The sequence below is a fragment of the Rhodoblastus sp. genome, from assembly GCF_052145335.1.
GTDB lineage: Bacteria > Pseudomonadota > Alphaproteobacteria > Rhizobiales > Beijerinckiaceae > Rhodoblastus.
Window position 1 is genome coordinate 1 of record NZ_JBKQOU010000012.1, and the last position, 48,474, is coordinate 48,474.

Here is a 48,474-nt window from a genome sequence, read left to right on the forward strand (position 1 = left end):
GAAAGACCAGCCTATAACAAGTGACAAACCTATCGTCATCTCAGCTTGACCAGCTTCAACTGCGCTCGCCTACCGAAGCAATTCCAGTTTTGCCTAATTGGTGAAGAGCGGATAACCAATCATCGCGCCAGTATATCACACATGTCTTCATGAAAAATCAAGGGATAAGACTTTGGGTATTCTATTCCTGCTTGCGGTTCTTTTAGCTTGGCCAACGGCCGGCCTTTCCGTTGTCGCCTACATCGCCTTTTTTATATTCCAAAGTTTATTGAAGGCAAAAACTCGCATGCATCATTCGGATAAGCTCGCAGCGCAACGTGCGGTGAGGGCGGGCTCTGAGCGCGTTCCAACCTGGGCTGGAACACGAGACAAAAGTGAGACCTTCGTGTACACGATCCAAAATTTTGCGATGGAGCATGGCGTGCCCCAAGCCTTTTTGCAGGCAGTATTAGGTGATAGCAACACATTCAAAACCCTCGTCCATTATGCCGGAGCAATGGAGGAAGAAGGTGCATCATTCATCGAACAGCAAATGGCTGTTTCAGAAAAACTCATTGAACTCTGGAGCGTTGCGCCAAAAGAGGTTCAGGAAGCCGCTTTGAGCGAATGAACGGCGCAGCGATGACGGCTGACGCCGCCCGCCTCTTGGGCCTGTACCAAGGGGTGGTCGGTTCCGAGGTCGAAAATGGCCTGAAACCGACCCAGGCGTCAGCTCGATTTTACGTCCGATATAAGCCAAAGGTCAGACTTCAACCAAATTCACAATTGAGCTCATGATGAGACGGTTGCCAACCCAATCGGGAAGGTCTCCTTCGAGCCGATTTCGGTCATCGCCTTGTAGGGGCCAGGCATGTGATTTCGACCATTAGGCTGGATCGCGGGGCGGGTCTTGCGGGCGATATCGGAACATCCAGATCGCCGAGGCCAGGCAGATCGGCGCCAGCAGCGCGCTCGCGCCGGCAAGGCTCAGGCCCGCTGCCTGCAGCATGGAAAAAACCACAGTCCCCGCGACCATGAAGGCCGAGTTGAGCACGTTGATCGCGGCGATGACCCGCGCCCGGCTTGAAGCCGGCGCCCAGGCCTGCGCCGCCGAAAAGCTCGGTACGGCCAGCACCCCGCCCGCCGCAGCTATCAGCGCCAGATCGAAGGCGATGCGCCAGGCGGCGGAGGCGTCAAAAAACTCGCCGAGGCTCTTTGTCGCAACTGCCGGGGTCATGCCGTGCAAAGTGAAGGCGAGATCGGCGCCGCCGAGGCCGATCGCCAAAGTCGCGAAAGGCGCCGACGCGAGCTTGATGCCGTCGCGGCAGAAAAAGGCGCCAAGCGCCGAGCCGAAACCGACCGAGACCGCGAACAGCGCCAGCATCAGGCTGACCGCCATCTCGTCGCCGCCCATCTGCATCTTGACCATCGGCGGCAGCAGCGACAAGGCGATGATGCCGAACATCCAGAACAGGCTGACCATTACCCCGGCGCGCCAGAGATTGGAGTCGGCCCAGAGATCGCCGAGCAACCGCCCCGTCGAGCGGAAGATATTGGCCTCGATGACGAGATCGGGCGCGGCTTCGCCGGTCGGCGGAATGAGCAGGCTGGCGCCATAGCAGGCAAGCGAGATCGCGGTCATCCCCACCGCAAAAGGCGCGGGATCGCCGCTGTTGCGCGCTGCGAGGCCGCCGGCCAGAGTTCCAAAAAGTATGGCGATAAACGTCGCGCCTTCGATCAGCGCGTTGCCGGCGGGCAATTCAGCTTTGAGCAGATGGTCGGGCAGTATGCCGTATTTGATCGGGCCGAACAGCGACGACACGACGCCGAACAGCACCAGGGCCAGGAACAGCAGCGGTATCGACTGTTCGATGAAGCCGACGACGCTGAGCGCGCTCGCGGCCAGTTCCGAAAGTTTCAGCCTTTGCGCGACCTTCGCCTTGTCGTAGCGGTCGGCCATTTCGCCGCCCAGTCCCGACAGCAGGAAAAATGGCAGGATGAACAAGCCGCCCGCCAAGGTGATTCGCGTCTGCGCCTCGCCCGCCGACAATTTGGCCATGATCAGGAAGATCAGCGAGTTTTTCAAAAAATTGTCGTTGAAGGCGGCAAGGAACTGCGTCCAGAACAGCGGCGCGAAACGTCTCTGGGTCAAAAGGGCGAGCATGAACGTCTCCGGATCGACGCATGATAGACGGTGAAGCGCGTTAAGGAAGTGTTGCTGCATCGCAGCAGGCGGAAACGCATGAAAAATCCAGGGAAGGCCTATGAAAACTGTTGCGCGCCCGCGCCAGCAGGGTCCAATTTAAAACCATAAAATCGAATCCGGCGAACAAGCCAGATCGAGGGACCGAGGAGCGCTCGCATCATGGAAGCCAGTGGAACCGGCGCCTCGGCGGCGCCGAAAAGCCCCTTTTATCGTCAGCTCTATGTGCAGGTTCTCTTCGCCATCGCGCTCGGCGTCATCGTCGGCGTGGCTTTCCCTGATTTCGCGACGACTCCCGGCGTAAAAGCGCTGGGCGACGGCTTCATCAAGTTGATCAAGATGGTGATCGCGCCGATCATCTTCTGCACCGTGGTTTCGGGCATCAGCCATATCCAGGACGCCCGCAAGGTCGGGCGAGTCGGCGTCAAGGCGCTGGTCTATTTCGAGGTCGTCTCGACTTTCGCCTTGGCCATAGGCCTGGTGATCGGCAATGTAGTCAAGCCCGGCGCCGGGTTTGCGGGAAAACCCGACGCCGCCGCCGTCGCCCAATACGTCAATGCGCCGCATAAAAGCACGGTCGATTTATTCCACGACGTCATTCCCGATTCGGTGGTCGGCGCCTTCGCCCGGGGCGACATTCTGCAGGTGCTGTTTTTCTCCATCCTGATGGGCTTTTCACTGCTGTCGATGGGCGAGCGCGCCGCGCCGCTGCGCAAGCTGATCGACGAATTCGCCCATGCGGTGTTTGGCGTGCTCGGCTTCGTGATGAAGGCGGCTCCTTTCGGCGCGTTCGGCGCCATGGCCTATACGATCGGCAAATATGGCCCGACCGTGCTGAGCAATCTCGCCGGGTTGATCGCGACCTTCTATTTCGCCTCGGCGGTGTTCATCGTCGTCGTCCTGGGCCTGATCGCCCGTTTCGCCGGGTTCAATATTTTCAAATTCCTTTACTACATCAAGGATGAATTGCTGATCGTGCTCGGCACTTCCTCGTCGGAAAGCGCGCTGCCGAACCTCATGGCCAAGCTGGAGCATCTTGGCTGTTCGCGCTCGGTGGTCGGACTGGTGGTGCCGACCGGCTATTCCTTCAATCTCGACGGCACCAATATCTACATGACCCTGGCGACCCTGTTCATCGCCCAGGCTTTGGACATTCCGCTGACTTTGCAGCAGCAACTGGTCATTCTCGGCGTCGCCATGCTGACCTCGAAAGGCGCGTCGGGCGTGACCGGCGCCGGCTTCATCACCCTGGCCGCGACGCTCGCCGCCGTCGATCCGCGCATGGTGCCGGGCATGGCCATCGTTTTCAGCATCGACAAATTCATGAGCGAAAATCGCGCCCTGACCAATATCATCGGCAATGGCGTGGCGACCGTGGTCATTTCGGGTTGGGAAGGCGAGTTGGACCGCGAGAAAATGAACGCTGTTCTGAATGGCCCCACCGACGCCTTCGCCATTGTGCGGGAAGAGGCGGACGAACCGGCCGTGTGATCTTCCCCGCACTTTATTCTTCCCCGAAGCTGAACCTTTCGGTTGCGAGCCCGGCAAGGAAGTGGCGCGAATGTCCTGGGGCGTCAGCGAAGCTTCGGAGCCCTGAAGGCGGCGCTCTGACGCAATGATTTTCTCGCGGACCGTAACTTTCAAGGGTCGTCCTTCGTATAGACGACAAGATCTCGGCCGGGGAGGATTCCATGGATAGAAGGCGACTGTTTTTGACGGCGTTTGTCTTGGCGGGGCTTTCGGGCCTTCCGGCTCGGGCCTTTGACGTCCAGCCTTACAGCAAGGCCGCGGCGCATGACGCGATCTCTTCCGGCAAGCCGGTGATCGTCGAGGTTTACGCCTCATGGTGTCCGATTTGTCAGGCGCAGGCCACGGCCGTCGACGCCATGAAGAAAGAGGCGGCCTACAAGGACCTCTCGTTTTTCCGGGTCGACTATGACCAGCAGAAGGACGTCGTGAAAATGCTGAATAGTCCGCGCGCGACTTTCATCATCTATCGCGGCGGCAAGGAGATCGCCCGCGAGTCCTGGGGCGCCACGGACGAAGATGTGGCCAGGGTTTTCATGAAGGCGACCCGGTAATGTCGCTGTGGACGCTGCCGCTGTCGTTCTTGGCTGGGGCGTTGACCATTCTTAGCCCCTGCGTCCTGCCGCTCGTTCCGGTGGTGGTGGCTGGAGCGCGGGCGGAAAATCCGCGCGCGCCGCTGGCTCTGGCCGCAGGCATGGCGGTCACTTTCGGTCTCGTCGGCGGCTTTCTGGCGTCGCTCGGCGTGGATTTCGGCGGCTCGCCGCTATTGCGCAACCTGGCGGCGGCGCTGATCCTCGTGATCGGCCTGGTGTTGATTTTTCCCGCGCTGGCGCATCGGCTGGAAGCGGCTTTGGCGCCGCTACAGCGGCTGGGCGCTTTTCTGCAAACCAAACTTCCCAGTTCCGGGCTACTGGGACAGGCGGCGGCGGGCGCCTTGCTGGCCCTGGTCTGGGCGCCTTGCGCCGGGCCGACGCTGGCGGCGGCTTTCGTCCTCGCCGCCCGTGGCGGCAGCCTCCCCTTAGCCATTCTGTCGATGAGCGTTTACGCCCTCGGCGCCGCCGGCGCCTTGCTGGCCCTGGGTTATGGCTTCGGCCGCCTCGCGGGCTCCGGGCGCCGCGCCGCCTTGGCGACGGGCGCCGGCGCGCGGCTCTTGCTGGGCGGCGCCTTTGCTGTGGTCGGGCTGCTGATCCTGACCGGCGCGGATCATGTCTTGGAAACCGTGCTCACGGCGCATATGCCGGACGCGCTGATCCGGTTCGCCGCCAGTCTTTAATGAGGAGTTCCTTGTTCAGCCATTGAGCCGCCAGATGGCGAAATTGAGCGCGCCGGCATAGGAAACCCAGAGAAATAGCGGCAGCAGGCAGAGGCCGGCAAGCCGGTCGAGGCGCCAGAACAGCACCAGCGTGGCGGCGACGAGAATGATCTGCGGCACAATGTCGACCAAGCCGAGCAGCGGGCTATGGGCCGCAAAAAAAGCCCAGGACCACAAGACATTGAGCGCAAGCTGAGCAAGAAACACCATGATCGCAAGCTTGCGGCCCTGCTGTTCCGGCAGGATGAGGATTCTCCAGAACGCCAGAGCCATCAAGGCGTAAAGCAGGGTCCAGACGGGGCCAAAAACCGCGTTGGGCGGGTTGAAACCCGGCTTGACGAGGTTGGCGTACCAGGGGACGAGATTGGGCAGGGTCGCCACCTGCCCGAGGATAGAATCGAGAAAGACCAGGCCGGCGGCGATAAGGGCGGCGCGGCCCGGCGGCAGGCCCGGACGGATTTTGGCGATGTCGGTCATGGGTTTTTCGCGCGAGGTTCAGCTAAGGGTCGGATCGGATTTCGTGGCAGGCGGGTTGCGAAAAGTCCACAACCGATTGCCGGCGAAACTCCAGAACATGACCAGTCCGGTGGTCAGGATCTGGGCCGGCAGATAGGGCGCGTCCCAATTCTCGACAAACAGCCGCATGAAACCCCAGGTGAGGAAAAAACCGACGGTGGCCACCAGAGCGAAGCGCCAGCCGGCCTCCGCATGGGGGCGGTCGCTGTCGAAGACATGGCGGCGGTTCAGGCTGTAGGAGACAAGGCCGCCGCAGCAATAGCCTGAAAGCGTCGAGGGGATCACCGCCCAGTGCGCCAGCTCCTTCAGGCCGATCAGCGCCGCGTAGTGGACGGCTGTGGCGATGGCGCCGACCAGCGCGAAAGCGGAAAACTGTCGATGCAGCTTCATGCGGGGGGTCTCATTGTTTCATTCAGCAAGCTCGTCATTCGCTCCTGACCGATCCCATAGTTTATCAACTCTATGATCGGTTTTCAGCGCGGCGGCAGGGAGGAGAAATAGGCGGCGAGCGCCTGCATGTCCTCGTCGGTCATCTTGCGGCTCATGTAGAGCATTTCCTTGTGGATGCGGCGGCCCTGATGGAAGGCGCGCAATTGATTGAGCAGATAGGCTTCGTTCTGGCCGGCGAGATTGGGCACTTCGGCGTCGCGCGCGATGCCGTCGAGGCCATGGCAAGGAATGCAAGATTCCAGCATGCCGCCGCTATGGGTTGGCTCGGCGAGGCAAGGCGCGCCAGCGAGCGCAAAAACACCGATCAAGCTGTAAAGTTTCACGTTCAATCACAAATCCCCGAGGCGCATCCCTGGTTGGCGCAAGCCAAGTTTATCACATCGCAGCCTTCGCTGCATAAAGACGTCGGCCCGCTTTTTTGTGGCGAACCGCCGTGGCGGAGGATGCTTGCCCGGCAAGGGGGTTCACAGGGCGAAAAAACTCGTTTAACACGTGCGACACATTCGGGTCGGGCGTCTTCCGTCCGAACCCCAGAGGTTCTCTCCCTTCGAGGGATGATCGACGAAGGGCGTGCTCCGGCTATTCAGCCGAAAGTGCGGCCTTTTTTTGTGCGCGCGGCGCCTTGGCCACATCAGGTGCAGACGGTATCCCGCCTGCCCCCCAGGGGCTGGCCAGGAGCGAACGCGACCAATAGCCCGTCGAAGGACGGGCGTCTAAAGACGCCCTATGGGCTTGCGCGAGGGGCGCCTAAACCCCGACGAGTCGGGGTTTAGGCAAACAAAGAAGTAGATTTCAAATGCCGAAACGGACAGACATCCAGACGATCATGATCATCGGCGCCGGCCCGATCGTCATCGGCCAGGCGTGCGAATTCGATTATTCCGGCACCCAGGCTTGCAAGGCGCTGCGCGCCGAGGGCTATCGCATCGTCCTGGTCAATTCCAATCCGGCGACGATCATGACCGATCCCGATCTCGCCGACCGCACCTATGTCGAGCCGATCACCCCGGAAATCGTGGCGAAAATCATCGAGAAGGAGCGTTACGCCGTCCCCGGCGGCTTCGCCCTGCTGCCGACCATGGGCGGTCAGACGGCGTTGAACTGCGCGCTTTCGCTTAAGAAAATGGGCGTGCTCGACGATTTCGACATCGAAATGATCGGCGCCACCGCCCACGCCATCGACAAGGCGGAGGACCGCGAGCTGTTCCGCGAGGCGATGACCAAGATCGGCCTCGACACCCCGCGCTCCCATCACATCAAGACCTTGAGCCAGGCGCTGGAGGCGCTCGAAGACATCGGCCTGCCGGCGATCATCCGGCCTTCCTTCACCCTCGGCGGCACCGGCGGCGGCATCGCCTATAACAAGGCGGAATTCATCGACATTGTCGAGCGCGGCATCGACGCCTCGCCGACCTCCGAGGTCCTGATCGAGGAAAGCGTCCTCGGCTGGAAGGAATATGAAATGGAGGTCGTCCGCGACAAGGCGGACAATTGCATCATCGTCTGCTCGATCGAGAATATCGATCCGATGGGCGTGCATACCGGCGACTCCATCACCGTCGCCCCGGCTTTGACCCTCACCGACAAGGAATACCAGATCATGCGCGACGCCTCGCTGGCGGTTCTGCGCGAGATCGGGGTGGAGACCGGCGGCTCCAACGTGCAATTCGCCATCAACCCGGCCAATGGCCGGATGATCGTGATCGAGATGAATCCGCGCGTCTCGCGCTCCTCGGCGCTCGCCTCCAAGGCGACCGGCTTCCCCATCGCCAAGGTCGCGGCCAAGCTCGCGGTCGGCTATACGCTCGACGAAATCGCCAATGACATTACCGGCGGCGCGACGCCGGCCTCGTTCGAGCCGACCATCGACTATGTCGTGACGAAAATTCCGCGCTTCGCCTTCGAGAAATTCCCCGGCGCCGAGCCGATTCTGACCACGGCGATGAAATCGGTCGGCGAGGCCATGGCCATCGGCCGCACCTTCGCCGAATCGCTGCAAAAAGCCTTGCGCTCGCTGGAAACCGGCCTGTCGGGCCTCGACGAAATCGAGATCGAGGGCCTGGGCAAGGGCGACGACAAGAATGTTTTGCGCGGCGCCTTGGGAACTCCCACGCCCGACCGGCTGCTGATGGTCGGGCAGGCCATGCGCATGGGCATGAGCGACGAGGAGATTTTCGAAGCCTGCAAGATCGACCCGTGGTTCCTCGCGCGCATCCGCGAAATCGTCGAGCTGGAGCGCAAGATCAAGACCTTCGGCCTGCCAGAGGACGCGGAAAACCTGCGCATGCTCAAGGCGGCGGGCTTTTCCGACATTCAGCTGGCTTCGCTGACCGGAAAATCCGAGGCGGAGGTGGCCCGGTTGCGGCGAACCTTGAACGTGCGGCCGGTCTACAAGCGCATCGACACCTGCGCGGCCGAGTTTTTCGCCCCGACCGCCTACATGTATTCGACCTATGAGGCGCCTTTCGCCGGCGTTCCCGCCTGCGAGGCGCGCCCCTCATCGCGCGAAAAAATCGTCATTCTCGGCGGCGGCCCGAACCGCATCGGCCAAGGCATCGAATTCGATTATTGTTGCTGCCACGCCTGTTTCGCGCTCAGCGAGGCCGGTTATGAAACCATCATGATCAACTGCAATCCGGAGACGGTGTCGACCGATTACGACACTTCCGACCGGCTCTATTTCGAGCCGCTGACTCGTGAGGACGTACTGGAAATTCTCGCCAAGGAGCAGGAGGCGGGGACGCTGAAGGGCGTGATCGTGCAGTTCGGCGGCCAGACGCCGCTGAAACTGGCCAAGGCGCTGGAAGACGCGGGCATTCCCATTCTCGGCACTTCGGTCGATTCGATCGACCTCGCCGAGGACCGCGACCAGTTCAAGCGGCTGCTCGACAAGCTCGGCCTGAAACAGCCAAAGAACGGCATCGCCTATTCGGTCGAACAGGCGCGGATAGTCGCGCAGGAGCTGGGCCTGCCACTGGTAGTGCGGCCTTCCTATGTGCTTGGCGGGCGGGCGATGGCGATCATCCGCGACGGCTCGGACCTCGACGATTACCTGCTTGGAACCCTGCCGGGCCTGGTGCCGTCCGACGTCAAGGCGCGCTACCCCAATGACAAGACCGGCCAGATCAACATGGTGCTGGGCAAGAACCCGCTGCTGTTCGACCGCTATCTGATCGACGCGGTCGAGATGGACGTCGATTGCCTGTGCGATGGGAAGGACGTGTTCGTCGCCGGGGTGATGGAGCATATCGAGGAAGCCGGCATTCATTCGGGCGATTCGGCCTGTTCGCTGCCGCCGCGCTCGCTGGCGCCGGAAATGATCGCCCGACTGGAACAGCAGACCGGCAAAATGGCGCTGGCGTTGAACGTCGGCGGGTTGATGAACGTGCAATTCGCGCTCAAGGGCGACGAGATCTATGTGCTCGAAGTCAATCCGCGGGCGTCGCGCACGGTGCCCTTCGTGGCCAAGGTGATCGGCTTGCCGTTGGCGAAAATCGCTTCGCGCATCATGGCGGGCGAAAGTCTCGCCAGCTTTGGCCTTAAACCCTGGAAGGGCGGCCATGTCGGGGTGAAGGAGGCGGTATTCCCCTTCGCCCGCTTCCCCGGCGTCGATACGGTGCTGGGGCCGGAAATGCGCTCGACCGGCGAGGTGATCGGCCTCGACCGCTCGTTCGACGTCGCCTTCGCCAAGAGCCAGCTCGGAGCGGGAACGAAAGTGCCGACGTCGGGCGCCTTGTTCGTGTCGGTGCGCGAGGTCGACAAGCTGCGGGTGCTCGACGCGGTGAGGCTTTTGTCGAAGCTCGGCTTCAAGGTGCTCGCCACCGGCGGCACGGCGCGCTTTCTCAACGAACAGGGCATTCCGGCGCAGCGAATCAACAAGGTATCGGAAGGGCGGCCGCATGTCGTGGACGCCATCAAGAACGGCGGCGTGCAACTGGTGTTCAACACCACCGAAGGCGCGCAGGCTTTGGCCGATTCGCGCTCGCTGCGGCGCGCGGCCCTGCTGCACCGGGCGCCCTATTACACGACCCTCGCCGGGGCGCTGGCGGCGGCCGAAGGGGTCAAGGCTTTTCTCGCCGGCGAGCTGGAAGTTCGCGCCTTGCAAGACTATTTCGTCTGAGCCGCGCCCTCGCCGGCGCGACGAATTTCGATCGGGTAACCAGTCGAAATCACGGGAATTGACCTGAAGCCCGCGCTGTATCATCATGAACATCCGGCTTGCCAATAGCCGCCGACGCGCCCCAACGGGCGCGTTACGCTTTTGTCCCCGGCGGCGTCTTTCCATGGCGCCCCGGCCAGAAAAAATTGAAAGAGTCGCAGGATGGAAATGCTTCCCATGACCCTCGCCGGATTCGCGGCCCTCGAGGCGGAATTGAAGCGCCGCCAGCAGGAGGAGCGTCCCCGCATCATCCAGGCTATCGCCGAAGCGCGGTCGCATGGCGATCTGTCGGAAAACGCCGAGTATCATGCCGCGAAGGAATCGCAATCGCTCAACGAGGGACGAATCGCCGAACTGGAGGACAAGATTTCGCGCGCCGACATCATCGACGTCAGCAAATTGTCGGGCAATACGATCAAGTTCGGCGCCACCGTGACCTTGATCGACGAGGACACCGAGTCCGAAAAGCGTTACCAGATCGTTGGCGACAGCGAAGCCGACGTCAAGGCGGGCAAAGTGTCGATCTCCTCGCCGATCTCGCGCGCCCTGATCGGCAAGAAGGTCGGCGATGCGGTGGAAGTGAACACTCCCGGCGGCGGCAAGAGCTATGAAATCGTGAAGATCGATTTCATCTGAGCGCTCGGCCGCAGATCTCACGTCATCGCGAGGAGCGAAGCGACGCGGCCATCCAATGGCTGGCAAGCAAGGCTGCTTCTAGTTCCGGCGCCTGTCGCTTAGCTCGCGATGACGGTATTGGAAAACTCTAGCGCTGCCGGGCTTCTAGAGCCTTTGCCACGGGCGACGACGCGGCTCATGCTTTCACGCAAACCCGCTCTTCCATAATCGCTCCTCATGAGAGGTTGCCGGTAAGGGCCCGCGCGCCTAGCCTGCCAGCTCGCTTTTTCTCGTCCCGGAATCCCCGCCATGTTCAAAGTCAAAGCCTATGCCACGCCGGCGCCGGACGCGCCGCTTGCGCCCTTTTCCTTCGAACGCCGCGATCCCGGCCCGCATGACGTGCGGATCGACATTCTCTATTGCGGAGTCTGCCATTCCGACCTGCATCAGGCGCGCGACGACTGGGGCGGTTCGCTTTATCCCATGGTCCCCGGCCATGAAATCGTCGGCCGCGTGGTCGCGGTTGGAGAGCATGTGACCAAATTCAAAGCGGGCGATCTCGCCGGGATCGGCTGCATGGTCGATTCCTGCCGCCGCTGCGAGCCCTGCGAGGCCGGTGAAGAGCAATATTGCTGCGAGGGTTTCACCGGAACCTATAATTCGCGCGAGCGGGAAACGAAAAACCTTACCTTCGGCGGCTATTCGGAGCAGATCGTCGTGGAACAGCGATTTGTCGTCAAAGTTCCGGAAAATCTCGATCTGAAGGCGGTGGCGCCGCTGCTGTGCGCCGGCATCACCACCTATTCGCCGCTGCGCCACTGGAAGGTCGGCAAGGGGCAGAATGTCGGGATCGTCGGCCTTGGCGGTCTCGGCCACATGGGCGTGAAACTGGCCAAGGCGATGGGCGCGCGGGTGACCATGATCACCACCTCTCCAGAAAAGGGCAAGGACGCTTTGCGCCTCGGCGCCGACGAGGTGCTGGTCTCGCGCGACGACGAGGCGATGAAAAAAGCGCGTGGAAAATTCGATTTCCTGCTCAACACCATTCCGGTCGGTCACGATATCAATCCCTATCTGGCGCTGCTGAAGCTCGATGGGGCGATGGTGCTGGTCGGCGCGCTGACTGCGCTCGATCCCGTGCTGGGGGTCAATCTCATTTTCGGGAGGAAAACCGTCGCGGGTTCGCTGATCGGCGGCATGGCGGAAACGCAGGAAATGCTCGATTTCTGCGGCGAGCATAATATCGTCAGCGACATCGAGATGATCCGCATCGACGAGATCAACGCGGCCTATGAGCGGATGCTGAAGAACGACGTCCGCTATCGTTTCGTCATCGATATCGCGTCGCTGAAGGCGTAAGCCGCCGCGTCATGGTCCCGAACGATGCGGTGATAGGTAGAAGCCTGTTCATGCGGAACTATATCGCGCGCTGGTCGTTTGAAGCGCGCATCCGCTGAAACGGAGCAGATCATGCGCAATCGTGCTTTCCCCATTCTGGCTTTGCTGGCAAGCGCGAGCTTCGGCCTGCCTCCCGCCGAGGCATGGGCGCAGGAGGAGCCAAGCGCGGATGCGGTGATCGCCACGTTCGAAAAGCTTTCCGGCGTGCATGCGGGACTGCGTCGCAACCACGCCAAGGGCCTTTGCGCCTCGGGCTCGTTCCAGGCCGGCGCGGACGCCGGGGCGCTCAGCGCCTCGACCCTGTTTTCCGGACAATCCGTTCCGGTCACGGCGCGCTTTTCCGTTTCCGGCCCAGATCCGGCCGTTGCCGATACGCTCAAGAATCCGATTGGCATGGCTTTGCAATTCCAGCTTCCCGGCGGCGAATTGCAGAACATGACGATGATCCAGGTTCCGGTGTTCCTGGCGGCGAAGCCAGCGGACTTTCTTGAGCTGCTGCAAGCCCAGGTCCCCGATCCCGCCACCGGCAAGACGGATCCCGAAAAGCTGAAAACCTATGTCGCCAATCATCCCGAGTTCAAGAATTTTGCCGGCTGGATGGCGACGCACAATCCGCCGGCCTCTTACGCCGAGACGGCTTTTTACAGCGTGCACGCCTTCAAATTCGTCGATTCCGGCAAAAAGGCGCAATGGGTGAAATGGCGCTTCGAACCGCGCGACGGCGAGAAATTTATCAGCGACGAGGAAATGACCACTTTGCCGAAAGATTTCCTGGCGGCACGATTGTCCGAGCGTGCGCAAAAAGGGCCCATTCTTTGGGACATGGTTGTCGTGCTGGGCGAAAAAGACGATCCGATCGACAATCCCACCATCCCCTGGCCGGCGAACCGGCGCGAGATCAAGGCGGGGACCCTGACCTTGACCAAGGTGGGCGAGGACGCCGCGGGCCAATGCGAGGATATCAACTACGATCCCAATCTGGTCAGCGCCGGAATCGAGACTTCGCCCGATCCGATCCTCGCCTTCCGTTCGTCCGCCTATGCCGTGTCTTACGGCAAGAGGCTGGACGAAAAGGCGAAGTAAGGCGCTCCGCGAAAATCTGCGCCATTGAAACCAACCGGCCGCCTGAAGCGTCCAGCCAAATGGGGCGGCCCATGGCGACTAGGGCTCGTCGAGCTTGACCGCGAGGTCGGGTCTTTGCCCCATGTGGAGCAAAGAGCGATGGATCAAAAGACGACGGAAATCGGAAACGAAGGCGATGGCGCCCGCGCCGAGCGCAACAGCGGACAGGATGCGCGCAAGCGCCAGGCCGACGCTCGCGAGGTCGAAGACCGATCCAGCCCGCCCACGCCGGTGATTTATGCGGTCGTGCGGAAACTTGGCGAGGAGGAAATGGCGCGCCCGGCGATATCGCTGTGGTGGTCCGGCTTCGCCGCCGGCCTGTCGATCAGCCTTTCGCTGCTGGCCCAGGCGATATTGCAGTCGCGCCTGCCCGACGCGCCCTGGCGGCCGCTGATCGCTGATTTCGGTTACTGCGTCGGTTTCATCGTGGCGATCCTGTCCCGCCAGCAATTGTTCACCGAAAACACCATCACCGCGGTGCTGCCGGTGCTCGCCGAATTCGACTTCGGCAATGTCGTGAAACTGGTCCGATTGTGGTGCATCGTCTTCGTTGCAAATATGGCGGGAGCGCTGTGCGCCGCGCTGTTCTTCGATTTGACGCCGGTCTTCGAACCTGGGCTGAAGCAGGAAATGTTGAACATCAGCCTTCACATTCAAAATCACGGCTGGCCGGAAATGCTGTTCAAGGCGATCGCCGCGGGTTTTCTCATGGCCGCCTTGGTGTGGATGCTGCCGGGCGCGGAAGCGGCGCAATTCCAGGTTATCGCCATGATGACCTGGCTGATTGTCGCCGGCGGCCTGATGCATATCGTTGCTGGCGGCGTCGAAGCTTTCATGCTTGTGCTCGACGGCGCTGTTGGCTGGGGCGCGATGCTGGCGCAGTTCGGATTGCCCGTGCTGTTTGGCAATATCATCGGCGGAACGGCTTTGTTCGCCTTGCTTGCTTATGCCCAGGTGATGAGAGAGATCTGAGGGCAAACCTTTAGTGTCTAGCGCAAAACGGGCGTTCCACCACGTTGGGGAACTTCTTCACAGGGCGAGCGTTGATGCCTGGTTCGCGACTGCTTTGGCAATGCGACGTTCATCATCACCACTCAATGCAACGACGAATTCCGCCTCGCTCAGCGTCACGGCGTAGCGGCCTTGCACGCGAATGCGAAACGCGCCGTCGTCATCGAAAAAGGGAGCATGGAATCATGGGTAGGGGTATTCTGCTTTGGCTGCTTGGGGTTCCGATTCCGATCATCATCTTGATAGCCCTCCTGTACCATCACTGAGGCGATCATGCGCGCAGCCAATCAAACATCTGCGAAGAACCGCAAGCCCCCTGAAACCGGGCGTTATGTGCTGTTGGTCGATGCACAGGCCAAGCGCAGTTTCGACAGTTGGGACGCCGCCGCAGCGGAAGCCAAGCGCATACTCGACCGGTTTCCACATCTGCACGTCGGCGTCGAGGATCGGGAAAGAAGCAACGACGGCATTCGCACGCGTTCCTGAGCGCATGCGTCCCATTGGGGCATGATTTCGAACTTCGCTGGGATTCGGAACGATCGAAGCCAAGAGACGTTTGTTTTCAGTAAATTAGGCGCTGTCGCGGAAGGCCGGTTATCCTGAATTTGACAATCTTCCTGGCCGGAGACGCGCAGTTTACCTGAGCCCCGATTGCGACGCGCATTGGCGCTCACCACCGCTCCCGACTCGAAGCATGGGGTTTTGAGTCCCGAGGCGCCGAACCATGACGGAGAATGCAATCATGACCACCAGCAAGACGGACAAAATCAAGGGCGCCGCCAACGAAATGGCGGGCAAGGTGAAACAGGGCGTCGGCTCTGCGACGGGCGACGATAACCTGCGCGCCAAGGGCGCCGCTCAGGAGCTGAAAGGCTCCGCGCAGAAGGCCGGCGGCGCCGCCAAGGACACCGTCAAGAAGGCGGTTGACAAAGCCTAGACGTTTCGATGCGGCGGTCGCCGGCGAACAGGCGGCCGCCGGGTTCCCGGAGCATTTCGCGTGGCCCCCCGAGCAAACTGGAAGGGCTTTCTTCGCCTGGAAGCGGCGACCTGCGAGGTCGCCCTTTTCACCGCCGCTTCGACTTCCGAGCGGATTGCGTTGAACACGGTCAATCGGGCTTCCGGTCACCGCGTCCGCCGCGAATTTTTCGATAGCGTCACCGACGAACGCGTCGAAAAGGACGATCAGGTCAAGGGCTATGAGACGGAGAAGGATCAATACGTTTCGTTTGAAGCCGAGGAGATCGCCGAAGCCGGCCCCAAGAGCGACAAGATCCTTTCAGTCCACGCCTTTGTCGCGCTCGCCGACTTCGACGAAACCTGCTTTGACAAGCCCTATTACCTGACCCCGGCGAGCAATCGCGATGTCGAGTTTTTCAGCATCCTGCGCGAGGGCTTGCGCGACCGCCATGCTGGCGCCATCGCTGAGGCCGTGGTTTTCCGGAGGCTCCGCACCTTGCTGATCCGCCCCTATGAATCGGGGATGATCGCGACCACGCTGCACTTCGATTACGAGCTTCGTCGCGCGGCTGAAGTTTTCGGCGAAATTCCAGATCTGAGGATACCGGGCGAAATGCTCGATCTCGCCAAACACATCATCAAGACGAAGCAGGCTCCTTTCGATCCCGCGCAGTATGTCGATCGTTACGAGTCGGCGCTGGCCGATCTCGTCAAGGCCAAATTGGAGGGCCGCACGATCGCCGCGCCTCCCAAAGGGAAGCCCACCCCTTCGATGGATCTCATGCGGGCTCTGCGCGATAGCGCTGGCCTGTCCGTCAAAAGCGAGAGGCGGGGAAAGACCGCCAAGTCTGCTTCCAAGTCTTCTTCCAAGTCTTCTTCCAAGTCTGCTTCCAAGTCTTCCTCCAAGCCCTCTCCCAAGCCCCAGCAGGGAGGCCGACGGGCCGGCGCAAAACGCAGCAAGGCGGGTTGATCCATGGCGCTGGGGGCTTACCGCAGCAAACGCGATTTCAACAAGACTGGCGAGCCTCCAGGCGCGCCCGGCGCAAAAAAACAACGGTCTTCAATTGGCAAGTTCGTCGTACAGAAGCACGCCGCGCGGCGGCTGCACTATGATCTTCGCCTTGAGTTAAACGGCGTCCTGAAAAGCTGGGCCGTCACCAAAGGTCCGAGCCTTGTGCCCGGCGAAAAACGGCTGGCCGTCGAGGTCGAGGACCATCCACTCGAATATGGGGATTTCGAAGGAAATATACCGAAGGGGGAATACGGCGCGGGAACGGTGATCGTGTGGGACAAGGGCTCGTGGCGGCCCCTGCATGACCCCGTAAAAAGCCTCGCCAAGGGCCATCTCGATTTCGAACTCGAGGGCGAAAAGTTGAACGGCCGCTGGCATCTCGTGCGCATGGCGCCAAAGCCCCGCGAAAAACATGAAAACTGGCTTCTGATCAAGGGCGACGACGAAGCGGCGCGCGCAGAGCAGGACGCCGACATTCTCGACGAGCAACCGGCCTCCGCAAAAACCGGCCGCACTTTGGCGGAGGTCGCGGACACAGGCGCCGCTCCTCCCGCTCCGCCAGTTGCGCCTTCACAAATCAAGGGCGCGAAAAAGGCGCCGACGCCGAGGTTTATCGAGCCCGCGCTGGCCTCATTGGCGTCCAAGCCGCCGGTTGCGGCCGGATGGCTGCATGAGATCAAGTTCGACGGCTATCGTCTGCAGGCGCGGATTGAATCCGGCAAGGTGACGCTGCTGACGCGCAATGGGCTCGACTGGACGCAGAGATTCGGCGCCGACGTGAACGATGCGCTTCGCAAGCTTCCTGTGAATACCGCAGTGCTCGATGGCGAACTTGTCGTCGAAAATGGCAACGGCGCGTCGGATTTTTCCGCGCTGCAGAGCGATCTTGGCGAGGGACGCAGCGACCGATTCAGATTCTACCTTTTCGACATCCTCTATTGCGACGGCTACGATCTCCGCGCCGCCGCGCTGATCGAACGCAAGGGGCTGCTCGCAAAAATCCTGGCGGGACGAAAAGGAGCGCTGCGCTACAGCGAACATTTCGAGCAAAGCGGCGCGCTGGTTCTTCGCCATGTCTGTCGCTTGAGCCTCGAAGGCGTGGTGTCGAAAAAGAAGGACGCGCCCTACCGATCGGGGCGCGGCAAAGCCTGGATCAAGTCGAAGTGCACAGCCCGGCAGGAATTCGTGATCGGAGGCTTCACGCCATCGACGGTTTCCCGGCGAGCGATCGGCGCGCTGGCGTTGGGTTTTTATGAGGACGGCGTATTGAAGTACGCCGGGCGGGTGGGGACAGGTTTTTCCGCTGCGATGGCGCAAAGCTTGTTTCAGAAACTCGATCCTCTGCAAATTCAGAAAACGCCTTTCGCGGACAGGCTCACGACGGAGGAATCGCGCCAGCTGCGATATGTCAAACCGGAACTGATCGCGGAGATCGAATTTCGCGCATGGACCGCCGACGGTCATCTGCGACACGCTTCCTTTCGCGGGTTGCGGGAGGACAAAGCCGCGAGCGCGGTTTTACGCGAGACGGAGCCGTCAAGGCGGCAATCCCAGGAGCCACGACAATCCCAGGAGCTTCGGCAATCAATGGACTCTCGGCGGAATATCAAGCTCACCCACGCCGACCGGATCTACTGGCCGGACGCCGGCGTGACGAAGGAGGGGCTAGCGGATTATTACGCGGAAATCTGGCCCCATGCGGCGCCCTTCGTCGTCGGTCGTCCGTTGGCGCTGCTTCGCTGCCCGACAGGCATCACGGGGGAGCAGTTCTTCCAGAAACATCTCTGGAAAGGCGCGGGGTCGGCGCTGGTTGCGCTTCGCGATCCGCGCGAGCCCGGCGTCCTCATCGGGATCAATGACCTCGACGGATTCCTGACGCTCGCACAAGGCGCGGTGCTGGAAATTCACCCTTGGGGATCGATGGCGAACGATCTGGAAAGGCCGGACATGCTGATCATGGATCTCGATCCCGGCGAGGACGTTTCCTGGGAGCGAATTATCGCGGCGGCGCAGGAAACACGCGATCGACTGCAGAGCGAGGGACTGACGGCGTTCATCAAGACGTCTGGAGGCAAGGGACTGCATGTCGCGGCGCCGCTGCGGCCGCAGGCCGAGTGGCCGGAGGTCAAGGCGTTTTGCAAAGCCATGGCCGACGCCATGGCCGCGGATAGCCCCGACTTCTACGTATCGACCATCGCCAAGGCGTCGCGGCGCGGAAAAATCTTTGTCGATTATTTGCGCAACCAGCGCGGCGCGACGGCGATCGCGCCATACAGCCCGCGGGCGCGTCCGGGCGCGCCGGTATCGATGCCGATCGACTGGAGCGAACTGAACGACGCCATCGGTCCGGCCCATTTCACCATCGCCAATACGCCCGCGCGAATGTCGGCGATCGAGACGATTCCGTGGGCGCAATTTCGCGAGCAGGCCGCGCCATTACGCCAAAGCGCGTCGCGGCGGAAGAAGTCTGGCTAAAGCCGGACGCGCCCGTCTCCCTATCGTCATAATATAACGTGATTTCAATCGATTAGCCGAAAATTATTTTTGAACTTTTCGCGATTTCCTGGGTTTTTTGAAGCGGGCGCGGCCATGATCGTCCTATCTGACCAAGCCGTCATGCGCCGCCCGCAATTCTCGAATTGTACATCAGCGCGATTTCGGCGATCCGGTTTCCGCCTTCAGGCTTTTACGCAGCGCGTCCATGATATCGATGACCTTGCCCGTCGGGCGCGCAACATCGGCGGCCTTGCTCGCAACCTGTTGACCCTTGCGCTTCGCGGCGATCATGTCCTGAAGTTTTTGTTGGGTCGGATCGCGCACCAGGTTTGCGCTCCAGGGCGCGCTCATTTTGTCGATGAGTTTTTCGACTAGAACGAGCGCCGGCGGGTCGGCCTTCACATCGACTATGCCTTCAAAATAGTTTTTTGAATTTCGTATTTCGTCGGCATAGCGCAAGGTCCAGAGGATGATGCCGTTGCCGCTGTGTTTCAGCATGACCGGTCGCTCGCGGCGGTAGAGAACAAGGCGCGAAAGCGCGACCGTTTTCGTCGCCTTCATCGCTTCGCGGATAACCGCGAAGGCCTCCTCGCCCACTTTATCGTTGGGCGTCATGTAATGGGCCCGATCGAACCACATCCAGTCGATCGCGTCTTCGGGGGCGAAACGTTCAATGTCGATGGTTCGGGTGCTTTCGAGCGCCAAGCTTTCCAGTTCGTCGTCATCAAGGAGGACAAACTCGTTCTCCGATTTCGGATAACCCTTGACGAGGTCATCCTCCTCGACCGGATCGCCGTCATCCGCATCGACGTAGCGGCTGACGACGCGATTGCCGGTGCGCCGATTCAGGACATGAAAGCGGATCTTCGCATTTTCCGTTATCGCAGGAGTCAGGGCCACAGCGCATGTCACGAGCGACAGCTTCAGGTAGCCTTTCCAGAACGGACGCGACGCCATATGCGCTCCTGCCAACATGAAGTGCGCTCGCGCTGAACCTGGGGGCGGAATTAGTTCGCTGCCTGCCTGTACAGCTGCCGCGCCATTTCGAGATGATGCTCCAGCATCGACTGCGTCTGCTGCGCCCATTGCTTGAGCGCCGGGTTATCGCCGCCCTTCGCATAGCGCTGGAACAACGACACCGCGTCCTTGTGCGCGCTGTACTGATCGTCGCGATATTGCTTGTCGAAATCCGCGCCTTTCAGCTGTTCCAGCTTTTCCAGTTTCGACTGTTGCGCCTTCGTCAGGTCGCCGGGAATCGTCACGTCGATCTTCTTCGATTGCACCAGATCCTTCAGTTCGGCGTCGGCCTTCTTGTGGTCTGCGATCATCGTCTGGGCGAAGGACTTGCTCGACGCGTCACCGCGCGTCAGCGCCAGTTGACTTGTCTTGATTTCGAATAGGCCGCCGGTCGCGGCTTCGGAAACAAAATCCACAGTCGTCGGGCTGATGCCGAGCGCGGAATTGGAGCCGAGCTTTTCGCTCGCCGATTGAGCCAGCGCCGGGGCGCACATCAGAGCGCAGGCGGTTACGATCAATAATCTTTTCATCAGCTCTCCCGAAATGAGCGGCTTGAGGCCCCGCCATCCAGCGCTTGCAACGCGTGGCTGGTCAGATTGGTTGCGCGTCCGCGCCGGCTTTCGCCGAGTTGCGGGCGACCTTCGCCAAGTGTCGGCGCCTCCCGCCGGCGCCATGCCGGTGGTTCCTCCTCCCGGAAGCCCGGGCGGCGATCCCACGGTCCAGCCGAAATAGGCTCGGGCTTGACCTTGGAGATGTCGTCCTCGAACCGGTCTCAAGCCTTGCGGCGTTGGCGCGACTGCGGTTCGTCGATTCCCGCTAGAGCGCAATAATTCCGCTGCCATGAAACCAAAGAAAACTGCGTGGCGTTTGATCGCTGACGTTCGAGCAGCGCGGTTTCGCCGCGAAGCGGGCGATGTTTCGTGATTGATCAGACTGCAAGGGAAAGGATGGATCTCAATGCGTATCGCCCAAATCGCCCCGTTGACGGAAGCCGTTCCGCCCATGCTTTACGGAGGAACCGAAAGGGTCATTTCCTGGCTCACCGAAGACCTGGTTGCGCTTGGACACGACGTGACCCTGTTCGCCAGCGGCGATTCGGTGACCGACGCCAGGCTTGAGCCGATGTGGCCTCGCGCCTTGCGGCTCGACGGCGCCGTTCGCGACCCCAACGCCTTGCATATGATGATGCTCGAAAAGATTTTTCGACGCGCCGACGAATTCGACCTGATGCATTTCCATACCGATTATTACGCTTTTTCCTTGATGTCGCAGCAGAGGACTCCCTTCGTCACGACCATGCATGGACGGCTGGACCTGCCCGAACATCAGCCTGTTTTCGAGACTTTCTCCTCCGTGCCGGTCATCTCGATTTCCAAGTCGCAACTGCGTCCCTTGCCAGGCGCCAACTGGGTCGCGACGATCCCTCACGGATTGCCGGTAAACCTGTTGCGGCCAAGGCCCGCGAGACCGTCTTACCTCGCCTTTCTCGGCCGGGTCTCTCCGGAAAAGCGACTCGATAACGCCATCCGCATCGCCCGGCGCTGCGGGATCCCGATCAAAATCGCCGCGAAGATCGATCGCGCCGACTTTGATTATTTCAGTGAAGTGGTTCGTCCTCTGCTCGATGCGCCGGACGTGGAATTCATCGGCGAAATCGGCGATGATCGCAAAGCGGAATTTTTGAGCGGCGCGACCGCGCTGCTGGTTCCGATCGATTGGCCCGAACCCTTCGGCCTGGTGATGATCGAAGCCATGGCCTGCGGCGTGCCGGTGGTGGCTTTCAACCGCGGATCCGTCGCCGAAATCATCGAAGACGGCGTCACCGGTTTTGTCGTCGAGGACGAGACCGGCGCCGTCGAAGCGGTGCGCAAGGTCGAGCAGCTGTCGCGCAAAATAATTCGCATGAAATTCGAGGAAAGGTTCACGTCCCGCCGCATGGCGATGGATTATATTTCCGTCTATCGCAAATTGGTCGAAAGCGCGCGCGAGCGGCCTCGACTCGTCGTCGGTTAACCCCATAGGCGCGGCGTCACCCGCGCAGGGAACGCCGCTCCCGGCCACATCGTTATAAAAGCGGGGCGCTAAAAAGCCGCCAATCACGGCAAGGCTGAGCGCCTATGGGAGCAATCATGACAATGAATTCGAAACGGAATTCGAAATTGCTGGCCGCGGTCTTTCTTGTGCTTGCCGCTTCGCCCGCTCCGGTGATGGCGAAAGGATGCATCAAGGGCGCTATCGTGGGAGGCGTCGCCGGACATATGGTAGGGCACGGCAAGATGGGCGCGGCGGCCGGATGCGTGGTGGGCCACCATAACGCCAATAAAACTCAGCCCGGGGCCTCGGACCAACCGGACGCCCCGCAGAATCGATAACGGAGCCGACGAGCGAGTCGCTGCAATTCAATGCCGATCGGCGACGAGGCCAAGTTCCATTTTCGCGTTGCCGGAAATGTCGTCGTTATCGCTCACGGCAAGCATCATAATGGCGCCGGCAATAGCCGCGGTGGCGAATGTCGACGCCGAGCAAACGAATAGCATGACAATGGCGGTGAGCGCGGTGTCGCCCGACAGGGCGAGCGTGCGCAAGTCAGCCATGTCGAAGACCAGCAAAACCGTCGCCAATATCGCCCCCAGAACCGCTCCGCCGAACAGGTTCGCCGCAATGAGTTTGATCAGTGGATCAGACCTGTTGTTCAGTCGCTTCACGCGCACCACCCCTAATTCGACGCGGGCAACGGAAAACGGAAGACGCGCCTTCGGCGCGTCTTCCTCTCATCGCATTTCAGAAGACGTAGACGATATCGAATGTGGCGGGATCGATGATGACGATCTCGTCGTGGATACGAACGACGCGATAGGCGCCCCAGGCGGGAACGATTTCCAGGATCGAGGCCGGAACCGGCTCCCAATATTCGCTCACAGTCCTGGGAATGCTTGCGCCGACACGAACATTGGTGATGCCGACGCCCGATGCTTCGCGAACCTGGACGCCCTTGAAGCCGGTTCTCAGCTTGCTGCGCTGTTCGGATGAAATCTGCCCGCCGCCTCTTTCGCCGCCTTCGGTCGAAGTGGCTCGCTGTCCACGCTGCTCACCCTGCACGCCACGTTCGTCGCGGCCTTGGCTCTGCTCGATTCCACGTTCGTCCCGGCCCTGACCTTGCTGCATTCCGCGCTCTTCCCTTCCCTGGCTCTCCCTGGCTCCGCGCTTCTGCTGCATGTTGGTGTTGTCGGATTCGGAACGGGACGCGGCGCCGGGCTGTTCCTTCATGCCGCTATCCTCGGCCTTTGCGCCTTTGCCCCTCGAATCCATTTTTTGTTCGTCGGCTCTCATTGCCGGCTTCGACGCTTTTTCGTTTTCTCCCGACATGGCTTTTTCATCGCGCGACGGAGATCCCGTTTTTTCACCCCGAGCTTTGATGGCGGGCGCTTCCTTGCTGTTCATGCCTGGTTCCCCGCCTGCGCCGCCAGGCGCGCGCTCCTGCTGCGCCCAGCTCGCGGGCGAAATCGCTAGCGCTGCGACGGCCGTCGTCACAAATAGAGTCTTCCGCATCGAGCCCTCCCAATAAACGTAATTGTTGGACTGTTGGTAAGCCGAACCGTGTCGGCGCCCCCTGAAAAGTGACCTATTGATGATTTTGTTCCAATGACACGCAAATATAAATGTCTATATGGTTTATTTTTAAACGTATTATAGCAATAAATGTTAAGTCTAAGTCGTAAAAATGACGCCGATCGCACGGCTGCTATGCTTCAGCCAAGGCGTCTGCGGTCTGTGCTGTAGCTTACCTGTTGTCAGCTGCTCCAATGAAACCTTTTTTCCAGCGAGGCGTTCCACAGGCGCTTTCCCTTTCCGGAAGGCGAGTTATTTCCCTCAATGTGAAGGATGATGCGCCATGGGTTGGTGGTCGAAAGATGTTCATTCCATGAACGACCTGTTCGTTCACGCGCTTCGCGACATTTATTACGCGGAGAACCAGATCCTCAAGGCGCTGCCGGATATGGTGGACAAAGCCACGGACCCGCTGCTGAAACAGGGATTTGAAAAGCATCTGCATGAAACGGAAGGGCAGGTGAAGCGACTGGAAGAGGTCTTCCGCCTGTATGACGCGGAGATCCAGGGCGTCGATTGTCCCGCGATCGACGGCATTCTCGAAGAGGCCGACACCACCGTCGGCGACGCCGACAACAAGGACGTCATGGACTCCGCCCTGATCTTTTCCGCGCAGGCGGTGGAGCATTATGAAATTACCCGCTATGGCAGTTTGATCGCCTGGGCGAAGCTTCTGGGGAAACCGGAATGCGCGCGCCTGCTGGAGCAAAATCTCGCGGAAGAAGTGGCGACGGACAAGGCGTTGAGTCAAATCGCCGAGAGCGGAGTCAATCAGCGCGCAGCGGCGTGACCGCGCTCCCGGCGACAGCGCGACTTGTCGATGCCGTGCACGAACGCTCGCGAGGAGTGCTGCAACGTCGTCATTTCTATGGCGTTGGCGCTGGTAAGACTGACCAGCGTCAATTGGCCTGTTCCTGTCGACGGAAGGCGCCCGCGTTGTCGCGCGGTCCCCACTCGATATCGCGTTGTCTCCACAAGCCGACAATGAGACCTGCGCCAAATCCCGCCGCGACAAAAATCATCGGTGCGGTGAACGGCGACGCTGATTGACGCTTGCGATCGCCGTCCGTGCATCGACGTCTTCGCGCAACGCATCGATGGTTTCCAGCGCTCATCTCATATGGATGAACACGAGTTTTCTTTGGCGGCTTCGCTGTTTAACCCGCTCCGGAGATCGGCGAACGCCGGAACTTTAAGAATAATCTGGCGTTGGGCGGGTTTCCGACACGATGCTGTCAGGCGCAACATAATGTTGGGCGGAGCGGCCGCCGCGGGCGTCGCTTTCCTCGGAAGCGCGCTGGCGCAATCGCGGAAGGAAACGAGGTCGCCGCCGGCGACAGCGCAAAGGATATCTGATGACCCCCGCGAACGATCCGACATCGCCCCCGGCTGAAGTTCCTGTTCCCAGGCCACAGCCGTCGGGTCCATCGCCAATTCACGATCCGCCATCGCAGCCGCCGGGGCCGTTTCCGATGCCCGATCCGCCGATGGCGCCGCCCCGCCCCGGTGAGCGGCCGCCGAGCGAGATTCCGAATGTTACGCCAGGCGAGGCGCCGGTCGTCGATCCGGGGCCGGAACCAACCGCTCCGGCCCCGCGCGCAGCTTTCGCGGCGCGCAGTCTATAGAATGTCGAGAGGAAACGGAAATGCCGGCGCGCAAAAAACAGGAAAGCAATCGGGAACGCAAATGGTCTGGAGAGGTCACGCAAAACAGCGATGCGATGGATCTCGAAAAGGATATTTTCAAAAGCGACGATCCGACCAAAATTGCACAATCGCTGAAACGTTCCGCTGAACGGAGCCAGCGCCGAAAAGCCGCGCCCTTCCGTTCGGCCATGTCGATGCTGACCTTCTACATCAACAGGGCCGGCGCCAATTTAAGCGCCGCGCGAAAAAAAAAGCTTCAGACAGCAAAGACTAGATTGCGCGAGATTTTCGGGCGCGAACCAAAGGGCCGCGCGTGAGCGGACGCGGACCCGGCTTGGCTAGGAAGACGCCTCCAGCCCGATTTCAGCGAAGCGCCCCTTCTCGTCGCGCCAGATCTTCGCCACGCGCCATCCGCCCAGCGCCGCCAGGCCGGCGAAAGCGGCGACGTCATATTTTCGCGAGCTTTCGGTGTGGATGGTCTCGCCGGCGGCAAAACGGAACCTGTGACCGGCAACCTCGACGATCCGCGAATCGAGGCTGACCAGATGCATTTCCACCGCGGATTCTTCCGCGTTCCAGCGCGCCTCATGGGCAAACCTGTCGATTGGAAACGCGCCATCAAGCTCGCGGTTGATCCGCTCCAGAAGATTAAGATTGAACGCGGCGGTTACGCCCTCGCGATCGTCGTAGGCATTGAGCAGCGTCATGAGGCGCTTTTTCAGGTCGACGCCGATCACGGCGTTTCCTCGTCCATCGACGTGCCGGCGAAGACGGCGCAAAAAGGCGACCGACTCGCGAAGGTTCAGATTGCCGATCGTCGACCCCGGAAAGAAAGCGGCCCTCGGACCGGGGGGCAAACCAGCGGGAAGCTCAAATTCCTGATTGAAATCGGCGATGATCGGTCGAATGTCCAATTTCGGAAAGCGCTCGCCAATTCGCATTGCGGTTTGTTCAAGCATGTCGCCGGCGATGTCGATCGGCAGATAAAGCCGGAGCGATGGATAAGCGCCGATCAAGATCTCGGACTTCAAGGCCGAGCCCGCGCCATATTCGAACAACAGGCCGCGCTCGCCGCAGAACCCGGCGATTTCGCCCGCATGGCGCGACAGGATCTCCGCTTCCGCGCGGGTCGGATAATATTCCTCGAGGCGCGTGATTTCCTCGAACAGCTGGGATCCCCGCGCGTCGTAGAGCCAGCAACATGGGATGCGCTTTTGGGGACTAGCCAGTCCAGCAAAAACTTCCTCACGGAACGCGGCGTCCGCATGGTTTGGCAGACGCGCGCGTTCAAGCCTCATTGGCGTCTCCCGCCAAACGGAGGCCGGAAAACTGCCAACGGGCGTCGGGGGGAAAAAAATTTCGGTAGCTTGCGCGGATATGGCTCACCGGCGTGACGCAGGAGCCGCCGCGCAGGACTTGTTGTCCGCACATGAATTTTCCATTGTATTCCGCCGCTGCGCCTTCGCTCGGACGGAAGCGCGGGTAGGGGGCGAAGGCGCTGCTTGTCCATTCCCAGACGTCGCCGAACATCTGCCGCATTCCGGATTTTGTTGCAGACGCGGCAGCGGGGCGCAGCAGATCGGACTCCAGGAAATTGCCTTCGACGGGATTGTTCAGTGCGACGCGCTCCCATTCCGCTTCGCTGGGCAGGCGACCTTTCGCCCATCGCGCAAAAGCGTCGGCCTCGAAATAGCTGACGTGGACGACCGGCTCGGCGGGGTTGACGGGCCGAAGGCCAGCAAGCGTCATCGTCCAGAATTCGCCGTCGCGCTCTTCCCAGTAAAGCGGCGCCGACCATTTCTCGGCGCAAAGCTTCGACCAGCCTTCCGAAAGCCAGAGCAGCGGATTGCGATAGCCGCCATCGGCGATGAAATCCGTCCATTCCGCATTGACCACCAGGCGATTGCTCAACCTGTAAGGCTCGATGAAAACGCGATGTCGCGGGCGCTCGCAGTCGAAGGCGAAATCAAGCCCGCCGGCGCCGATTTGAATGATGCCGCCCTCGAACTCCTCATAGGACGCCGCCGGGGGCGCCGCGGCGACGCTGTCGTCCCCGCCGAGCCGATAAACCGGCCGCAATGGATTTTGCGCGAAGAGATGCAAGATGTCCGTCAGCAAAAGCTCCTGGTGCTGTTGCTCGTGATGACAGCCAAGCTTGATCGTTTCGACGATTCCGGGCGACGGCGCCTCAAGCAGCAAATGTTCGATCGCCGCATCGACATGGGCGCGATAGGCGAGGATTTCTTCGAGCGTCGGTCTGGTCAGCATGCCGCGCCGGGGTCGCGCATGTCGCGGGCCGAAGGCCTCGTAATAGGAATTGAACAGGAAGTTGTAATGCGGGTCGAAGTGACGATAATGCGGCAGGTTCGCCGCGAGGACGAAGGTTTCGAAAAACCAGCTCGTATGCGCGAGATGCCATTTCGCCGGACTCGCGTCCGGCATGGACTGAACGGTTGCGTCGGCGTCCGAAAGCGGCGCGACGAGACTGGAGCTTGATTCTCGCACGGAGCGAAAAACGAGCGTGAGCTCATCAAGATCGGACGACGAACCGTGGCGCGATTGCAGGGGCATGGGCTTTCGCTTTTTTGAGCTGGCCGCAAGGGCGTCGAGGCAAGGGTTCTGCGAGCGTCCGGCATGCTCGTCGAGAGCCGTTCAACGCCGCCAGTCCGGTGAAGTTCCCATTTTCTGCGAGATTGCGCCCCGGCAATGTTTCATCATTTACGCCGTCGGCGCCGCCGTTCGCTGGAACCCACTGAGTTGCAACGCGTTTTTGCTCACTTGATGGAGGAAGTCATGAGTGCGGGCTCTGCGCTTGCGGCGTGTCTCGTGACGCTGGTTATTTCCTGCTGCGGAGCCCATGCCCAAGGCGCGGTTCCCGCGGACCCGGGCGCCACAGAGAGAAACCCGGTTCCAGGAGCGGAGCCCGACGCTACCGTGCAAAGCCCCGTTCATGGCGGCAGGGAATCGACGGCGCGAAAAATGGGCTTATCGATCTGAACAAGGGCGCGGGCTTTCGCGAATTCGTGCTCCGCAGCCATCCGAAACCGGCGCCCTATGACGAACCGGTCAGGGTTGGCGCGGTCCTGCCGGAGAGCGGCGTGGAATATCACGAAGCGCCACCGCAATATGGCGACACGCCCTATCGCTACACCGTGATCGGCGGCGATCCGGTCCTGGTTGACCCAAACACCCGCGTTATAAAGCAGGTGATCAAGTAGCAATCCAACGCTTTAATCGCGAGGCGGCGCCCAGGTGCGGCGGGGACCAGATCGCAATGCCGGCGGCTTCGCCTGTAGATTGCGGAGGCATCAATTTCTAATATTATTGAATAATGTATAATTATGGCTTTTTGTAGCTAATGAATGTATAGTTTGTGCTTTGAAATGAAAAGTAAAGCTTATGCAATTGACTATTTGTAATTTAATTGCGGAACATATTATTTTTTAACGGAGTTGTTTATGCGGCGGGATTGTTCCGTCGTAACAAGGAGTTCAATATGACTGGAAACCAAGGCGGCTCGCACGAGCAGCATGTCAAGGCGGGCGAACAGAGCCACAAAAGCAGCGATAGCCCCAAGAGCGGCGGCTCGGGATCTTCCTCGCAGGGCGGTTCCCATGAACAGCACGTGAAAGCGGGCGAGCAAAGCCGCAAGGGCTCAGGCTCGGGAAGCTCGACCCAGGGCGGCTCGCACGAGCAGCATGTCAAGGCGGGCGAGCAGAGCCACAAGAACAAGTGAGCCCAGGGCAAGAGGGAGCCGGTTCGCGGCTCCCTCTTTGCTACCCAGGCGCACGCCGTAGCGCCTTGCCGCTCGGCGGACGCTCCCGGCGAGGGATTTCAGCTCGGTTCCCCAATCTCGAGGTCTGCAGGGACAGCGGTTGCAACCTTCTTTTCCTTTCGGGGTTTTCTGCTTCGGATCGGGAAGGAAATATGAATAACGCCGCCGCAGATAAGCGCGAGCATTACGATGTTCCTGTAATTGGACCGCCGTTTCTCGCTGGCGGCGGGGAAATGGGCGCCCGCCTCAGGGCCTTCGACTGGGAGTCGACCTCGCTGGGGCCGCCGGAAACCTGGCCACAAAGCCTGAAGACGTCCGTTCGCATCATGCTGACATCGCGTCAGCCGATCTGGATCGGCTGGGGGCCGGATCTGCTGTTTTTCTATAACGATCCATATAAGGCCATCATCGGCGGCAAGCATCCGCACAGTCTTGGCCTTCCTACCCGGGTTGTGTGGCATGAAATCTGGAACGATATCGCGCCGATGCTGTCGCAGGCGACAACTGGCGGCGAGGGAACCTACATCGAGAGCCACCTCCTTGTCATGGAGCGCAACGGCTATCCCGAGGAGACCTACTACACTTTTTCCTACAGCCCCATCCCTGACGACAAGGACAATGCGGGCGGCATCATTTGCGCCAACACCGATGACACCCAGCGGGTGATCAGCGAACGCCAGCTGGCGCTGCTGCGTGACCTGTCCGCCGGAACGGCCGACGTCCGCACCACCGACGAGGCCTGCCGGCGGGCCGCCCTGGCCCTGGCGACAGATCCCCAGGACATCCCCTTCGCCATGATATATCTGGCTGAAGGCGGCGAAACGGCCGCGGCCCTCAAGGAGGTTTGCGGGATCGAGCGTGGCCATCCGGCGACGCCGGATTTCCTTGTCGGCGGCCCGTCGGCATGGCCCTCTCCCGAATGCCTGGGCGACGGGGATCAGGTGGTTGAACTGGCGGCGCACTTTGACGCCCGGTTCCCGGCCGGTCCCTGGGATAAGGCGCCGGTCAGGGCCGCCGCGCTGGCGCTGTCGGCAACCGGCGACTCCGGCTGCAACGGCGTCCTTGTCGTCGGCTTGAATCCCTTCCGGCTTTACGACGACAAGTATCGGAGCTTTCTCAGGCTGGTCGCGGGCCAGATCACGGCTGCGATCGCCAATGCCGAGGCCTATCAAAACGAACGGCGCAAAGTGGAGGCGCTGGCTGAGATCGATCGCGCCAAAACCGCGTTCTTTTCCAACATCAGTCACGAATTCCGAACCCCGCTGACACTGATGCTGGGGCCGCTGGAGGACAGGCTGGGCAAGGCGGCCAAGCAGCCTGGCGAGGACTCGGAGTGGATGCGGATCGTCCATCGCAACGGCCTGCGGCTTCTGCGGCTCGTCAACACCCTGCTTGATTTCTCGCGGCTCGAAGCCGGGCGGGCGCAGGCCGTGTTCCGGCCCGTCGACCTTTCAGCGATGACCGCCGAGCTTGCCAGCAATTTTCGCGCGGCCACGGACAAGGCCGGCCTTGCTCTGGTCGTCGATTGCCCGCCCTTGGCGGAACCCGTCTTCGTCGATTCCGAAAGCTGGGAGAAGATCGTCCTCAACCTCTTGTCCAATGCGTTCAAGTTTACCCTGCAAGGCCAGATCGCGGTTTCACTGCGGCTGGTCGGCCGCAATGCCGAACTGGCGGTGTGCGACACCGGCATCGGCATTCCCGAGGCCGAGATTCCCCGCCTGTTCGAACGCTTCCACCGCGTCGCCAACGCCGGCGGCCGCAGTCACGAGGGCAGCGGCATCGGCCTGTCGCTGGTCCAGGAACTCACCCGGCTGCACGGTGGAACGGTGAGGGTGGAAAGCGGCGCGAACAAGGGAAGTTGTTTCTACGTCTCCATCCCCCTCGGCACGACGCATCTCCCCGCCGAGCTTGTCAGGAGCGCGCCAAACTCGCCTCCGCACCCGGTGCAGGCCGACACCTTTCTCGAAGAAGCTTTGCGTTGGCTGCCTACGGCGCTGCCGGACGATATCGACCTTGACGCGGAACTGACGCGGCCGGCGGCGACGGACGCCAGGCCTCGCGTGGTGCTTGCCGACGACAATGCCGACATGCGGGACTACGTCCAGCGCCTCCTCGCCGATCGCTATGTGGTCGAGGTTGTCGCCGATGGCGAGGAGGCGCTGGGAGCCATAAGGGCAAGGCGCCCCGACCTTGTGCTGACCGACGTGATGATGCCCCGTCTCGACGGCCTGGGGTTGTTGCAGGCAATCCGCGCCGACCCTGGAATGCGCGACCTGCCGGTGATCCTGCTGTCCGCCCGCGCCGGCGAAGACGCCGAAGTACAGGGTCGGACGGCAGGCGCCGACGACTATCTCATCAAGCCTTTTTCCGCGCGCGAACTGGTCGCCCGTATTGGCGCGGCGCTGAAATTGGCCCAGGTGCGCCGCGGCGCGGCCGAAGCCATCCGTGAAAGCGAGGCAAGGTTGCGCGCGCTGGTGGAAGCGACCTCGCAAGTGACCTATCGGATGAGCCCGGATTGGGCGGAAATGCGCGAGCTCGACGGCCCCAACCTCACTGACGCCCGGATACCAAAGGCGGACTGGTTGAAGCACAACATTCACCACGACGATTTTTCTTCCGTCTGGAGCGACATTCAGGAAGCCATCCGAACCAGGAGCGTTTTCGACCGCGAATACCGCGTCCGCCTCGCGGATGGCAGTTGGGGCTGGACTCATTCCCGCGCTGTTCCTCTTCTCGATCCGAATGGGGAGATTTACGAATGGTTCGGCGCCGCCGCCGACGTGACCGCCCGCAGGACCGCCCAGGAGGAATTGAGCAAGCTCAACGCCGAACTGGAACATCGCGTCGATCTGGCGGCGGCGCAATTGGTGCAATTGCAGAAAATGGAGAGCATCGGTCAATTGACCGGCGGCATAGCGCACGACTTCAACAACCTGCTGATGGCGATCCTGACCAGCCTGGAAATCGTCAAGTCTCACCTCCAGGGCGGAGATTTGCGCCAGTTCATGCTCATTGACAACGCCATCCAGGCGGCGCAGCGCGGGGCGAACCTGACGCAACGCATGCTGGCGTTTGCGCGCAAGCAGGAGCTCAAGCCCGAACCGGTCAGCCTGCCCGAACTCGTTCTTGGCATGGCCGACCTGCTCGTCAGTTCGCTCGGGCCCCATATTCGCATCGAAACCCGGCATGCGTTCGGCACGTCGAAGGCGCTGGTCGACAGCAACCAGATGGAAATGGCTATCCTCAATCTGGCGGTGAACGCTCGCGACGCCATGCCGGAAGGGGGCGTCCTGACCATCTCATCCGACGAGGTGGCGATCGTTCCGGGCGGTCAGATGGCGCCGGGAAGGTACGTGCGCCTGATGGTCACCGACAGCGGGACCGGGATGAACGCCGAGACGCTGCGGCGGGCCACCGAGCCTTTCTTCACCACCAAGGGCGCAGGCAAGGGAACCGGACTGGGATTGTCGATGGTTCACGGCTTGGCGGCACAGTCCGGCGGCCGTTTCGACCTGCACAGCGCGCCCGGACAAGGTACGACCGCCGAGATCCTGTTGCCTGTTTCCACTGCCGCCGAGGAAGCTGCAATCCCGGCCACGTCCGGGCAATCCCCGCCGGGGCCTTCGGGAAAGCGTGAGCTGACCGTGCTGGCGGTTGATGACGACCCTCTGGTGTTGATGGGGATGGTTTTGGTTCTGGAGGAGCAGGGACATGAAGCGGTCCAGGCCTATTCCGGGCGAAAGGCCCTCGATCTTCTTGAAAGCGGCGTGGCGGTCGACGTGGTCGTCACCGATCAGATCATGCCGGGCATGACCGGCGTCCAGCTTGCAGAGACGATCCAGTCCCGCTGGCCCCACTTGCCGGTAATTCTCGCCACCGGCTACGGGGAACTGCCAGCCGGCGCCCGCACGACACGCCGTCTGCGCAAACCCTTTTCCCCGGAGCAGCTCTCCGCCGCCCTGGCGGAAGTCACGGGACCGGCGAACCGGGATGCTCGTGCGTCGCCGGCTCCATGATCAGGTAGTCGCGCGAGAAATCAACGAACTGGTTTTCCGACGGCCAGAAAACGGGCGATCGCCTTGCGGATTTCTTCGTCGACATGCTCCTGGCTGACGCCACGGGCCTTGAGTTCACTTTTGGAAACAAGCGATGAATGATCCCCGCCTTCAACGACGTGGAGGGCGTTGGCGGCCTTCATGCGCTGGCGGACGCCATCAAGCAGGTCAAGCGGACAGAGCCGGTCCTTCGTCCCCTGAACGAACAGCGTCGGCGTGGCGAGCGAAACCAGCACTTCGTCGCGCAGTTTCGAAACATCGCCGCTGCCGCAAAGAGGATAGCCGAGACAGATCACGGCATCGACCGGCTCGACCAGGGCGACGTGGCAGCCGACGCGCCCGCCCATGCTCTTGCCAGCCAGAACGATCGGCCCTTTGTGCCTCTCTCGCAATGCGGCGAGCGCCGCGCGATGCGTTTCAATGAGCCTGGGCAGGCGGTCCGGGCTTTTTTTTCCTTCGATCGCATAGGCGTAGTCGAACGGAACGACCGTCCCCAGCGGCTCCAGCATCCGGCGAAAGGCCTGCATTCGCGGATGGGCGCTTGGAGCGCCGGCGCCGGGAGCGAGAAGAAAGGCAAAGTCTCGTTTCGTCATGGCGAATTCTAGCACGGGGCCGCAGACCAGCGGAACCGCAGCGCGACGCGGAAATTTTTCCCAAGTCATGCAACGCCTAGCCCGCTGGCGCGGTTTTTCATTCGACAAGTGAGCCAGGTGAGGCAATCGGGTCAGGGGCGGAACCGATGAAACGCAATCGCTACGTCAACGCGCGGCGCAATGCGGACTGGACCATCGACCAGGACTGGCCGACTTATACGGCCGAGGAGCACGACCGCTGGCGCCGCCTGTTCGCGCGTCAAGAGAAGCTGTTGCCCGGCCGCGCTTGCGAGGCCTTTCTCGAAGCCAAGTCCAGGCTCGGATTGTCCAGCGTCGGCATCCCCGATTTGATGGACCTATCCGAAAAGCTGTCGGCTCTGACGGGCTGGCGCGTCGCGCCGGTCGCCGGCCTCATTCCCGACGACGCCTTCTTCGACCATCTCGCCAATCGCCGTTTCCCGGCTGGCGTTTTTATAAGGCCGGAGGAGGAACTCGACTATCTCGAGGAGCCGGACGTGTTCCATGACGTATTCGGCCACGTTCCCTTGCTCGCCGATCCGGTCTATGCGCAGTTTCTGGAGGCCTATGGCAGGGGCGGCCGCCGGGCGCTCGAGCGGGGGCAGTTGCACAACCTCGCCCGGCTCTACTGGTATACCGTCGAATTCGGCTTGATGAAATCGCCGAGGGGCCTGCGCATCTTCGGCGCCGGCATCATGTCGTCGCCGGCCGAGACGATCTTCGCGCTCGAAGATGCGTCGCCGAACCGGGTCGGCTTCGATCTCGAGCGGATCATGCGCACGAAATATCTCATCGACGATTTCCAGCAGACATATTTCGTGATCGAAAGTTTCGACCAGCTGCTCCACGACTGCTACCAGGATTTCGGCGCCCTTTACGACCGCCTGCGCTCAGGCCCGGAATTCGAGCCCGACGAGCTTGCAAAAAACGACCGGATCATCGCCAAAGGCGATTTCCACTATTTCCGCGCCAAGGGCAGGGGCGAAGGCAAGTGCGCAGGTTTCCCCTCCCAGCCGTAAACCTCGAAACATTCCGTCCATGCAGGCGTTGCATCAGCTTTCGGTCAATGACCGATTTTTGGAGCATGGGAAGGCGACAGGGTGCGTGCAGCGGCAGCCAAACAAAATTCCGATCCAAGGGGAGAAATCCGCATCGGCGTCGGAGGCTGGACCTACGGGCCCTGGCGCGGGCTGTTCTATCCCCAGGGCGTGACTCAAGAGCGCGAACTCGAATACGCCAGCCGACATCTTTCATCGATCGAGATCAACGGCACCTATTACGGGACGCAGAAACGCGAAAGTTTCATCCGCTGGCGGGAGGCGACGCCCGACGATTTCGTCTTCTCCGTCAAGGGTCCGAGATTTGCGACCAATCGCCGCGTCCTCGCCGAGGCGGGCGAATCGGTCGAGCGTTTTCTCACCGGCGGCGTCACCGAACTTCGCCACAAGCTCGGACCGATCCTCTGGCAGATGCTGCCGACCAAGAAATTCATCGAAGAAGATTTCGCCGCCTTTCTCGAACTTCTGCCAAAGCGGCATGATGGGCTCTCGCTGCGCCACGCCGTCGAACTCCGGCATGAGAGTTTTGCCTGCGCCGCAGCGGTAGAGCTTGCGCGAAAACACGGAGTAGCCATCGCCCTTGCTGGCGATTCCAAATTTCCCAAGATCGCCGAATTCACAGCGCCCTTTGTCTATCTGCGGGTCATGGGTTCGAAATCGAGGCCAAAACAGGGCTATTCCAACGCTGCGCTCGATTTGTGGGCCGACCGCGCAACTCGTCTCGCCGAGGGCAAGATGCCGGGCTGCTTCGCGCCGATGGTCGAGCCGGCCCAGCCAGAGCCTCGCGATGTCTTTTTTTATTTCATCGCTGGCCACAAGGCGCACAATCCGGCGGCGGCGCAGTCCCTGATGAAAAGATTGAGATAAACGGGGCGCTGCATAGCGGAGGCGCGCTCGGCCATGCGGATTGGTGGGCCGGGCAGGACTCGAACCTGCAACCAGACCGTTATGAGCGGCCGGCTCTAACCATTGAGCTACCGGCCCCACCTTTTCCGCGTATTGGCGGAACGGCGTTTTAGACCGATTTCACGGAGCTTGGCAACGCATCGCCCGAAACGTCGTCGTCGCTGGGGATGGGGCGGGGGCGGCCATGGTCGTCGATGGCGACGAAGGTGAAGGTCGCGTCGGTGACCTTTTCCTGAAGGTGGGTGATGAATCGCGTCGCCCAGGCTTCGACATGCACCTTCATCGAGGTGCGGCCGATCGACTCCACCTCGGTATAAACAGAGAGCACGTCGCCGACCCGCACCGGGCGAATGAAGATCATGGTGTCGACCTTGATCGTCACCACGCGGCCGCAGGCCCGCTCCACACTGGCTATGCCGCCGGCCATATCCATTTGCGACAGCACCCAGCCGCCGAAAATATCGCCATTGGCGTTGGTGTCGGCGGGCATGGCGACAACCCGCACCGTCAATGCGCCCTTGGGGCCTCCCGCCGCCTGTTGAGTCGCGTTCATGAACAAATCCTCTGCTTCCGCCGCCAAGTTAAAGAGGCCAGAGGCAAAAGGCGAGTGGGTAGGGCGGCAAATCGGCGCGAGCCCCGCGTGAGCCTTGCGCTGGCCTCTCCGCGAAACTATTTCTTGACCATGGGCGAACGGACGATGCGCCGTTTGCGTTAGGACAAAACGATGGCACACCGCGATAAATTCGGACGTCCGACCTTCGGGCGCAAATGGGTCCGGCGGGACGAGGTGGACGCCGAGCCCAGAACTCTGCCGATCACGTTGCCGCTCGGCCTTCGCCGATCCGGCAAGATGTTTTCCATCGAGGACGGCGCGGGGCGGACCGTCGCTTGGGTCGATTACGAGGACGATCCCTCATTTCGCGCACAGACGCGCCGCTTCACCGAAGCCGAAGCGCGCGAAATAGCGCAGATGATCGCGCGTCTGCTGACCGACGTCGAAAGCGAACAGGACGCCTCGGCGACGATTGCGCTAGAGGACCTCAACGCCGAGAATGACTGACAGGGCCGGGGCTGGCGGACGAACTTTCAAAACAGGACCAAATCCAGGCGAAGCGCCGCGGCGCGGCGCGAAACCCATCTCTTTTTTCCGAGTTGAAATCTTGGCCAAAAACCGTTCGAACGGCGACCATATGCCGAAAATTCCCATCCCTGCCCATCCGATCGAACGCCGCGAACCTCTGCCCTGGGAACATCCCAAGCCGGCCGAGGAAGACCCCGGCGCGCCGGCCCGGGTGCAAAAAATTCTCAACTCGCCTTCCTATCGCCTGCCGGTAGAAGATTCCGACTTTCTCGGTGGCCTCAACACGCGCGGGTTGCGGCTGCAAATGGATTATCTCAAAGCCGAACTGTCGCTGCGCCGTCAGGAGGTCGCGCAGACTATCGTCGTGTTCGGCTCGACCCGCATTTGCGAACCTTCCGAGGCGCAGCGCCGCGTCGAGGCGGCGCGCGCCGCGCTGGAGGAGGCGAATGGCTCGCATGACGCATTCGTGCTGGCGCGAAAACTCGCCGTCGCCGAAAAAATCCTCGCCAAAAGCCATTATTACGATGTAGCGCGTGAACTGGGCCGTCTCGTTGGCGAGGCCAATCGAGCCTCCAGCGGCGCCCAAACCCTGATCGTGACCGGCGGCGGCCCGGGAATCATGGAGGCGGCCAACCGCGGCGCATTCGACGTCGGCGCCAAGAGCATCGGCCTCAACATCAGCCTGCCGCAAGAACAATATCCCAATCCCTATGTCACCCCGGATTTGTGTTTCCAGTTCCATTATTTCGCTTTGCGCAAGATGCATTTCCTGCAAAGGGCGCGGGCGCTGGTGGCCTTCCCCGGCGGGTACGGCACGTTCGACGAATTGTTCGAAGTGCTGACGCTGGTCCAGACGCGCAAAAAACGACCGATCCCCATTGTGCTGGTCGGCGAGAGTTTCTGGCGCAAGGCGGTGGATTTCGATTTTCTCGCCGAGGAAGGGGTAATCGATCTCGAAGATCGGGAATTGTTCTGGTTCGCCGAAACCGCGCAGGATATTTTCGACAGTCTCAGCAGATGGGAGCGCGCGGCGCCGGGGATTTGATTCGGCGTGGCATCGGGAGCACCCCATGCCTTCCTTATGCAGGAAGAGCGCAATCGGAATGGAAGTCTTGCGGGCGGCGGCGTTAAATCAAGTCTTCACCAAACCGGAGTTTGGTCGGGAGGCAAAAGTGTTCACCCTTCATCCGCACAGGAAAAGCGCGGCGCACGCGCGGGCGGCGGATCATCATTTCCAGCAGATCGCGCATCTGCGGACCGTAAGGCGCGCGGCGGAAATCTCCATTCTGGTCGCGGCCCTGGTGTTCTGGGGATTTTTGACGACCCATTCGTCTCGCGCGCCGCAATGGACGTCGGACCGATCAGGGAATTGCGTGCATCTTGGGCGGGCCGGCGGCTATTGCCAGACCGCGCCCGGCCAGAATTCCGCGAAGCCTGACGTCGAATCCAAATGCCAGCTGCTCGGACGCGCCGGCCGGTTCTGTCCGCCGACGTAACGAGCAGAAGGTGGGAGTCCCGATCCGATCATTGGGACCGGACTTCAGATTTTATGCGCCGTTTATGATTGTCAGTTCTTGGCGACGGCCGGGGCCGGGGCGATCTTCACCGGCTGGCCGTCGGCGAGATTGACCATCGGATTGAGCACTACCTGGTCGCCCGCCCCGACGCCGTCCATGACCTCGACCGTCGTGCCGAAATCGCGCGCGACGGTAATCTTGCGCAAATGCACAGAATCGTTTTCCACCACCGCGACCTGCTGGCCGTTGCGGTTGAAAATAAGCGCCTCGGCGGGAACGATCCGGGCCGGCGTTTTCCTGGGTATGTGCAGTTCGACCACGCAATAGGCGCCGCCCCTCAGCGCGCCGTCCGGGTTGGGAACGTCAGCCTCTACCAGCAAGGTGCGCGTGCCCTGTTGCAGAGACTCCGCGATGCGGGTGATCTTGCCGGAGAAGACGCGGTCGGGCATTTCGGGAACGCGGACATCCACCGCCACGCCGGGCTCTGCGCCGAAAGCCTGGTCCTGCGGCACATAGACCTGGACGCGGATGATGTCGGTCTGCTGCAGGTTGAACATCAGCGTCGCCTGCGACTGCACCAGAGCGCCAGTGTCCACCGAGCGCGAAGTAATCACGCCGTCGAAGGGCGCAACCACTGTCAGGTAATCTCTTTGCTGGCGTAAAACCTTGATCGCGCTGTCTTGCGCGACTTCGCTGGCCTGCGCTGCGACCGTCGCCGCCTGCTGCGCCGCGTAGTTCAGCCGGTCGGTGTCGCCCTGCTGCGCCGTCACCCAGCCTTGCTTCACCAGGACGGTGCTGCGGGCGTTGGTGACCTGCGCCAGCCTCTGGTTGGCGTCGCTTTGGCGGATGGTCGCCTGCGCCTGGGCCTTCGCCGCTTCGGCCTGGGCGATCTGGTGGTCGAGTTCCGGCGCGGTCAAAACGGCGAGAACGTCGCCCGCCTTGACGTGATCGCCGATGTCGACATTGCGCTTTTCGACATAACCATTGGCGCGGGCGTAAATATCCGCCGTCGCATAGGCGAGGGTGGCGCCGGGCAGCGTAACGTCGATGGTTGCTGGAGCGGCTTTGATGGCGGCCACGCGGACGGTCGGCGCTATGTCTCGATACTGGTTCTTGGCGTCGACCGCCGCCTCGCGCGCGGCCTGGGAGCGCCAGGCGCCGGAAGTAAGGCCGGCGCCGAGCAGCAGCAGGACGGCGACGCCCAGAACGCGACGCTGGCGCTTGCGTTTTCGCGCGACCGGGCAATCCTTGGCTGGCGGCTCGGGACAGCGCCAGGAGCCTTCGAGATCGGAATGGCGCGTGGGCGCGACAGGAGAATTCTCGTTCATTCCAGCTCACCCTCTCCAAAGACGCCATGCGCCGTCTTGCCGTCATTGCCGCGACGAAGAACGGCGAAAAGATAGGGCACGATCAACAGGGTCGTCGGCGTGGCGAACAGCAGGCCGCCAATGACCGCGCGCGCCAGCACCGCGTTCTGCTCCTCGCCTGCGCCGCCGATCGCCATGGGTATCATGCCGACGATCATCGCCGCCGCCGTCATCAGAACGGGACGAATTCTTGTATGGCCGGCTTCGATCGCGGCGTCGAAGGAACTCACTCCCGACAGTTGCCGCTCCCGCGCGAAAGTCACCAGCAGGATCGAATTGGCCGAGGCGACGCCAACCGCCATGATCGCGCCCATCAGCGACGGCACGGAAAGGGTGGTGCCGGTGATGAACAGCATGGTCAGGATGCCGCAGAAAGTGGCGGGCAGGGCCAGGATCACCACCAGCGGATCGCCGAAATTCTGGTAATTCACCACCATCAGGAAATAGACCAGCACCGACGCGAACAGCAGGCCCAGGCCCAGGTTGCGGAAGGAATTGCGCATCGACTGGATCTGCCCGATCACTTCGATGCGATTGCCCGGCTTGAGCTGCGGGCTCAGATCCGCGACGATTCTGTCGAGGGACCGTGAGGCCGAGCCGAGATCGACTCCTTGCAGACTGGCGTAAACTTCGTAAACCGGCTGGATATTCGACTGATTGGCGTTGGTCGGGACGCTGTCGCGTTTCAGGGTCGCAACATTGGACAGTAGCCCGGGGACCGGCGCGCCGCCAACGCCGGACAGCGTCGTCGAGACTGGAATATTGCGCAGATCGTTGAGCGAGGCGATGCGCGACTCCGGCGTCTGCACGGCGAAGAAATAGGGAATGCCGCTCGCCGGATCGGTCCAGAAGTTGGGCGAAACCTGTTCGGATGAACTCAGCGCGATGTTCAGATTGTTGGCGATGGCGCTGGCGTTAAGCCCAAGCTGCAGCGCGCGGGAGCGGTCGATGGTGGCGAGAAAGGCCGGCGCGTCGACTTCCTGTTGCAGATGGGCGTCGGCAAAGCCCGGCTCCGCGGCGAGGCGGCGTTCGATTTCACGCGCGACGCGCAGGTTGTTGGCGCGGTCATAGCCGACTGTGCGGATGTCGATCTGCGCCGGCAAGCCAAAGTTGAGAATTTGCGTCACCATGTCGGCGGCCTGGAAATAGAAGGTCGCCTGCGGAAAGTCTTGACGCAAGACGAGACGCAGCCTGTCGATGTAGGTTTGCGTCGGCGCGTGGCCTTCGTTCAGCGCCACGATGATCACGCCGTCGTTGACGCCGATGGTCGAGCCGTCGGCGAAGGCCAGGTTATAGGTGCGGGCGGGCAGGCCGATATTGTCGACGATGCGCTCGCGCTGCTCCTGCGGAATGACTTCGCGAATCTTGTCCTCGACCTGCTGGAACAAAGCTTCCGTCGCTTCGATGCGCATGCCCGCCGGGCCGCGTACATGCAACTGGATCTGGCCGCCGTCGATGGTCGGGAAAAAGTCGCGGCCAACCATCGTGTACATCGCGCCGGTCAAAGCCAGGATCAGGACGATGGCCACGGGAATAATGAGGCGATTGGCGAGCAGCGATTGCAACAATTGCGCGTAATTTTCGCGCATCGATTCGAAGCGGATCTCAAAACTGTGGCTGAAACGCTGGAACAGGTTTTTTGGCGGCCCGCCCTCGTGTTTTTCGTAGCGCAGCAGCAGCCCGATGATGATCGGCGTCAGCGTCCGCGACAGCACGTAGGAGGCCAGCATGGCGAACACCACGGCGAGCCCGAGCGGCGTGAACAGGAACTTGGCCGGCCCGTCGAGAAACACCACGGAGGTGAAGACGGCGCAGATCGCCAGCGTCGAGACCAGCGTCGGCACGGCGATGCCCGCCGAGCCGTGCAGGGTCGCCTGCGGCAGCGGCTGATGTTCCTCGGTCAGCAGGCGATGGGTGTTCTCGATGGTGACGGTCGAATCGTCGACCAGAATGCCGACCGCCAGCGCCAGGCCGCCGAGCGTCATCGTGTTCAGCGTATAGCCGAGCGCGTGCAGCACGACCAGCGAAGAGAGGATCGAAAGGGGGATGGAGATCATCACCACCAGGGTCGAGCGCCAGGAGGCCAGAAACAGCAGGATCATCAAGGCGGTGAGGCCGGCGGCGATCAGGCCTTCGCGCACGACGCCGTTCACCGCCTCGCGAACGAACACCGACTGGTCGAGCAACTCGCCGATTTTCAGGCCCGGCGGCGCGGAGGCGCGCAGCGTCTTCAACGCGTCGCGCACGCCGTTGACCACGTCGAGCGTCGAGGCGTTGCCGTTCTTGATGATGCTCAGCAGCACTGAGCGCCGCCCGTCCTCGCGCACTACATTTTGCTGGACCAGCCAACCGTCATGGACTTGCCCGATGTCGCGCACGAAAACCATGGCGCCATTGACCGCCTTGATCGGCATGTCGTTCAACTCGGCGATGCTCCCCGGCGTGGCGTTGGTGCGCACGACATATTGCGCGTCGCCGAGTTTCGCCGTTCCCGATGGCGCGGTGAGATTTTGTGCATTGACGGCGTTGACCACGTCCAGCGGGGTCAGGCCTCTCGCGGCCAGCTTGTTGGAGTCTATGTCGACCATGATCTGGCGGTATTTGCCGCCCGCCGGCGTCGGCAGGGTGATGCCTGGCACCGGCGCGAGGCCCTGGCGCACGCGATAGATGCCATAATCGTAAAGCTGCTGCTCGCTCATTGTATCGGAGCTGAGGCTGAGTTGCAGCACCGGCACGCTGGAGGCGTTATATTGCACGACGACCGGAGACTGGATGCCGGGCGGCAAGATGACGCGTATGAAATTGGTTGCTGAAATGATTTGCGAAATGGCGAGATCGATGTTGACGTCCGGCTGGAAGTATATTTTCTGCACCGACAGGCCATCGAGGGTTTGCGCCTCCATGTTCTTGATGCCGTTGACGTTCGAACTGATCACATATTGGCTGTAGGTGGTGACGCGCTGCTCCATTTCCGGGGTGGTCAGGCCGGTGTATTGCCAGATCACCGTCACGACGGGGATATTGATTTCGGGGAAGATGTCGGCGGGCATGGTTTTGACCGCCAGTCCGCCGAGGAAGACGATCAGCGCCGCCAATACGTAAAACGTGTGCGGGAAGCGGAGAGCGAAACGAACTATGCCCATGAACCGCTTTCTTCCAGTCGAGAGGATGCGCGCAAGGCGCTGCCCAGGGCTCGATCAAAAGGATCTCGATCGGAGCCTTGGCGCCGCGCTTCAGTCGCTTGCGGGGATTTGGCGATCCGTTACGAATAATCCAGCCTTTTCTGGCGCAAAGCTGGCATTGCGCCCGCGCAGGGAGGCGGCCCTGTTGGCGGTCTCGCTGCTCTGCGCGCAGGTTTTCGTGACCCGGGCGGGGGCCGAGGGCGGCGACCTGCGCGGCGAAGTTTGCCGCATGATCGAGACTGCGGCGGCGCGCCAGGGCTTGCCGCCAGGCTTCCTGACCCGGCTGATCTGGCAGGAAAGCTCGTTTCGTCCCCATGTCGTCAGCGGCGCGGGGGCGCAGGGCATAGCCCAGTTCATGCCGGGAACGGCGGGCGAGCGCGGCCTCGCCGATCCTTTCGATCCCGAGCAGGCCATCCCCAAGGCCGCGGAATTCCTCGCCGAACTGCGCCAGCGCTTCGGCAATCTCGGTCTTGCCGCCGCCGCCTATAACGGCGGCCCGGCGCGGGTCGCCAACTGGCTGTCGGGAACCGGCGACCTTCCTTTCGAGACCCAGAATTACGTTGAAATCGTCACCCGTCTCCCGGTCGAGGACTGGCGCGGCGGCGCGAGCGCCGCAGCCAAGGAGGCGGAACTGAAAAAAGGGGCGAATTGCATGGAGACGGCGGCGCTGATCGCCAAGCACGAGCCGCTGGAGTTCGCCGGCTCGACGCTGACGGCGCCCTGGGGCGTGCAGCTGGCGGGCGCCTTCAGGAAAGGCGCGGCCTTGGCCGCCTATGGGCGGGCGCGGCGGCAATTCGCCAGCCTGATCGGCGATGTCGAGCCGATGGTGATCGGCAGGAGGGCGCCGGGCAGGGGCTTCGCGCGTTTCTGGCGTGTGCGCGTGCCCTCGCAGAGCCGCGCCGCCGCCGAAGCGCTGTGCGGAAAGATCGAACGCGCCGGCGGCGCCTGCGCGGTCCTGAAAACTTGATCGTGAAAACTTGATCGCGCCTGTTGCACGGTTGCACTTTACAAACTGTGCTGTTGTTCGCAAATAGAACACAATTGGCTTTGGCGCGCGCCAGGCGCAGCTCAAGCAACAAGGATGGGATTGCCATGTTGTCCACGCGAAATCTCCGGCCGGCCCTCTTGGCTGGCGTTCTCCTGATCGCCGCGGCGCCGCAGGCCAGCGCGGAAATTTGTATTTTCGGGTTTTGCCCTTCGCAGCAGTCCGACCAAAACAAGCAGGCGAAGCCGCTTGTGCAGCCTCAGCGCGCCCAGCCGCAGGCTGACGCCAGGCCGCTGGTTCGGGCAAATCCGGTCCATCATGAGGACGCAGACGATTTCAATCTTTCGTCCCGCACGTCGCTGCTTGAGCCGGACCGAATGGGTCCGCGCAGCGGCGAACGCGGCTATGCGGCCATTCCCGCCGACGCCGATCCGAATTATTCGACCCCGGTCGATCTCGATCCCTCGGTCAATTACAAACAGGCGACCCAGCGCGTCGTCCCCGATCCGACCGGCGAGGCGGCGGGCACGCTGACCATCAACACCAAATTGCGCAAATTGTATTATTCGCTCGGCGACGGCCAGGCGGTGGAATATGGGATCGCCGTCGGCAAGGCCGGCTTCGCCTGGAAGGGCGAAGCCAGCATCGGCCGCAAGGCCTATTGGCCGGGCTGGACCCCGCCTCCCGAAATGATCGAGCGCCGTCCTGAACTGCCCGATCATATGGACGGCAGCATGTCGAATCCGCTTGGCGCCCGCGCGCTCTACCTGTTCCAGGGCAAGACCGACACGCTTTTCCGCATCCACGGCACCAACGAACCCAGTTCGATCGGCCACGCCGCCTCGTCGGGCTGCATCCGGATGCACAACGCCGACGTGATCGATCTCTACGGCCGCGTCTCCAAGGGCGCCCGCGTCGTGGTGATGTGAGTTCTTGCTGCGGAGCAGTCGCAGCGCCGGCTGGTCTGAATTTCCGGCTTACCTTGCGGAAAAGGTGAAATTGGTCGAGCCGGTGAAATGGCCGCCCGGCGGCGGCGGCGCGTGAAACGCCGCCATGATCGCCGCCGCCGCCGCCGAAAGCCGCGCATCGGCTGAACTGGCGCTATGCGAGACAATGCGGCCGGAGGGGCCGACGGTGAAGGTCACATGGACCCGGCCGGTCGCTCCTTGCGCCCTCTGCGCGCCGATCGATTGCAGCCGGTGAAGTTCCGCGACGACGATGCCGCCATAGGCGGCGCGCGCCGGCCCGGAATTTTCCGCGCCCTCGCGCTTTTTTTCCGCCGCCTTGGCTTGCGCGGCCTTGGCCGCAGCCTCTCGCGCCTGCTCGCGCTTTTCGCGCGCTTCCTTCTCCTGCGCCTCCTTTTTGCGCTCCTCCTGCTTCTCGCGCAAAAGCTCCTTGCGGCGCTCGGCCGCGCGCTCGGCGCGCAGGCGCTCAGCGGCGAGATCTTTTTCGGGCGTCGGGGCGGGCGGCGCGGCTTCCGGCGGCGGCGCAGCAACTGGCGGCGGGGCGGCCTCCGGCGGCGTCGCGGCCTCTGGCGGGGGCGCGGGCTGCGGCGGCGGTTCGGGCTGCGCTTTTTGTTCGGGGGCCGGCTCGGCGGGCGCCATTTCCTGCGGCGCCTCGGGCGGCGAGGCGGCGCTCGGCAATATCGCGACCTCGATCGCGGCGAGCGGCTCCGGCTGTTTTAAGCGCGTCTGGCCGATCAAGACCACGACGGCGACGTTGATCGCCAGCCCGATGGCGAAAGCAAGGGGGCGCAGCCAGTCCGGCCGCAGCCAGAGGCTGGCGGATTCGGACGGCAAATTCATGGCTTTTCAGGTTTTTTCGCGGCTTCGGGCGCGGGGCGGAGGTCGGTGACGATGGCCAGATGCCCTATGCCGCCGCCGGCCAGCCGGTCCATCACCGACACCACGACGCCGTAAGGGGCGTCGCGGTCGCCGCGCACCTGCACCACCCGCTGCGCGTCGCCGTCGAGCTTTTGCCGAACGCTGTCGACCAGCGCGCCTGCGTCGACCTGTTCGTCATCCACCGACAGCGCGCCGTCGCGCGACACGCTGACCAGAATCGGATGTTGCGGATCGAGCGGCTGCGAGGCGCTGGCCTGCGGCAGGTTGACCTTCATGCCGGTCGCCAGCATCGGCGCGGTGATCATGAAAATGATCAACAGCACCAGCATGACGTCGACCAGCGGCGTCACATTGATGTCGGCGAGCGGGCGATAAAGCCCCTCGTCGCTGTTTCCAGGCGATGGCAGGTCCATCAGCGTTTCGTCCCGTCTTGCTGCGCCGCGACGATCAAGGCCACCGCCCGAGCCTCGATCCAATGCGACAATTGCTGGCCGGCGCGCGAAAAGCCGGCGCCGATGCGGGTATAGCCGACGGAAGCGGGAATGGCGGCGGCGAGGCCATAGGCGGTGGCGGCGAGCGCCTCGGCTATGCCCGGCGCGACCACGGCGAGGCTGGTGTCCTTGGCGGCCGCAATGCCGACGAAACTCGACATGATGCCCCAGACCGTGCCGAACAGGCCGACGAAAGGCGAGACGGAGGCAATGACGGCGAGATTGGGCAGGCCGCCCTCGGCGCGGGCCAGCGCCTCGCGCGCCGTGCGGCGCATGGCCTCGCTCACGCGCTGGCGCTTTTCGCCGACGCTTTCGCCGATCACCGTCAGGCCGCAAGCCTTTTGGCCCGCCGCCACGATCCCGGTGAGCAGGGGCGAATGCGCCTCGTCGGCGTCGGCGAGATCGCGGCGCAATTTTCGCGCGGCATAGGCGCCCTCGACGATCAGCGCCCAGCACCAGATCGAGGCCAGCGCCAGGACGATCATCACGAATTTGCCGACGAAACCCGCTTGCAAAAACAGGCTCAGCGGCGACAGGGACAGGGAGGACGCCATTTTTACTCTAGGGACGGAGTTCAGTATGTAGTCCGAAGATTAGGCGCCTTGTCGCCCCCGCGTCCAGTGCGCCAATTCAGGTCTGGCCGGATTTCAGCCGATAAAAAATATGTTTGCCGATCACATCCATTTTTGTCAGCGCGCGCGACCAGCGCGGGCGGACGTAACTGGCGTGATAATGGGTGGCGGCGCCGACATCGGCCAGCCATGTCTTGCCGCCGAGCACGTCGTCGGCGATGCGCGTCGCCTGCGTCCAGGATTCGCCTTCGTGGATGCGCAGCGACTTGCCTTCGCAGGCGAAGGAGAACTGGCAGCCGTGATAATGACGGCGGTTCTGGAACACCACGCCGCAGATGCTGGTGGGATAAAGCCCTGATGTCATGCGGTTGAGGATGACCTGGGCGACGGCGGCCTGTCCGGCCTCCGGTTCGCTGCGCGCCTCGAAATAAATCGCCTGGGCGAGGCAATGTTTTTCCGATTCCCGCTGCTCCGGCGCAATCATCGCGAGATAATCGCGCTTGTCGCCAGTGTCGGCGCGCGACGCGGGCGCCGGGGCGACGACGGAGGCCAGAACTTCGACCGGGGTCTGATCGCCGACGGCGGGCGTCGAGGAGCCGAGCGCGATGGCGCGCGGCGGGGCGGGAGTCGCGCCCTGTTCGATGCGTTCGGCCAAAGCCGCCCGGCGCATGGTCAGGACGCCGGCGCCCTGGTTCGGCGAAACGGCGGATTGGCCGGGCTGGGTCACCGGGCTTTCGCCTTCGGGCCAGGCTTCGAAATTGGCGCCTGAATCTGAACTCTGCGAAAAACTGGAGGCGAGGCCGCTTTCGTTTTGGCTGAAGGTCAGGATTTCGGCCCGCATTTTCGCCGGGCCGCCTTTCTGGCGCCAGCGGCCGTCGAGGGTCGGGCGCAGGCCGACGACCGGATCGCCTTTATGGCTACGGTCGATCTCGGGAAAAATCTTGGCGTTTCTCTTGATCACGAGGCGCGGCTCGATCTCGTCCGGCGCGTCGTCGAATTGTTCCGGCGCTCCGGTGACAAGGCGCGCCTCATGCAGCAGGCCGCGTCCGAAATTGCCGCCGAAAGAGGCCGCGAGCGAATGCGGCGACGGCGCGAGATCCTGCGGCATGACGGCGGCAGTCGCAGAGAGCGGGGCGCGCGACGCGCCGGAAGGAACTTCCTGGCCGGCGTCGGCGGTGAAGGAGACCAGCATGGCGGCGGCGACGCACCAGGGCGCGGCGACCTCCATCGCCCAGAACAGCCGCTGCAACGCGAAACGCGACAAAGTGAGATGCGCTTTACGCCGCGCCTTACGCATACGCACTTCCCATGCTCGCGCCAACGAAAAAGTTCCGCCGGCGCGCATGACGCGGCGGCAGAATCTTTATCGCTTGTTAGGCTTGACAGGGGGTTACCAAGGGGGAGGGCGAAGCTGTCCCGATATGGGATGGGGGGCGGGGTAGCGCCTCTTTTTTTGCTAGGCCCCGCCGACTTTCGAGAAATCCGCGACGAGATGCATCGCGCGGCGCAGTTGCGCCAGCAGTTGCAGGCGGTTTTTTCGCAGGTCGGCATTTTCGACGTTGACCGTCACATGGTCGAAAAATTCGTCCACCGGCGCGCGCAATTTCGACAACGAATGCAAGGCGCCGTCGAAGTCTTCCGCCTTGAGCTTTTCGGCGACTTCGCGGTCGGCGCGGTCGAGCGCGGCGGCCAGCACGTGCTCCTGATGCTCGATGCGCAGGTTGGCTTGCGGATGCGCCTCGAAGGCCCCGGCGCCGTCCTTCTTCTCTTCGGCCTTCAAAATGTTGGTGCCGCGCTTGTACCCGGCGAGCAGGCTCGCGCCGTCCTCGGTAGCGAGGAATTTGTCCAGCGCATTGATGCGGGATGTGATCATGACGAGGTCGTCCTCTCCGAGCGCGAAAACCGCGTCGAGCAGATCGTGGCGGGCGCCGCGATCGCGCAGGTCGATTTTGAGGCGGTCGGCGAAAAAGCCAAGGAGGTCATTCGCCAAAGCATTTGGGC

The 48,474-nt window shown here is 62.0% G+C and carries 46 protein-coding genes and 1 tRNA gene; 27 read left to right on the forward strand and 20 right to left on the reverse strand.

What is annotated here, in order from left to right:
* Positions 1-172: 172 nt before the first annotated feature.
* Positions 173-610: a hypothetical protein gene (locus ACLP2E_RS00645; RefSeq protein ID WP_442464853.1), complete on the forward strand. Its 438-nt coding sequence runs from the start codon at positions 173-175 to the stop codon at positions 608-610.
* Between the two features lie 255 nt (positions 611-865).
* Here the strand turns inward: ACLP2E_RS00645 and ACLP2E_RS00650 are convergent, their stop codons facing one another.
* Positions 866-2,143, reverse strand: coding sequence for an MFS transporter (locus tag ACLP2E_RS00650; RefSeq protein WP_442464854.1), 1,278 nt, complete (start codon positions 2,141-2,143; stop codon positions 866-868).
* A 201-nt stretch (positions 2,144-2,344) separates the two neighbouring features.
* On the opposite strand from ACLP2E_RS00650, the gene ACLP2E_RS00655 reads away from it, so the two are divergent.
* From ACLP2E_RS00655 to ACLP2E_RS00665, 3 genes are all read left to right on the forward strand, one after another.
* Positions 2,345-3,673, forward strand: coding sequence for a dicarboxylate/amino acid:cation symporter (locus ACLP2E_RS00655; protein ID WP_442464855.1), 1,329 nt, complete (start codon positions 2,345-2,347; stop codon positions 3,671-3,673).
* A gap of 200 nt (positions 3,674-3,873) precedes the next feature.
* A complete protein-coding gene (locus ACLP2E_RS00660) occupies positions 3,874-4,263 on the forward strand; it encodes a thioredoxin family protein (protein ID WP_442462873.1) in 390 nt (129 codons plus the stop codon).
* Complete coding sequence (locus ACLP2E_RS00665) at positions 4,263-4,982, forward strand: cytochrome c biogenesis protein CcdA (protein ID WP_442462872.1); 720 nt, start codon at positions 4,263-4,265, stop codon at positions 4,980-4,982. The genes ACLP2E_RS00660 and ACLP2E_RS00665 overlap by 1 nt, the downstream gene beginning before the upstream one ends.
* 15 nt (positions 4,983-4,997) lie before the next feature.
* On the opposite strand, the gene ACLP2E_RS00670 is transcribed toward ACLP2E_RS00665, so the two are convergent.
* The 3 genes from ACLP2E_RS00670 to ACLP2E_RS00680 all read right to left on the reverse strand — a co-directional run bounded on the left by ACLP2E_RS00670 (position 4,998) and on the right by ACLP2E_RS00680 (position 6,310).
* On the reverse strand, positions 4,998-5,498 hold the full coding sequence (locus ACLP2E_RS00670; RefSeq protein ID WP_442462871.1) for a TspO/MBR family protein: 501 nt from the start codon (positions 5,496-5,498) through the stop codon (positions 4,998-5,000).
* A gap of 18 nt (positions 5,499-5,516) precedes the next feature.
* Entirely contained in the window at positions 5,517-5,927 is a 411-nt protein-coding gene (locus tag ACLP2E_RS00675) for a GtrA family protein (RefSeq protein WP_442464856.1), read from the reverse strand.
* 83 nt (positions 5,928-6,010) lie between these two features.
* The gene (locus tag ACLP2E_RS00680) at positions 6,011-6,310 is read right to left on the reverse strand and encodes a c-type cytochrome (RefSeq protein WP_442462895.1); all 300 of its coding nucleotides are present in this window, start codon (positions 6,308-6,310) and stop codon (positions 6,011-6,013) included.
* A 473-nt stretch (positions 6,311-6,783) separates the two neighbouring features.
* On the opposite strand from ACLP2E_RS00680, the gene carB reads away from it, so the two are divergent.
* The 9 genes from carB to ligD all read left to right on the forward strand — a co-directional run bounded on the left by carB (position 6,784) and on the right by ligD (position 18,736).
* Complete coding sequence (gene carB, locus ACLP2E_RS00685; protein WP_442464857.1) at positions 6,784-10,107, forward strand: carbamoyl-phosphate synthase large subunit; 3,324 nt, start codon at positions 6,784-6,786, stop codon at positions 10,105-10,107.
* Between the two features lie 201 nt (positions 10,108-10,308).
* Complete coding sequence (greA, locus tag ACLP2E_RS00690; RefSeq protein WP_442464858.1) at positions 10,309-10,782, forward strand: transcription elongation factor GreA; 474 nt, start codon at positions 10,309-10,311, stop codon at positions 10,780-10,782.
* Positions 10,783-11,070: 288 nt separating this feature from the next.
* The gene (locus ACLP2E_RS00695) at positions 11,071-12,120 is read left to right on the forward strand and encodes an NAD(P)-dependent alcohol dehydrogenase (protein WP_442464859.1); all 1,050 of its coding nucleotides are present in this window, start codon (positions 11,071-11,073) and stop codon (positions 12,118-12,120) included.
* 111 nt (positions 12,121-12,231) lie between these two features.
* A complete protein-coding gene (locus tag ACLP2E_RS00700) occupies positions 12,232-13,242 on the forward strand; it encodes a catalase family peroxidase (RefSeq protein WP_442464860.1) in 1,011 nt (336 codons plus the stop codon).
* Between the two features lie 138 nt (positions 13,243-13,380).
* Positions 13,381-14,253, forward strand: coding sequence for a formate/nitrite transporter family protein (locus tag ACLP2E_RS00705; protein ID WP_442464861.1), 873 nt, complete (start codon positions 13,381-13,383; stop codon positions 14,251-14,253).
* Positions 14,254-14,565: 312 nt separating this feature from the next.
* The gene (locus ACLP2E_RS00710) at positions 14,566-14,778 is read left to right on the forward strand and encodes a hypothetical protein (RefSeq protein ID WP_442464862.1); all 213 of its coding nucleotides are present in this window, start codon (positions 14,566-14,568) and stop codon (positions 14,776-14,778) included.
* Between the two features lie 238 nt (positions 14,779-15,016).
* Positions 15,017-15,229: a CsbD family protein gene (locus ACLP2E_RS00715; protein ID WP_442462557.1), complete on the forward strand. Its 213-nt coding sequence runs from the start codon at positions 15,017-15,019 to the stop codon at positions 15,227-15,229.
* Between the two features lie 60 nt (positions 15,230-15,289).
* The gene (gene ku / locus ACLP2E_RS00720; protein ID WP_442464863.1) at positions 15,290-16,219 is read left to right on the forward strand and encodes a non-homologous end joining protein Ku; all 930 of its coding nucleotides are present in this window, start codon (positions 15,290-15,292) and stop codon (positions 16,217-16,219) included.
* A gap of 3 nt (positions 16,220-16,222) precedes the next feature.
* Positions 16,223-18,736 (forward strand): DNA ligase D, encoded by a 2,514-nt coding sequence (gene ligD / locus ACLP2E_RS00725; RefSeq protein WP_442464864.1) that lies wholly within the window; start codon positions 16,223-16,225, stop codon positions 18,734-18,736.
* Between the two features lie 171 nt (positions 18,737-18,907).
* Here the strand turns inward: ligD and ku (ACLP2E_RS00730) are convergent, their stop codons facing one another.
* Positions 18,908-19,843, reverse strand: coding sequence for a non-homologous end joining protein Ku (gene ku, locus ACLP2E_RS00730; protein ID WP_442462560.1), 936 nt, complete (start codon positions 19,841-19,843; stop codon positions 18,908-18,910).
* Complete coding sequence (locus tag ACLP2E_RS00735; RefSeq protein ID WP_442464865.1) at positions 19,765-20,304, reverse strand: DUF4142 domain-containing protein; 540 nt, start codon at positions 20,302-20,304, stop codon at positions 19,765-19,767. The genes ku (ACLP2E_RS00730) and ACLP2E_RS00735 overlap by 79 nt, the downstream gene beginning before the upstream one ends.
* 427 nt (positions 20,305-20,731) lie before the next feature.
* Between ACLP2E_RS00735 and ACLP2E_RS00740 the strand changes: the two genes are divergently transcribed.
* Both ACLP2E_RS00740 and ACLP2E_RS00745 read left to right on the forward strand, forming a co-directional pair.
* Positions 20,732-21,787: a glycosyltransferase family 4 protein gene (locus tag ACLP2E_RS00740; protein ID WP_442462562.1), complete on the forward strand. Its 1,056-nt coding sequence runs from the start codon at positions 20,732-20,734 to the stop codon at positions 21,785-21,787.
* Between the two features lie 122 nt (positions 21,788-21,909).
* A complete protein-coding gene (locus ACLP2E_RS00745; RefSeq protein ID WP_442464881.1) occupies positions 21,910-22,146 on the forward strand; it encodes a hypothetical protein in 237 nt (78 codons plus the stop codon).
* Positions 22,147-22,173: 27 nt separating this feature from the next.
* On the opposite strand, the gene ACLP2E_RS00750 is transcribed toward ACLP2E_RS00745, so the two are convergent.
* Both ACLP2E_RS00750 and ACLP2E_RS00755 read right to left on the reverse strand, forming a co-directional pair.
* On the reverse strand, positions 22,174-22,488 hold the full coding sequence (locus ACLP2E_RS00750; RefSeq protein ID WP_442464866.1) for a hypothetical protein: 315 nt from the start codon (positions 22,486-22,488) through the stop codon (positions 22,174-22,176).
* 67 nt (positions 22,489-22,555) lie between these two features.
* The gene (locus ACLP2E_RS00755; protein WP_442462564.1) at positions 22,556-23,041 is read right to left on the reverse strand and encodes a DUF1236 domain-containing protein; all 486 of its coding nucleotides are present in this window, start codon (positions 23,039-23,041) and stop codon (positions 22,556-22,558) included.
* Positions 23,042-23,666: 625 nt separating this feature from the next.
* Between ACLP2E_RS00755 and ACLP2E_RS00760 the strand changes: the two genes are divergently transcribed.
* A complete protein-coding gene (locus ACLP2E_RS00760) occupies positions 23,667-24,173 on the forward strand; it encodes a YciE/YciF ferroxidase family protein (protein ID WP_442462565.1) in 507 nt (168 codons plus the stop codon).
* A gap of 855 nt (positions 24,174-25,028) precedes the next feature.
* A complete protein-coding gene (locus tag ACLP2E_RS00765; protein WP_442462566.1) occupies positions 25,029-25,346 on the forward strand; it encodes a DUF3175 domain-containing protein in 318 nt (105 codons plus the stop codon).
* Positions 25,347-25,367: 21 nt separating this feature from the next.
* On the opposite strand, the gene egtD is transcribed toward ACLP2E_RS00765, so the two are convergent.
* Both egtD and egtB read right to left on the reverse strand, forming a co-directional pair.
* Positions 25,368-26,327, reverse strand: a complete 960-nt coding sequence (gene egtD, locus ACLP2E_RS00770) for an L-histidine N(alpha)-methyltransferase (protein WP_442462567.1) — start codon at positions 26,325-26,327, stop codon at positions 25,368-25,370.
* A complete protein-coding gene (gene egtB, locus ACLP2E_RS00775; RefSeq protein ID WP_442464867.1) occupies positions 26,317-27,600 on the reverse strand; it encodes an ergothioneine biosynthesis protein EgtB in 1,284 nt (427 codons plus the stop codon). Before egtB ends, egtD begins: the two co-directional genes overlap by 11 nt.
* Positions 27,601-28,052: 452 nt before the next feature.
* Between egtB and ACLP2E_RS00780 the strand changes: the two genes are divergently transcribed.
* The 3 genes from ACLP2E_RS00780 (at position 28,053) to ACLP2E_RS00790 (ending at position 32,820) form a co-directional block, all read left to right on the forward strand.
* Positions 28,053-28,247 (forward strand): DUF1236 domain-containing protein, encoded by a 195-nt coding sequence (locus ACLP2E_RS00780; protein WP_442462569.1) that lies wholly within the window; start codon positions 28,053-28,055, stop codon positions 28,245-28,247.
* A 278-nt stretch (positions 28,248-28,525) separates the two neighbouring features.
* Positions 28,526-28,765: a hypothetical protein gene (locus tag ACLP2E_RS00785; RefSeq protein WP_442462570.1), complete on the forward strand. Its 240-nt coding sequence runs from the start codon at positions 28,526-28,528 to the stop codon at positions 28,763-28,765.
* A 191-nt stretch (positions 28,766-28,956) separates the two neighbouring features.
* The gene (locus ACLP2E_RS00790; RefSeq protein WP_442464868.1) at positions 28,957-32,820 is read left to right on the forward strand and encodes a response regulator; all 3,864 of its coding nucleotides are present in this window, start codon (positions 28,957-28,959) and stop codon (positions 32,818-32,820) included.
* 20 nt (positions 32,821-32,840) lie between these two features.
* On the opposite strand, the gene ACLP2E_RS00795 is transcribed toward ACLP2E_RS00790, so the two are convergent.
* Positions 32,841-33,452, reverse strand: a complete 612-nt coding sequence (locus tag ACLP2E_RS00795; RefSeq protein ID WP_442464869.1) for an alpha/beta hydrolase family protein — start codon at positions 33,450-33,452, stop codon at positions 32,841-32,843.
* 146 nt (positions 33,453-33,598) lie between these two features.
* On the opposite strand from ACLP2E_RS00795, the gene phhA reads away from it, so the two are divergent.
* Together phhA and ACLP2E_RS00805 are read left to right on the forward strand one after the other, a co-directional pair.
* Positions 33,599-34,489, forward strand: a complete 891-nt coding sequence (gene phhA / locus ACLP2E_RS00800; RefSeq protein WP_442464870.1) for a phenylalanine 4-monooxygenase — start codon at positions 33,599-33,601, stop codon at positions 34,487-34,489.
* Between the two features lie 81 nt (positions 34,490-34,570).
* A complete protein-coding gene (locus tag ACLP2E_RS00805; protein ID WP_442464871.1) occupies positions 34,571-35,395 on the forward strand; it encodes a DUF72 domain-containing protein in 825 nt (274 codons plus the stop codon).
* 41 nt (positions 35,396-35,436) lie between these two features.
* Here the strand turns inward: ACLP2E_RS00805 and ACLP2E_RS00810 are convergent.
* Together ACLP2E_RS00810 and ACLP2E_RS00815 are read right to left on the reverse strand one after the other, a co-directional pair.
* Positions 35,437-35,512 (reverse strand) — tRNA-Ile (locus ACLP2E_RS00810).
* Positions 35,513-35,543: 31 nt separating this feature from the next.
* Complete coding sequence (locus tag ACLP2E_RS00815; protein ID WP_442462575.1) at positions 35,544-35,987, reverse strand: acyl-CoA thioesterase; 444 nt, start codon at positions 35,985-35,987, stop codon at positions 35,544-35,546.
* Between the two features lie 171 nt (positions 35,988-36,158).
* Here ACLP2E_RS00815 and ACLP2E_RS00820 point away from each other — a divergent pair, with 171 nt between their 5' ends.
* The 3 genes from ACLP2E_RS00820 to ACLP2E_RS00830 all read left to right on the forward strand — a co-directional run bounded on the left by ACLP2E_RS00820 (position 36,159) and on the right by ACLP2E_RS00830 (position 38,011).
* Entirely contained in the window at positions 36,159-36,494 is a 336-nt protein-coding gene (locus ACLP2E_RS00820; protein WP_442464872.1) for a hypothetical protein, read from the forward strand.
* A 130-nt stretch (positions 36,495-36,624) separates the two neighbouring features.
* Positions 36,625-37,560 (forward strand): TIGR00730 family Rossman fold protein, encoded by a 936-nt coding sequence (locus tag ACLP2E_RS00825; RefSeq protein WP_442462577.1) that lies wholly within the window; start codon positions 36,625-36,627, stop codon positions 37,558-37,560.
* A gap of 127 nt (positions 37,561-37,687) precedes the next feature.
* Positions 37,688-38,011 (forward strand): hypothetical protein, encoded by a 324-nt coding sequence (locus tag ACLP2E_RS00830; protein WP_442464873.1) that lies wholly within the window; start codon positions 37,688-37,690, stop codon positions 38,009-38,011.
* Positions 38,012-38,082: 71 nt separating this feature from the next.
* On the opposite strand, the gene ACLP2E_RS00835 is transcribed toward ACLP2E_RS00830, so the two are convergent.
* Both ACLP2E_RS00835 and ACLP2E_RS00840 read right to left on the reverse strand, forming a co-directional pair.
* Positions 38,083-39,360, reverse strand: a complete 1,278-nt coding sequence (locus ACLP2E_RS00835) for an efflux RND transporter periplasmic adaptor subunit (protein ID WP_442464874.1) — start codon at positions 39,358-39,360, stop codon at positions 38,083-38,085.
* Complete coding sequence (locus tag ACLP2E_RS00840) at positions 39,357-42,542, reverse strand: efflux RND transporter permease subunit (protein WP_442464875.1); 3,186 nt, start codon at positions 42,540-42,542, stop codon at positions 39,357-39,359. Before ACLP2E_RS00840 ends, ACLP2E_RS00835 begins: the two co-directional genes overlap by 4 nt.
* 181 nt (positions 42,543-42,723) lie before the next feature.
* On the opposite strand from ACLP2E_RS00840, the gene ACLP2E_RS00845 reads away from it, so the two are divergent.
* Both ACLP2E_RS00845 and ACLP2E_RS00850 read left to right on the forward strand, forming a co-directional pair.
* Positions 42,724-43,548: a lytic transglycosylase domain-containing protein gene (locus tag ACLP2E_RS00845; protein ID WP_442464880.1), complete on the forward strand. Its 825-nt coding sequence runs from the start codon at positions 42,724-42,726 to the stop codon at positions 43,546-43,548.
* Positions 43,549-43,673: 125 nt separating this feature from the next.
* Entirely contained in the window at positions 43,674-44,495 is an 822-nt protein-coding gene (locus ACLP2E_RS00850; RefSeq protein ID WP_442464876.1) for a L,D-transpeptidase, read from the forward strand.
* A gap of 48 nt (positions 44,496-44,543) precedes the next feature.
* On the opposite strand, the gene ACLP2E_RS00855 is transcribed toward ACLP2E_RS00850, so the two are convergent.
* The 5 genes from ACLP2E_RS00855 to ACLP2E_RS00875 form a co-directional block, all read right to left on the reverse strand.
* Complete coding sequence (locus ACLP2E_RS00855) at positions 44,544-45,371, reverse strand: TonB family protein (RefSeq protein WP_442462582.1); 828 nt, start codon at positions 45,369-45,371, stop codon at positions 44,544-44,546.
* Positions 45,368-45,823, reverse strand: a complete 456-nt coding sequence (locus tag ACLP2E_RS00860) for an ExbD/TolR family protein (protein ID WP_442462583.1) — start codon at positions 45,821-45,823, stop codon at positions 45,368-45,370. Before ACLP2E_RS00860 ends, ACLP2E_RS00855 begins: the two co-directional genes overlap by 4 nt.
* Positions 45,823-46,455, reverse strand: coding sequence for a MotA/TolQ/ExbB proton channel family protein (locus tag ACLP2E_RS00865; RefSeq protein WP_442464877.1), 633 nt, complete (start codon positions 46,453-46,455; stop codon positions 45,823-45,825). The genes ACLP2E_RS00860 and ACLP2E_RS00865 overlap by 1 nt, the downstream gene beginning before the upstream one ends.
* 76 nt (positions 46,456-46,531) lie before the next feature.
* Complete coding sequence (locus ACLP2E_RS00870) at positions 46,532-47,770, reverse strand: cell wall hydrolase (RefSeq protein ID WP_442464878.1); 1,239 nt, start codon at positions 47,768-47,770, stop codon at positions 46,532-46,534.
* A gap of 159 nt (positions 47,771-47,929) precedes the next feature.
* Positions 47,930-48,474: DALR anticodon-binding domain-containing protein (locus ACLP2E_RS00875; RefSeq protein WP_442464879.1), on the reverse strand; the 545-nt coding region annotated here is incomplete at its 5' end.

What these genes read in the sequence shown, in the direction of transcription:
- ACLP2E_RS00650 (WP_442464854.1), bottom strand. Translation starts at nt 2,143, where the DNA reads ATGCTCGCCCTTTTGACCCAGAGACGTTTCGCGCCGCTGTTCTGGACG.
- ACLP2E_RS00715 (WP_442462557.1), top strand. Translation starts at nt 15,017, where the DNA reads ATGACGGAGAATGCAATCATGACCACCAGCAAGACGGACAAAATCAAG.
- ACLP2E_RS00735 (WP_442464865.1), bottom strand. Translation starts at nt 20,304, where the DNA reads ATGAAAAGATTATTGATCGTAACCGCCTGCGCTCTGATGTGCGCCCCG.
- greA (WP_442464858.1), top strand. Translation starts at nt 10,309, where the DNA reads ATGGAAATGCTTCCCATGACCCTCGCCGGATTCGCGGCCCTCGAGGCG.
- ACLP2E_RS00700 (WP_442464860.1), top strand. Translation starts at nt 12,232, where the DNA reads ATGCGCAATCGTGCTTTCCCCATTCTGGCTTTGCTGGCAAGCGCGAGC.
- ACLP2E_RS00745 (WP_442464881.1), top strand. Translation starts at nt 21,910, where the DNA reads ATGAATTCGAAACGGAATTCGAAATTGCTGGCCGCGGTCTTTCTTGTG.
- ku (WP_442462560.1), bottom strand. Translation starts at nt 19,843, where the DNA reads ATGGGCGCAGCAGACGCAGTCGATGCTGGAGCATCATCTCGAAATGGC.
- ACLP2E_RS00665 (WP_442462872.1), top strand. Translation starts at nt 4,263, where the DNA reads ATGTCGCTGTGGACGCTGCCGCTGTCGTTCTTGGCTGGGGCGTTGACC.
- ACLP2E_RS00835 (WP_442464874.1), bottom strand. Translation starts at nt 39,360, where the DNA reads ATGAACGAGAATTCTCCTGTCGCGCCCACGCGCCATTCCGATCTCGAA.
- ACLP2E_RS00675 (WP_442464856.1), bottom strand. Translation starts at nt 5,927, where the DNA reads ATGAAGCTGCATCGACAGTTTTCCGCTTTCGCGCTGGTCGGCGCCATC.
- ACLP2E_RS00850 (WP_442464876.1), top strand. Translation starts at nt 43,674, where the DNA reads ATGTTGTCCACGCGAAATCTCCGGCCGGCCCTCTTGGCTGGCGTTCTC.
- ACLP2E_RS00860 (WP_442462583.1), bottom strand. Translation starts at nt 45,823, where the DNA reads ATGGACCTGCCATCGCCTGGAAACAGCGACGAGGGGCTTTATCGCCCG.
- ACLP2E_RS00785 (WP_442462570.1), top strand. Translation starts at nt 28,526, where the DNA reads ATGACTGGAAACCAAGGCGGCTCGCACGAGCAGCATGTCAAGGCGGGC.
- ACLP2E_RS00755 (WP_442462564.1), bottom strand. Translation starts at nt 23,041, where the DNA reads ATGAAGGAACAGCCCGGCGCCGCGTCCCGTTCCGAATCCGACAACACC.
- ACLP2E_RS00820 (WP_442464872.1), top strand. Translation starts at nt 36,159, where the DNA reads ATGGCACACCGCGATAAATTCGGACGTCCGACCTTCGGGCGCAAATGG.
- ACLP2E_RS00855 (WP_442462582.1), bottom strand. Translation starts at nt 45,371, where the DNA reads ATGAATTTGCCGTCCGAATCCGCCAGCCTCTGGCTGCGGCCGGACTGG.
- ACLP2E_RS00795 (WP_442464869.1), bottom strand. Translation starts at nt 33,452, where the DNA reads ATGACGAAACGAGACTTTGCCTTTCTTCTCGCTCCCGGCGCCGGCGCT.
- ACLP2E_RS00870 (WP_442464878.1), bottom strand. Translation starts at nt 47,770, where the DNA reads ATGCGTAAGGCGCGGCGTAAAGCGCATCTCACTTTGTCGCGTTTCGCG.
- ACLP2E_RS00840 (WP_442464875.1), bottom strand. Translation starts at nt 42,542, where the DNA reads ATGGGCATAGTTCGTTTCGCTCTCCGCTTCCCGCACACGTTTTACGTA.
- ligD (WP_442464864.1), top strand. Translation starts at nt 16,223, where the DNA reads ATGGCGCTGGGGGCTTACCGCAGCAAACGCGATTTCAACAAGACTGGC.
- ACLP2E_RS00815 (WP_442462575.1), bottom strand. Translation starts at nt 35,987, where the DNA reads ATGAACGCGACTCAACAGGCGGCGGGAGGCCCCAAGGGCGCATTGACG.
- ACLP2E_RS00760 (WP_442462565.1), top strand. Translation starts at nt 23,667, where the DNA reads ATGGGTTGGTGGTCGAAAGATGTTCATTCCATGAACGACCTGTTCGTT.
- ACLP2E_RS00660 (WP_442462873.1), top strand. Translation starts at nt 3,874, where the DNA reads ATGGATAGAAGGCGACTGTTTTTGACGGCGTTTGTCTTGGCGGGGCTT.
- ACLP2E_RS00695 (WP_442464859.1), top strand. Translation starts at nt 11,071, where the DNA reads ATGTTCAAAGTCAAAGCCTATGCCACGCCGGCGCCGGACGCGCCGCTT.
- ACLP2E_RS00790 (WP_442464868.1), top strand. Translation starts at nt 28,957, where the DNA reads ATGAATAACGCCGCCGCAGATAAGCGCGAGCATTACGATGTTCCTGTA.
- ACLP2E_RS00765 (WP_442462566.1), top strand. Translation starts at nt 25,029, where the DNA reads ATGCCGGCGCGCAAAAAACAGGAAAGCAATCGGGAACGCAAATGGTCT.
- carB (WP_442464857.1), top strand. Translation starts at nt 6,784, where the DNA reads ATGCCGAAACGGACAGACATCCAGACGATCATGATCATCGGCGCCGGC.
- ACLP2E_RS00740 (WP_442462562.1), top strand. Translation starts at nt 20,732, where the DNA reads ATGCGTATCGCCCAAATCGCCCCGTTGACGGAAGCCGTTCCGCCCATG.
- egtD (WP_442462567.1), bottom strand. Translation starts at nt 26,327, where the DNA reads ATGAGGCTTGAACGCGCGCGTCTGCCAAACCATGCGGACGCCGCGTTC.
- ACLP2E_RS00710 (WP_442464862.1), top strand. Translation starts at nt 14,566, where the DNA reads ATGCGCGCAGCCAATCAAACATCTGCGAAGAACCGCAAGCCCCCTGAA.
- ACLP2E_RS00655 (WP_442464855.1), top strand. Translation starts at nt 2,345, where the DNA reads ATGGAAGCCAGTGGAACCGGCGCCTCGGCGGCGCCGAAAAGCCCCTTT.
- ACLP2E_RS00670 (WP_442462871.1), bottom strand. Translation starts at nt 5,498, where the DNA reads ATGACCGACATCGCCAAAATCCGTCCGGGCCTGCCGCCGGGCCGCGCC.
- ACLP2E_RS00825 (WP_442462577.1), top strand. Translation starts at nt 36,625, where the DNA reads ATGCCGAAAATTCCCATCCCTGCCCATCCGATCGAACGCCGCGAACCT.
- ACLP2E_RS00705 (WP_442464861.1), top strand. Translation starts at nt 13,381, where the DNA reads ATGGATCAAAAGACGACGGAAATCGGAAACGAAGGCGATGGCGCCCGC.
- ACLP2E_RS00865 (WP_442464877.1), bottom strand. Translation starts at nt 46,455, where the DNA reads ATGGCGTCCTCCCTGTCCCTGTCGCCGCTGAGCCTGTTTTTGCAAGCG.
- egtB (WP_442464867.1), bottom strand. Translation starts at nt 27,600, where the DNA reads ATGCCCCTGCAATCGCGCCACGGTTCGTCGTCCGATCTTGATGAGCTC.
- phhA (WP_442464870.1), top strand. Translation starts at nt 33,599, where the DNA reads ATGAAACGCAATCGCTACGTCAACGCGCGGCGCAATGCGGACTGGACC.